Annotated in this window: 40 protein-coding genes and 1 tRNA gene (1 of these 41 cut by a window edge); 23 read left to right on the top strand and 18 right to left on the bottom strand. The window is 60.3% G+C overall.

The genetic code is table 11. The annotated features are described in order from the left end of the window. Position 1: 1 nt before the first annotated feature. Positions 2-75, bottom strand: a tRNA-Met gene (locus G5229_RS13525). Positions 76-271: 196 nt separating this feature from the next. Here G5229_RS13525 and glgX point away from each other — a divergent pair. Then, positions 272-2,335 (top strand): glycogen debranching protein GlgX, encoded by a 2,064-nt coding sequence (gene glgX, locus G5229_RS13520; protein WP_421209289.1) that lies wholly within the window; start codon positions 272-274, stop codon positions 2,333-2,335. Between the two features lie 67 nt (positions 2,336-2,402). Here glgX and G5229_RS13515 read toward each other — a convergent pair whose 3' ends face one another. The 3 genes from G5229_RS13515 to G5229_RS13505 all read right to left on the bottom strand — a co-directional run bounded on the left by G5229_RS13515 (position 2,403) and on the right by G5229_RS13505 (position 6,069). After that, positions 2,403-3,122, bottom strand: coding sequence for a hypothetical protein (locus G5229_RS13515; protein WP_151285685.1), 720 nt, complete (start codon positions 3,120-3,122; stop codon positions 2,403-2,405). 168 nt (positions 3,123-3,290) lie between these two features. Beyond that, entirely contained in the window at positions 3,291-4,928 is a 1,638-nt protein-coding gene (locus G5229_RS13510; RefSeq protein ID WP_421209288.1) for an ATP-dependent endonuclease, read from the bottom strand. 262 nt (positions 4,929-5,190) lie between these two features. After that, positions 5,191-6,069 (bottom strand): helix-turn-helix domain-containing protein, encoded by an 879-nt coding sequence (locus G5229_RS13505; protein WP_421209287.1) that lies wholly within the window; start codon positions 6,067-6,069, stop codon positions 5,191-5,193. Between the two features lie 168 nt (positions 6,070-6,237). Here G5229_RS13505 and G5229_RS13500 point away from each other — a divergent pair, with 168 nt between their 5' ends. Both G5229_RS13500 and G5229_RS13495 read left to right on the top strand, forming a co-directional pair. Then, positions 6,238-7,155 carry a DMT family transporter gene (locus G5229_RS13500; protein WP_421209286.1) on the top strand — a complete coding sequence of 306 codons (918 nt, stop codon included), beginning with the start codon at positions 6,238-6,240 and terminating at the stop codon, positions 7,153-7,155. Between the two features lie 69 nt (positions 7,156-7,224). Then, a complete protein-coding gene (locus G5229_RS13495) occupies positions 7,225-8,091 on the top strand; it encodes a LysR family transcriptional regulator (protein ID WP_421209285.1) in 867 nt (288 codons plus the stop codon). A 76-nt stretch (positions 8,092-8,167) separates the two neighbouring features. Here the strand turns inward: G5229_RS13495 and G5229_RS13490 are convergent, their stop codons facing one another. The 4 genes from G5229_RS13490 to G5229_RS13475 all read right to left on the bottom strand — a co-directional run bounded on the left by G5229_RS13490 (position 8,168) and on the right by G5229_RS13475 (position 13,085). Beyond that, the gene (locus G5229_RS13490; protein ID WP_199415461.1) at positions 8,168-8,944 is read right to left on the bottom strand and encodes a TSUP family transporter; all 777 of its coding nucleotides are present in this window, start codon (positions 8,942-8,944) and stop codon (positions 8,168-8,170) included. A gap of 201 nt (positions 8,945-9,145) precedes the next feature. Then, entirely contained in the window at positions 9,146-9,901 is a 756-nt protein-coding gene (locus G5229_RS13485; protein ID WP_216953485.1) for a tRNA-uridine aminocarboxypropyltransferase, read from the bottom strand. 174 nt (positions 9,902-10,075) lie between these two features. Further along, positions 10,076-11,287 (bottom strand): ROK family transcriptional regulator, encoded by a 1,212-nt coding sequence (locus G5229_RS13480; protein WP_164536668.1) that lies wholly within the window; start codon positions 11,285-11,287, stop codon positions 10,076-10,078. 130 nt (positions 11,288-11,417) lie between these two features. Continuing rightward, on the bottom strand, positions 11,418-13,085 hold the full coding sequence (locus G5229_RS13475) for a methyl-accepting chemotaxis protein (RefSeq protein ID WP_103251177.1): 1,668 nt from the start codon (positions 13,083-13,085) through the stop codon (positions 11,418-11,420). Positions 13,086-13,208: 123 nt separating this feature from the next. Between G5229_RS13475 and G5229_RS13470 the strand changes: the two genes are divergently transcribed. The 13 genes from G5229_RS13470 (at position 13,209) to G5229_RS13410 (ending at position 27,850) form a co-directional block, all read left to right on the top strand. Then, positions 13,209-13,664, top strand: a complete 456-nt coding sequence (locus tag G5229_RS13470) for a YchJ family protein (RefSeq protein ID WP_421209284.1) — start codon at positions 13,209-13,211, stop codon at positions 13,662-13,664. A gap of 242 nt (positions 13,665-13,906) precedes the next feature. Beyond that, a complete protein-coding gene (glpA, locus tag G5229_RS13465; RefSeq protein ID WP_421209283.1) occupies positions 13,907-15,580 on the top strand; it encodes an anaerobic glycerol-3-phosphate dehydrogenase subunit A in 1,674 nt (557 codons plus the stop codon). Next, on the top strand, positions 15,570-16,835 hold the full coding sequence (glpB, locus tag G5229_RS13460) for a glycerol-3-phosphate dehydrogenase subunit GlpB (RefSeq protein WP_421209282.1): 1,266 nt from the start codon (positions 15,570-15,572) through the stop codon (positions 16,833-16,835). Before glpA ends, glpB begins: the two co-directional genes overlap by 11 nt. Positions 16,836-16,886: 51 nt before the next feature. Beyond that, the gene (gene glpC / locus G5229_RS13455; protein ID WP_236294136.1) at positions 16,887-18,089 is read left to right on the top strand and encodes an anaerobic glycerol-3-phosphate dehydrogenase subunit GlpC; all 1,203 of its coding nucleotides are present in this window, start codon (positions 16,887-16,889) and stop codon (positions 18,087-18,089) included. A gap of 624 nt (positions 18,090-18,713) precedes the next feature. Next, the gene (gene nrfA / locus G5229_RS13450; RefSeq protein ID WP_421209281.1) at positions 18,714-20,156 is read left to right on the top strand and encodes an ammonia-forming nitrite reductase cytochrome c552 subunit; all 1,443 of its coding nucleotides are present in this window, start codon (positions 18,714-18,716) and stop codon (positions 20,154-20,156) included. A 51-nt stretch (positions 20,157-20,207) separates the two neighbouring features. Next, on the top strand, positions 20,208-20,807 hold the full coding sequence (nrfB, locus tag G5229_RS13445) for a cytochrome c nitrite reductase pentaheme subunit (RefSeq protein ID WP_421209280.1): 600 nt from the start codon (positions 20,208-20,210) through the stop codon (positions 20,805-20,807). Beyond that, on the top strand, positions 20,804-21,484 hold the full coding sequence (gene nrfC, locus G5229_RS13440) for a cytochrome c nitrite reductase Fe-S protein (protein WP_421209279.1): 681 nt from the start codon (positions 20,804-20,806) through the stop codon (positions 21,482-21,484). Before nrfB ends, nrfC begins: the two co-directional genes overlap by 4 nt. An 87-nt stretch (positions 21,485-21,571) precedes the next feature. Then, a complete protein-coding gene (gene nrfD, locus G5229_RS13435) occupies positions 21,572-22,525 on the top strand; it encodes a cytochrome c nitrite reductase subunit NrfD (RefSeq protein ID WP_236272385.1) in 954 nt (317 codons plus the stop codon). A 316-nt stretch (positions 22,526-22,841) separates the two neighbouring features. Then, positions 22,842-24,809 (top strand): heme lyase NrfEFG subunit NrfE, encoded by a 1,968-nt coding sequence (gene nrfE / locus G5229_RS13430; protein WP_421209278.1) that lies wholly within the window; start codon positions 22,842-22,844, stop codon positions 24,807-24,809. Beyond that, complete coding sequence (locus G5229_RS13425; protein ID WP_421209277.1) at positions 24,806-25,420, top strand: DsbE family thiol:disulfide interchange protein; 615 nt, start codon at positions 24,806-24,808, stop codon at positions 25,418-25,420. The genes nrfE and G5229_RS13425 overlap by 4 nt, the downstream gene beginning before the upstream one ends. Then, on the top strand, positions 25,417-26,622 hold the full coding sequence (nrfF, locus tag G5229_RS13420; protein ID WP_421209276.1) for a heme lyase NrfEFG subunit NrfF: 1,206 nt from the start codon (positions 25,417-25,419) through the stop codon (positions 26,620-26,622). The genes G5229_RS13425 and nrfF overlap by 4 nt, the downstream gene beginning before the upstream one ends. Positions 26,623-26,713: 91 nt before the next feature. Further along, complete coding sequence (locus tag G5229_RS13415) at positions 26,714-27,343, top strand: DUF2268 domain-containing putative Zn-dependent protease (protein ID WP_421209275.1); 630 nt, start codon at positions 26,714-26,716, stop codon at positions 27,341-27,343. 54 nt (positions 27,344-27,397) lie between these two features. Next, positions 27,398-27,850 (top strand): NUDIX hydrolase, encoded by a 453-nt coding sequence (locus G5229_RS13410; protein ID WP_376887967.1) that lies wholly within the window; start codon positions 27,398-27,400, stop codon positions 27,848-27,850. Between the two features lie 98 nt (positions 27,851-27,948). On the opposite strand, the gene phnX is transcribed toward G5229_RS13410, so the two are convergent. From phnX to phnW, 3 genes are read right to left on the bottom strand one after another with little or no spacing between them, the layout of a single operon-like run. Next, positions 27,949-28,788 (bottom strand): phosphonoacetaldehyde hydrolase, encoded by an 840-nt coding sequence (gene phnX / locus G5229_RS13405; RefSeq protein ID WP_421209274.1) that lies wholly within the window; start codon positions 28,786-28,788, stop codon positions 27,949-27,951. Beyond that, complete coding sequence (locus G5229_RS13400) at positions 28,781-30,205, bottom strand: aspartate aminotransferase family protein (RefSeq protein WP_421209291.1); 1,425 nt, start codon at positions 30,203-30,205, stop codon at positions 28,781-28,783. Before G5229_RS13400 ends, phnX begins: the two co-directional genes overlap by 8 nt. Further along, the gene (gene phnW / locus G5229_RS13395; RefSeq protein ID WP_421209273.1) at positions 30,205-31,344 is read right to left on the bottom strand and encodes a 2-aminoethylphosphonate--pyruvate transaminase; all 1,140 of its coding nucleotides are present in this window, start codon (positions 31,342-31,344) and stop codon (positions 30,205-30,207) included. Before phnW ends, G5229_RS13400 begins: the two co-directional genes overlap by 1 nt. Positions 31,345-31,609: 265 nt before the next feature. Between phnW and phnR the strand changes: the two genes are divergently transcribed. From phnR to G5229_RS13370, 5 genes are all read left to right on the top strand, one after another. Further along, the gene (gene phnR, locus G5229_RS13390) at positions 31,610-32,317 is read left to right on the top strand and encodes a phosphonate utilization transcriptional regulator PhnR (RefSeq protein WP_179214383.1); all 708 of its coding nucleotides are present in this window, start codon (positions 31,610-31,612) and stop codon (positions 32,315-32,317) included. 132 nt (positions 32,318-32,449) lie between these two features. Further along, positions 32,450-33,469, top strand: coding sequence for a putative 2-aminoethylphosphonate ABC transporter substrate-binding protein (locus G5229_RS13385; protein WP_421209272.1), 1,020 nt, complete (start codon positions 32,450-32,452; stop codon positions 33,467-33,469). A gap of 272 nt (positions 33,470-33,741) precedes the next feature. Then, a complete protein-coding gene (locus G5229_RS13380; RefSeq protein WP_421209271.1) occupies positions 33,742-34,836 on the top strand; it encodes a putative 2-aminoethylphosphonate ABC transporter ATP-binding protein in 1,095 nt (364 codons plus the stop codon). Further along, a complete protein-coding gene (locus G5229_RS13375; RefSeq protein WP_421173123.1) occupies positions 34,833-36,569 on the top strand; it encodes a putative 2-aminoethylphosphonate ABC transporter permease subunit in 1,737 nt (578 codons plus the stop codon). The genes G5229_RS13380 and G5229_RS13375 overlap by 4 nt, the downstream gene beginning before the upstream one ends. Positions 36,570-36,587: 18 nt before the next feature. Continuing rightward, entirely contained in the window at positions 36,588-37,994 is a 1,407-nt protein-coding gene (locus G5229_RS13370) for an FAD-dependent oxidoreductase (RefSeq protein ID WP_421209270.1), read from the top strand. A gap of 83 nt (positions 37,995-38,077) precedes the next feature. On the opposite strand, the gene G5229_RS13365 is transcribed toward G5229_RS13370, so the two are convergent. Then, positions 38,078-38,776 carry a TetR/AcrR family transcriptional regulator gene (locus tag G5229_RS13365; protein WP_266134848.1) on the bottom strand — a complete coding sequence of 233 codons (699 nt, stop codon included), beginning with the start codon at positions 38,774-38,776 and terminating at the stop codon, positions 38,078-38,080. A gap of 196 nt (positions 38,777-38,972) precedes the next feature. Here G5229_RS13365 and G5229_RS13360 point away from each other — a divergent pair, with 196 nt between their 5' ends. Beyond that, positions 38,973-40,904, top strand: a complete 1,932-nt coding sequence (locus G5229_RS13360; protein WP_421209269.1) for an amidohydrolase — start codon at positions 38,973-38,975, stop codon at positions 40,902-40,904. A gap of 251 nt (positions 40,905-41,155) precedes the next feature. Next, positions 41,156-41,911: an NYN domain-containing protein gene (locus tag G5229_RS13355; RefSeq protein WP_216953471.1), complete on the top strand. Its 756-nt coding sequence runs from the start codon at positions 41,156-41,158 to the stop codon at positions 41,909-41,911. A gap of 163 nt (positions 41,912-42,074) precedes the next feature. Here the strand turns inward: G5229_RS13355 and G5229_RS13350 are convergent, their stop codons facing one another. From G5229_RS13350 to sucA, 6 genes are all read right to left on the bottom strand, one after another. Next, the gene (locus G5229_RS13350) at positions 42,075-42,383 is read right to left on the bottom strand and encodes a hypothetical protein (RefSeq protein WP_421209268.1); all 309 of its coding nucleotides are present in this window, start codon (positions 42,381-42,383) and stop codon (positions 42,075-42,077) included. A gap of 291 nt (positions 42,384-42,674) precedes the next feature. Continuing rightward, positions 42,675-43,142 carry a GNAT family N-acetyltransferase gene (locus G5229_RS13345; protein WP_421209267.1) on the bottom strand — a complete coding sequence of 156 codons (468 nt, stop codon included), beginning with the start codon at positions 43,140-43,142 and terminating at the stop codon, positions 42,675-42,677. A 126-nt stretch (positions 43,143-43,268) separates the two neighbouring features. Next, entirely contained in the window at positions 43,269-44,141 is an 873-nt protein-coding gene (gene sucD, locus G5229_RS13340; protein ID WP_005333542.1) for a succinate--CoA ligase subunit alpha, read from the bottom strand. Next, on the bottom strand, positions 44,141-45,307 hold the full coding sequence (sucC, locus tag G5229_RS13335; RefSeq protein ID WP_005346090.1) for an ADP-forming succinate--CoA ligase subunit beta: 1,167 nt from the start codon (positions 45,305-45,307) through the stop codon (positions 44,141-44,143). Before sucC ends, sucD begins: the two co-directional genes overlap by 1 nt. A gap of 171 nt (positions 45,308-45,478) precedes the next feature. Continuing rightward, entirely contained in the window at positions 45,479-46,666 is a 1,188-nt protein-coding gene (odhB, locus tag G5229_RS13330) for a 2-oxoglutarate dehydrogenase complex dihydrolipoyllysine-residue succinyltransferase (RefSeq protein ID WP_041210302.1), read from the bottom strand. A 33-nt stretch (positions 46,667-46,699) separates the two neighbouring features. Continuing rightward, positions 46,700-49,496: the 3' portion of a 2-oxoglutarate dehydrogenase E1 component gene (sucA, locus tag G5229_RS13325; RefSeq protein ID WP_335819352.1), read on the bottom strand. It continues 14 nt past the right edge of the window; only the last 2,797 of its 2,811 coding nucleotides appear in the window; its start codon lies beyond the right edge, outside the window — the gene reads right to left on this strand; the stop codon is at positions 46,700-46,702.

Raw genomic sequence — 49,496 nt, 5'->3', positions numbered from 1 at the left:
GTTGCGGGGGCCGGATTTGAACCGACGACCTTCGGGTTATGAGCCCGACGAGCTACCGAGCTGCTCCACCCCGCGTCTGAGGTCGCCAATAATAGGCGCCAGCGCACAGATTGCAAGTAAATATCTCAAAAAAAGTTTATTCGTAGATTAATCAGACAGAGAGTGAGGACATTAGCAGCATCATGCTGTTTTTTCAGGCAATAGAGTCAAAGCCACATACCAGGCACTACACTCAGTGAGATGAACACTCCTCATTTTGGGTAGGTATGATATGCGCATCTCCGCCGGTCACTGCCGTCAGTTGGGGGCGACACCCGACAACCGCGGCGTCAACTTCGCCATCTGGGCCCGCTTGGCCAGCCGGGTAGAGCTGCTGCTTTTCTCCAGTGCCGAAGATGATAGTCCCGAGGTAATTCCCCTCTCCCCCCGTTTCAACCGAACTGCCTACTACTGGCATATCCATATTGAAGGACTCCCCATCGGGCAACGCTACGCCTACCGTATCCAGGGACCATGGCGTCCCTATTGTGGCACCCGCTTTGATGGTGACAAGGTTCTGCTCGATCCCTATGGGCGCAGTATTGAACTGGGCCCCAACTATGACCGATGGGCGGCTGCACGCCCCGGCAGCAATATGGCTTGCTGCGCCAAAAATCGGGTAGTCGATACCCGCCACTACAACTGGGAAGGAGACAAACTGCCTGCTCACTCTCTCTCCCGCTCGGTGATTTACGAACTCCATCTGGGGGGGTTTACCAACTCCCCGAGCTCCGGGGTCGATCCGGCGCTGCGTGGCACCTATCTTGGATTGATTGAGAAGATCCCCTATCTGCAATCTCTCGGAGTCACCGCCGTTGAACTGCTGCCGGTGTTTCAGTTCGATCCTCAGGATGCTCCCAGGGGGCTATCCAACTACTGGGGATACAGCCCCATGTCCTTTTTCGCCCCCCATGCCCAGTACGCCTGTGGCGATGATCCGCTGACCGAATTTCGCGATATGGTCAAGGCGTTGCACAGGGCCAATATCGAGGTGATCCTGGATGTGGTCTATAACCACACCGCCGAGGGGGGAGATGATGGCCCCACCTTCTCGTTTCGCGGCATCGACAACGAGGCCTACTACATCCTCGACAACAACCAGAAGGACACCAACTACTCGGGCTGTGGCAACACCTTCAACGGCGCACACCCGGTGGTACTGCGGATGATCATGGACAGCCTGCACTTCTGGCGCCAGGAGATGCACGTCGATGGCTTCCGGTTTGATCTGGCTGCCATTTTGTCGCGGGATGAATCGGGCCAGCCACAGGCCAATGCCCCGACCCTGCGCACCATAGATACCGACCCCAACATCGCCGATATCAAGCTGATCGCCGAGGCCTGGGATGCAGGGGGGCTCTATCAGGTGGGATCACTCGCCGGCGCCCGCTGGCGTGAGTGGAACGGCCAGTTCAGGGACGACGTACGCCGGTTTCTGCGCGGGGATGACAACAGCGTCACCGCCTTTGTCGAACGGCTGTGCGGTAGCCCCGACATCTACCACTATCACCACGCCGATCCCGAGAAGAGCATCAATTTCGTCACCTGCCACGACGGCTTTACCCTGTGGGACTGGGCCAGCTACAACAACAAGCATAACGAGGCCAATGGCGAGCAGAACCGTGATGGCTGTGATCACAACTTCAGCTGGAACCACGGCCATGAAGGGGTAACGGACGATCCCCAGATCAATGCCCTGCGCACGCGCCAAGCCAAGAACATGATGGTGGCAACCCTGTTATCGGTGGGATCCCCGATGCTGTTGATGGGGGATGAACTGCTGCGCACCCAGCACGGCAACAACAACGGTTACTGTCAGGACAACGCGACCTGCTGGATGGATTGGCAACCAACTCCCCGCAGCCAGGAGATGTTCCGCTTCATGAAGGAGCTGATCCAATATCGCAAACATCTGTTCCAGCGCCCGGAGCAGGAGAGCATGCCACTGTCGCTCACCGAAATCCTGCGGCACAGCGAGATCTGCTGGCACGGAGTCAATGCCATGCAGCCAGACTTCAGTCCCCACTCCCATGCCATCGCCATGTCGGCCCTGTCAAGCGAAACCCGACTGGCCCTTTACGTACTGTTTAACGCCTACTGGGAGCCCCTCACCTTCAACCTGCCCAGCCCGCCCAAGGGAGTTGGCGGCTACTGGCGGCGGATCCTCGATACCGCCCTCCCCTCACCGCAAGATATCTGCACTTTCGGCATGCCACTGGAAGGGTTGACCAGAGAGTATCTGGCCCAGCCACGCAGCAGTTGCCTGTTTATCTGCGGGGCCGATGACTTCTATTGATTCTCGAGAGTCAGATATGAAAAAGCCCCGGGCCTTGGCTCGGGGCTTGCTCTTTTCAGTACCAGTGTCAGATCAGCTGGTACAGCACGCTGGTAGCGGCGATCTGGGCGATAAGCAGGCCACACAGGGAAGTGGAAACCACCACAGGCGCGGTATCACGCTGCAAGTAGAGCGGGCTGAACCAGAGCAGCAGGGAAGCCACCAACAAGGCAGCCTGTGTCACCACCGCCGGGATCAGATCATCGAGATTGGCTTCAGCCCCTTGCCAGCCCACCAGCACGGCCAGCCAGATAAGGCTGGCCATGGCGCCCGCCAGCGCAGCCAGCGGCAGAAGAGTATTAAACGCCTTGAGGCGGTGACGGGCTCGCAACAGCATCAGGTGAGCAAAGGCAGCTCCCAGCATCACCATCTGCAATAAACCGCTCACCCAGCCCTGCAGCTGCAGCAGCCCGAAGCCATAAACAGCGAGTGGCAACGCCGGCAACCAGAGCAGCGTTGAGGGGACTGCACGCTTGCCCTCCAACCGTGACTGGGCCAGCGACAAGCCGACCCCGAGCACCAGTGCGGCACCACCACTCCAGATCAGCCAACTGGCCGCCTTGGCCTCTACCGCCAGCATCAAGGAGAGCGCGGTAATTACCCAGATGGAAAAGAGCTGCTGAGTGATGCGTGAGCGCTGGCCAGGGCAGATATCACCGCGCCACAACACGATACCGAGGGCAATGAGGGCACCAAGCGCCATCAAGCCGGTAAGGGGAAAGAGCCAAAGTGGGAGTTGGACGAACATGACGCCTCCAGCAGCAAGAATTCGGGGGCGCCACCGGGGCGCCGGAGAAGAGTGGGCGAGTATACCCAAACCTGCGGCTATCCCCAATCACGACAAACAGACCGGCAAAAAATGAGCAGATGCCCCGAAGGTCATGATGCTGCCGACAGGCCCATTATCACACCGACTTCACACCTGACCGCGAGCCAGTGCCACTACCCGCGCAAACATCTGACGCAGCACGGGAGGAATATGCTCGGCACCAAGCCGCTCGGCTTCTTCCACCACCGCCAGCGCCATCCCCGGCTTGCTGCGATGATGAATCGCCTTATTGATGATATGACTGGCACTCCACATGGCTCGTCCGCCCACCCCTGCTTCCCGCCGGAACACGGCTTCAAAACCATTGTGATAGAGGTAATGTTCAATGTCAGAGGCTGGCAACTGAGTCAACCGATCCCGTTCCCGCTCCCCTTTGAGTTGGCCCCGGGCCGAAGCAGCATACTTGAGCCCCGCCTCGTCGCCATCGGTCAACAGGTGCCACTCGATACCAAAATCCCGCGCCACCTTGATCAGCGGTGACTGGCCGCACTGGGCAAACTCGATAATCCGCACCCCTTCGGCCCGCAAACTGTAGCCACAGATCTGGGCCAGCTCGGAGAGCAGCCAGATCTCGGTTTCCCCCTCCACCAGCAGCCAGCAGCGGGCAAACAGCGACATGGGGCGGTTGATCCGCACGTGGAAGGCGATCTTGCGCAGATCGTCACTGCTGTAACGCTCGCCGCCCAGCTGGTGACAGAGAATATCCTGCTGACGGCGCACCAGCCGCCGCACCTGATTGAGCGGCAGGGAAGAGAGCAGATCTCCCGAGTTGGTGGTGAGCAGCTTCTGACCCGGCAGCTGTTCGAGCAATCCCCACGCCAGCGCCAGCATGGTGGGGTGCAGGCGGCTCTCAGGATCTTCGAGGATCATGATGGGGCGAGCCCCCTCCTCCAGCTCGCGATTGCCTCGCGCCTGCAGCAGGGTCGCCGCCATCCCGGCCATCGCCAGTTGCAGGGTGCGGTTATCGGCATGGCGCAGCAGGGTGTGCAGGTTGCCAGGATTGCGCAACGTCATGGGACGATTGATGATGTCACGCTGGCTGCGCGGTTTGTTCTTGATGGGGGCCAGAGCGTTGAAATAGTGATCCATCAGCTGGCGCACTGCTTGCAGCGCCTCCTTCAACTCCGGCTCTCCGATGCGCTGGGGCTCATCGATCAGCTTGTCGGCCAGTTCACTGAGTCTGTGCTCCGAGAGATCTCCCCACTGCAGGGTTTCCACCCCGTTGCGGGCACTGCGAGCGTCCCGCAGCCGGAACACCGGGTTCATGGTGATGAGCATGCAGACCAGCTCGTGGGTATTGGCGATGGGCAAGCTCTTGCCTACCCCGTCGAGAAAATCGTGAATGGTGAGCACAGAGCCATCCGCCTGCAGCTCGGCGCTGGCGCGATAGTGAATGCGGTGGAATTTGTCCTTGTGCAGCACCCAGGAGGGGCAAAGACGGGCCAGCCGACGGGAGTGCTGACACATCTGGGGTCTGTGCTCACTGAAGGTGAGCACCAGTTGCAGATGACGCGAAGGGGCCAGCTCGGGATCTTCCGGTTGGTGAAAATCATCGGCGGTGAACTGATAGGGCTCGGCATTTTGCCCCAGCAGACACCAGAGCGCGCGCAACAGGCTCGACTTGCCCCAGGTATTCTCGCCAATCAGCACTGTGGTGTGATCCAACCCGAGCGAAAGACGATTTATACCGCGAAAACCTTTTACTTCAATACGTTCCAGAAACATCCTGCAATGTCCACGTCACTCAGATTGAGCAATAGTGGCAAAGTTAACTGGAAAATCCTATCGGCAGCCGGGCTTTTTCAACGTGAACTGTGAGGCACTGCAGGTTCGGGAGGGGTGACGACAGCGGTGCGATCTTGCGGGGCATTCCAGTGGCTGAACCAAAGGTGACGGGTACGGATTTGACGTTTGCGATAATTCAATGGGCATTCCTTTCAATGGATAAGTGGTAGAGAGTACACCTCTTTTGCCCAAAGTCTCAGGCTTATCTGTGACGGGAAGATGACAATTGCGCCCGCCACTGCCCCGGCGTCAAACCAAACGCCTCGCGAAAACGATTGCCGAAATGGGCCTGGGAAGAGAAGCCACACTGACTGGCGATGCTGGCCAGCGGCTCGGGGCCAGTCAACAGCTGCTTGGCCCGTTTGAGCCGCAGCCCCAGCAGGTAACGGTGGGGCGGGCAGCCGAGACTCTGGCCGAACATGCGGGCAAAGTGATACTCGCTCAGCCCCGCCTGCTGGGCCAGCTCTGCCAGCGTGACCGAATCGGCCAGATGGGCCTGCAGATACTCCTGCACCCGCTTGATCACCACAGGCGCCAGCCCGCCGCGCAGAGGCGGCAGACCGGGAGCCTCCTCGGTGTGGTGGCGATAGGCGTGGAGGATCAACATCCAGGCGCCGTGGGAGAGTGCCAACCGATCGACCCCTTGCTGCCACTGAAGCTGCATCAACTGGCGCTGCACCAGCGAAGCCGCCTGCGGATCGTCGATAAAGGTCTTGTCCACCAGTTGCAGGTGGCGCCCCTCCTTGTCACACACCTCCTCGGCGATACGGGTGAGGTGAGTCGGGGTGAAGTAGAGATGAAAGAAGCGAAACTCTTCGCGCACCAGCCACTCAGATCTGTGGTGATCCGGCATGATGCACACCTTGCCGGTGCCACCGTGGCCACCCGGCCCATCGAGTCGCTCGGTCTGCTCGCCTCCTTGCAGATAGACGCTCAGGGTGTGGTGGCCCGGCTTGTGATAGCGGGTCTGGTCATAGCAGTTGCGCCAACTGGCGACGCCAAGCCCGGGTTCGAGCCAGCAAGCGTCGTCCAGCCGGGCGCCGGTGCTGACCAGAGCATCAAATACCCCTGCTGTTTTCATTCGCCCCTGCCGCCTGTTCCGGTGTAAGTGTTATGTCGCTGCCACCCATCTTACCGACCGCGCCCGCAGATGACAGCGCAGGGCGATGAAAAACCGCAAGATGGTGCAATCCAGCCATCAGGGCTTGCCCCATAGTGGGTCATCTCTCCCTGACTCACCGGAACAGTGATGAACCTGATGCTCTATCTTGCCACCGTGCTTATCTGGGGCAGCACCTGGATTGCCATCGCCTGGCAACTTGGCCCCATCCCCATCGAGGTGTCGGTGCTCTACCGCTTCCTGCTGGCTGCGGTGGCACTGTTTGCCCTGCTCACCGCCAGCGGCCGCTTTCCGCGCCTGCCGTGGCATGGCCAGCGCTATGCGGCGCTGCTCGGTGCCCTGCTCTTTTCCACCAATTTTCTCTGTTTCTACCACGCCACCCGCTATATCCCGAGCGGCATGTCGGCGGTGATCTTTGCCAGTGCCAGCATCTTCAACGGCCTCAACCTCTGGCTGTTCGAGAACAAGCGCCCCACCCTGCGCTGGCTGCAAGGCTCCTTGCTGGGGCTCTTTGGCACCCTGCTGCTGTTCTGGCCGGTGCTGGCGGATGCGCAACTGGGTGCAAACGGCTGGAAGGGGCTGCTGCTCGCCTGCGGCGGCACCCTCTGCTTTTCGCTGGGCAATCTGGTCTCGGCACGGGGCCAACGCCATGGCTACCACGTACTGCAACTGGTGCCCTGGGGCATGGTTTACGGCGTGGTGCTGTTGCTGGGCTGGGTCATATTGCTAGGCCAACAGCTGGTGGTGCCGACCGATGGCCACTATCTGGTGGCCATGGTCTACCTCGCCCTGTTTGGCTCGGTGATCGCCTTTACCGCCTATCTGACGCTGGTGGGGCGCATCGGTGCCAGCAAGGCCTCCTACGCCACCGTGCTCTTTCCATTGGTGGCGCTTACCCTCTCCACCTTCTATGAAGGCTTTGTCTGGCAGCCGGTCTCGGTGGCCGGAGTGGTGGTGAGCCTGATCGGCAATCTGGTGATCTTCGCGCCGCCCTTGAGCGAATGGCGCATTCGACCGGCCAAGGCAGCAAACGACCCTTGCTCCTGAGCCAGTCAGCCCCTAAGGTAGCGCTGATCAATCTGTGACGATCCTGATGGCGATAAACAAGGGGGCGAGATGTTACTGGAAGGGCTGGAGACGCTGAGCCTACTGGCAAGTGAAGGAACCATGGCCAAGGTGGCCAGTCGCCTCTATATCAGCCAGTCGGCGGTGAGCAAGCGGATTGCCCAGCTGGAGCAGCGCCTCGGCAAGAAGCTGATCGAGCCGGAGGGGCGCCAGATCCGCCTCACCCCGCAGGCCAAGGAGCTGCTTGAGCGAGTGGCCCCGAGTCTGGCCGAAATGAAAGGGGTGCTTGCCGATAGTCAGGATCTGGCGGATCAGAGTCCTCTCCCCATCGCCTGCTCCGAAACCCTGCTGGCGGGTTATCTCGCCCACTTCATGCGCGACTATCTGGAGCACGATCCCCACCTTGCCCTCTCTACCCACCACACGCCGGTCATTCTGGCGCGGGTGCGCAGCGGTGATGCCCTGCTCGGCATCTGCGCCGGTCGGCTCCCACCCGGCCATGGCCTCGGCGCAGATCTGCTACTGGAAGAGCCCTTCTATCTGGTTGGCGAGGGGCAGCAGAGCCTGCCGCCAGCCAGCGCAGAAAGCAGGTGCAAGATCCTCACCATGGATCTGGAGAACCCCTCCAACCGCTACCTGCGCGAACCGCTGGCTGATTTGGGGCTGGAACCCGCCATGGAGCTCGACTCCTATCTGGCGCTCATCGAACTCGCCAAGGCAGGTATTGGCCCTGTGCTGCTCCCCGCTGGCCTGCTGGGACTGGTGGGAGAACAGGGGGAGATGGCACGCCCACTGCCCGGGCTGGGCCGCCCCCTGCATCTGGTCTACCGGCCAAACAGCCTAAAGCGCGAGCGGATTGCCCGGCTGGTGAGCGCCCTGCACCAACACTTTCGCCACTGCAGCGATACACCGCGCTAGCGCTGTAAAACACCAGATATGACAACGGGGCCCAAGGGCCCCGTTAACAATTGCGATGCGGCAAGCAAGGCGCACATCAGATCCAGGCAAACAGCTCGGGATACTGACTCCACACCAGTTTGGCGGACATCAGCAGGGAGACGGTCACCAGCAGCGGCTTGATCAGCTTCACCCCTTTTTTCAGCACCATTTTGGAGCCAAAACGGGCGCCCACAAATTGCCCCAGCGCCATACAGAAGCCGACACTCCACACCACCTTGCCACCGAGGGCAAAAAACAGCAGGGAGGCGATGTTGGAAGTGAAGTTGAGCAGCTTGGTGTGGGCGGTGGCCCGCGCCATGCCAAAACCTGCCAGCGCCACGAAACCGATGGCAAAAAAAGAACCTGTGCCCGGCCCGAAGAAGCCGTCATAAAAGCCGACACCGCCCCCCACCAGCAACGCAAACAGCATGGGAGTCAGACGGCGGGAGCTCTCGGCATCGCTTACCCGCGGCGAGAAGTAGAAGTAGCAGGCAAAGGCCATCAGCAGGAAAGGGAGCAGGCGCTCGAGAATGGCGGCGTCTATGGTCTGCACCGCCAGCGTGCCGATAGCCGCACCGATAAAAGTGCAGATCACCGCAGGCCAGATCATGGCCCACTCCAGCAGCCCCTTGCGGGCATAGAACCAGGTGGCGGAGAAGGAGCCAAAACTGCTCTGCAGCTTGTTGGTGCCGAGCACCAGCGCGGGCGGCATGCCGGTGGCGAGCAACGCTGGCACCGTCAGCAGACCGCCGCCACCGGCGATGGCATCGATAAAGCCGGCGACAAGCGCTACACCGAACAGGGCAAACAGGGTAACCAGTTCCAATTCCATCCATAGACCTCACGAGAGTGGGTTGCCCTAAGGGGTTGGGCAACCGGAGAACACCAAAACGACGTTGTGCGGGGAGCACAGGCTGTCCGCTATCCTAGCGGGCCACTGACCATGAATCTAACGAAACAGTGGCAGCCAATTGATTCCTGATTTTCATTAATTTGAGCGGCCACGCCCCTGCCCCAACCCTCAGAGGGCCCGTTACAGCGCGGGTGACGGGACTTCCGCTTCCTTGATGGCCGCCAGCGCCTCACATAGATGATCCTCATCGGCACCGGGGAAACGGCTGACCCGACCGGCCATGTAGCGTCTGCTGAACAGATTGAACCAGTGCTGCAATGCCTGCCCCGCCTTGAGCTCCCCCGCCACTTCCAGCACGCAGGCCGCCACTTCGGCGGTGCAGAGGTGCTCGTCGCAGTTGGCCACCCGCATCCCATAGGTCGAGAGCGCATCGGGCTTGATGGCCAGCACCGGAAATCCGTCGAGATAGGGGCTCTTGTTGAACATCTTGCGCGCCTCCGGCCAGGTGCCATCGAGCAGGATAAAGAGCGGTTTTTTACCCGGTGCCAGCGTCACCTCGCCGGTCAGGCGGGCAGGCTCCTTCTCGCAAGCGGGAAAGACCACATAGGGCTGCCAGGCTGGATCGGCCAGCAGGGCCAGCAGCTCGGGATGGGGCTGGGTACGTGACCAGAGAAACGCCCAGGTAGTGTCCGGCAACACATCGGCAATGAGGCGACCGGTGTTGGAGGGTTTCATCGGCTCACTGTCATACATCAGCAGGCAGAAACCTGCCTCTGCTTTGAGTTCGGGGCGCCACTCGCAGGCACACCAATCCTCGCGCAGCTGACAGGCCGGACAGCGGGCCAGAGTGCCGCCACGGGCAAGAAACGGTCGGGTAGAGATACTCTTGCGCCAGGCCCGCAGGCGGTTGACGGCGTGATCAGGAACAGGCTTCATCTAGGTTCACAACTGGAGTCAAAACAGGAACGGCAGCGGTGCCAACATGTCACGGCGCCACAGGGCGCGATAACAGGGGGACTGCCGGAAAAGCGCAAGATTGTACCGAGTTACGCGCTGGCGGAACAGCAATCCCTGCCCTTTTCGCCAGACACTGCGCCAACTCCTCTTGTCTTACGACTCCTGACAGCTGCGCAGCAGCTCCAGCAACAGGCTGCCATCGCGCAGCGCCTTGTGCACCTGCACCGAGGTGGGCTTGGTGGGATCTTCGTAGAAGTGGGTGGATTCAATCTGCAGCCGAACCAGATATTCGGCGGGCAACTGGCTGGCCAGCGACTGGTGCAGCATGGGGAACAGCAGCCGATCGGCACGGGTGATCTCGCCCCCCAGCAGCAGCTTGCCCGGATTAAGCAGGCAGATGAGATTGGAGAGTACCTTGGAGAGGCGGCCCGCCGCCTGATGGAGAATATCCTGACAGAGGCCGTTGCCCGCCAGCGCCAGCTCGCACAGCTCGCGGATGGTGACGCTCTCGGGCAAGTCGTGCTCCTGCATCCGTTCGCGCAGATCCCGGTATTGCGCCTCCAGCGCCTGATTGGTCACTAGGGTGCAGGCACAACCAAAGCCGCCGCAGTAGCAGCGCTGGCCATAGGGCTCGAGCTGCAGGTGGCTGAGATCCCCGAGCAGCGCATTCTCGCTCTCGATGAGCTGGCCATTGACCACCATGCCAACCCCGATGTCGTTGTGGACAAACACCAGCACCGCATCGGCGCAATTTTTGGCGGCCCCCCACTCCCGCTCTGCCTGGATCCAGGTGCGCACATCACCACTCACCAGCACAGGTACCGAGAACACCTCCTGCAAGGTCGGCCCAAGCGGCCAGTTGCGCAGATCATAGAAGGGGAAATGTTTGACCATACCGGAGTGACGCTCTACCTGTCCGGGTAGACAGAGAGCGATACAGGCCAGATTGAGGGACTTTCTCGGCAAGAACCCCTGGATCGCATGTACTAAGCTGCCCAGCAGGTCGTTACGCTCAAGCTCGGTAAAGAGGTGGCGATGGCGGGCCAGGGAGCGGCCTGAAAAGTCGAACAGCGCCATATCCACGTAACCACGACCAAGACGCATGGAGAGAAACTGGAAGCGGCGCTCGTTGATGCGCAGCAGGGTCTGACGACGACCGCGCCCCACCGAACTTTCGCCACAGGTCACCACCAGACCACCATCGAGCAGTTCACGAGTGATCTTGGTGATGCTGGCAGGCGAGAGGCCGGTCAGGCGGGAGAGATCGGTGCGCGACAGCTCCTTGTGCTCCTCCAGACTGGCATAGACCAGGCCATAGTTGAGCTGACGGATCAAATCGATACTGCCTTTCACGATCTCATTCATAGGGTATGGATTAAGGGCTGAAACTGGGGCCACCGATTTTCACACATTATTGCTCGATCCCCAAATAAAGCGCGGTCTGAACCGGGGTTCAGACCGCATTGTTGAGTGAATATCACCGAGATGGTCGGGCTCAATAACGGAACTGGGAGACCAGTTTGCGCAATTTGTCACCGGTATTGGCCAGATCGCGGGTGGTGCTGTTGGACTCCATGGCTGCGTCGGTCAGCTCGCTGACGATCTGCTGGATCGCTACCAGGTTCTTGTTGATCTCCTCCGACACCGCATGCTGCTCTTCGGCGGCGGTAGCGATCTGGATATTCATATCGTTGATGGTACTGACCGCCATCACCATGCTGTCGAGGGAGCTGGCAATATGGCTTGCCTCCTGCACCGTCTCCTGACTGCGATCCTCGCTCGCCTGCATCACATCCACCGCCTGCTTCACCCCCCCTTGCAAGCGCTGGAGCATCTCATTGATCTCTTTGGTGCTCTGTTGGGTACGACCGGCCAGCGAACGCACTTCATCCGCCACCACCGCAAAGCCGCGCCCCTGCTCACCGGCACGGGCCGCCTCGATAGCGGCATTCAGCGCCAACAGGTTGGTCTGCTCGGCAATGCCGCGAATGACCTCCACCACCGAGCCAATCTTGGCGGTCTCTTGGGCCAACTGTGCGATGACGCCAGCAGCAGTATGCACCTCCCCCACCAGTCGGTTGATGCTGTTGATAGCCGTACTGACCACACCACGAGCTGCGTCGGACTCACGGGCGGCATCACTGGTTGCCGTCGCCGCGTTGGAAGCACTGGCCGCCACCTCCTGGGCAGTGGAGCTCATCTCGGTCACCGCAGTCACCACCTGATCGGTTTCCCGGCTATGGCCATGCATCTGCTGGTCATAGTGCTCGCTCAGATGGTGCAGCTTGTCAACAGCGGTGAAGAGATGGTTACTGGTCTCGCCAACCTGACTCACCACCGACTGGATCCGCTCGACAAAGCGGTTGAAGGCGCTGGCCAGCTGGCCAATCTCATCGTCGCTCTGCACCTTGAGGCGCTGGGTGAGATCCCCGTCACCATTGGCAATATCGTTCAATGCCAGCACGGCATCAGCCAGCGGCTTGGTAACCCGATTCCCCACGATCACGGTCGCCGCCAGGGTGACACCCAGGATCAGCAAGATCACCAGCACACTGCTCTGCAGCGACTCGTGCATATTGCTTTCGCGCTCGGCGCGCAGGGCCGCCAGCTCGTTGTCGATGTCATCGATATAGAAACCGGTACCGATAACCCACTGGTATTTGTCGAGCGCAATGTTGTAGGCGAGCTTGGGAGCATCACGACCAATGGAAGGTTTGGCCGTCCAGTACTCGGCAAAGCCATCCCCCTGACGGGCCACCTTGATAATGTCCTGGATCAGCAACTTGCCCTTGGCATCCTTGTCGTTCCAGCGATTTTTTCCCTCCAGCTCGGCACGGGTAGGCAGCAATATGGTATTGCCCTCGAAGTCATAGACAAAGAAATAGCCATCGCTGCCGTAACGCAACGGCCTGAGCAGCTCTTTGACCTTCTGACGATTTTCCGGAGAATCCGGCTGTGCATAAACGGCATCGACGGCGGTTTTGGCCATCATGATGTAACTGCTGAGCAGCGCTTTACGCTCCTTGATGGCATTCTCCCTCGCCACCACCAGCTCAGACTCCAGGTCGCTCTTGGAGACCATGTAGTTACTGAGATTGACCACCAGGGCCATCAGCAGCACGGGTACTGCACCCAATAACAGGATTTTCTGTTTTAGCGTCATCTTTCACATCCTTGCAGCTGTTTTTATTGGAATTCCTTGCTTACCCATCAGTATAGGTGCTGGCAGGGCGAGCCCAGCTTTCGTTACAATTCCCTTAAACAAATCGGCCAGAACGTGAAAATCATGAATCTTTGTCCTTGCGGCTCAACCCTTTCTCTCGAATTGTGCTGTGGCTCACGTCACAGTGGCGCGGTGGCTGACACCCCGGAGCAGCTGATGCGCTCGCGCTACAGTGCTTTTGTGCTTGGTCTGGGGGAGTATCTGGTCCATAGCTGGCACCCGGCCCACCTTGGCGGCCTCACCGCCAAAGAGCTCTCTCGCATCGACACCCGCTGGGACGGTCTCGAGATCATCGCCAGCCAGGGCGGCCCGGAGGATGAAACCGGAATGGTGGAGTTCAAAGCCTGGTTTCTGGAGGGGGATGAGCGTCACTGCCTCCATGAGCGTTCCCGCTTCGTGCGTTATCAGGGGCGCTGGGTCTACACCGAGGGAGAGCAGGATCCGGCGCCCCTCAAGGCAGGACGCAACGATCCCTGCCCCTGTGGCAGCGGCAAAAAGCACAAGAAGTGCTGCGGCTGACGCATCACACCCCCACCAGACTCGTCAAACAGTGACAAGGGGCATCCGATGCCCCTTTTTTGTGCCTGTAATTCGCCACCAGCCCACAAACCGATGCGATAACAAGCGTGACAAATGTCACATAATGCTCATTAACGCGCGAGAAAATGAGCGTTTGCGAACGCAAATTTGGCCCATATCAAACATTTCCACACAGAAGTAGGCCACACTGGCCTCATCTGGAAGAGATGAGACGGGCAACAATGAAAAGAATAACTACACAAGTCGTCATCATAGGCGGCGGTGCCACAGGGGCCGGCATCATGCGCGATTGCGCACTGCGCGGCATCGAATGCATCCTGCTCGAACGCGATGATATCGCCGCCGGCACCACCGGCCGCAACCACGGCCTGCTTCACTCCGGTGCCCGCTACGCGGTGACGGACCAGGAGTCCGCCCGCGAATGCATCCAGGAAAACCGCATCCTCAAGCGGATTGCCAGCCACTGTGTCGAGGACACGGGCGGCCTCTTCCTCACCCTGCCGGAAGATGACATCAATTTCCAAACCACCTTTATGGATGCCTGCGCCCAGGCCGGTATCGAAACCCGCCAGCTCGATCCCGGTGAAGCCCTGCGCATGGAGCCCAACGCCAACCCGGCGATGATCGGCGCCATCCATGTGCCGGATGGCACGGTCGATCCGTTCCGCCTCGCCGCCGCCAACGTGCTGGACGCGAAAGAGCATGGCGCGCGCATCTTCACCCACAGCAAGGTGCTGGGGCTGCTGCGCACGCAAGATCGGGTGCACGGGGTCAAGGCGATCAATACCCGCACCGGCGAAGCGTTCGAGGTGGAGTGTCAGGAGGTGATCAACGCAGCCGGCATCTGGGGCCAGCAAATTTGCGAATACGCTGATCTCGGCATCCGCATGTTCCCCGCCAAGGGCTCCCTGCTCATCATGGATTACCGCATCAACCAGCTGGTGCTCAACCGCGCCCGCAAACCGGCGGATGCGGACATTCTGGTGCCAGGCGATACCATCTCCCTCATCGGTACCACCTCCAGTCGCATCGATTACAACAAGATTGACCAGCTCACCGTCGAGCCCGAAGAGGTGGAGGTGCTGCTGCGCGAAGGTATCAAGCTCGCTCCCATCATGGCCCGCACCCGTCTGCTGCGCGCCTACGCAGGCGTTCGCCCGCTGGTGGCGGTGGACGGTGACGACACCGGCCGCAACATCAGTCGCGGTATCGTGCTGCTGGATCACGCCGAGCGCGATGGTCTCAAGGGGTTCAACACCATCACCGGCGGCAAGCTGATGACCTACCGCCTGATGGCGGAGTGGGCCACCGATCTGCTGGCCAAGAAACTCGGTAACAACAAACCCTGCCAGACCGCCGAGCTGAGCCTGCCTGGCTCGCGGGATCCGGAGAAGGTCTCCGCTCCCGGTCTCTCGGTGCCGGTCGAAGGCTCCGCCCAATACCGCCACGGCGAGCGGGTCATCGCCTTCTTCCGTGACAATCCCAAGGCCAACGCCCTGATCTGCGAGTGCGAAATGGTCACCGCAGGTGAAATCGAATACGCCCTGCGCGAGCTGGATGTGGACAACCTCATCGATCTGCGCCGCCGCACCCGTCTGGGCATGGGCCCCTGTCAGGGCGAGCTCTGCGCCTACCGCGCCGCCGGTCTGATGCAGGAGTACGGCAAGGCCGATGGCCGTCAGGCCTGCGTCATGCTGCGCCAGTTCCTTGAGGAGCGTTACAAGGGAACCCGCCCCGTTCTGTGGGGCGATGCCCTGCGCGAGGCCGAGTTCACCTACTGGATCTACGAAGGGCTGTTTGGCCTGGGGGAATGGACGGCGCCACAGCTGGTCGCCGATACCCCACGCGACCCAACCAGCGAGACCACTCACAAGGAGAGCCGTCATGAAGTTTGACAATATCGTTATCGGCGGTGGCATGGCGGGACTCTCGGCCGCCCTGCGGCTAGTAGAGGCGGGCCAGAAGACCCTGCTGATGGCCTCCGGCCAGAGTGCCCTGCACTTCTCCTCCGGCTCGGTCGATCTGCTCGAAAGCGAGGGAGATCCCCGCGCCGCCCTGCCCGCCTTTATGGCTGCCCATCCGGATCACCCCTACAGCAAAGTCGGAATGCAAAATATCGAGGCAAGTCTGGCCGATCTGCAGCGCCACTGCGCCGAACAGGGATTGCCGCTGGTTCGCCACGAGACCAATCACCAGCGCCTGACCCCCATCGGTACCCTCAAGCGCACCTGGCTCTCCCCCGATACCTGCGCCTGTGTCACCGATGCACCGATCCCGGATGTACTGCTGCTGGCCACCCTCGAGGGCTTTCGCGACTTTCATCCGGCACTGGCTGCCGCCAATCTGGCGACCCATCCGCGTTTTGCCCACTGCCGCATTCTGACCGGCGAAATCCGCCTGCCCCAGCTGGCAGAATTCAGCCGCAATCCCCACGAGTTTCGCTCAGCCGATATCGCGCGCCTGTGTGACAAGCACCATCTGGTGGCCGATCTGGCCCGCGAGATCAGCCGCATGGTGCAGGAGAGCGGTGTACCCGGTTGCCGCCATATCGTGCTGCCCGCCTGTCTTTCGCTGGGGCTGGTAGGCCCGCGTCTGACGGAGCTGGAGCAGCGTACCGGCTGCACCATCAAGGAGGTGGCCACCATGCCGCCGTCTCTGATCGGAATGAGAATGCAGGAGGCGCTCAAGCGCCGCTTTATGGCCCTTGGTGGCACCTTCCTCACCAGCGAGCGGGTGCTGGGCGCCCGTTACGACGGTGACCGGGTGGTCGGCGTACATACCCAGAATGGCGATGATCAGCTGTTTGAAGCGGACAACTTCGTGCTCGCCTCCGGCAGCTTCTTCAGCCGTGGGCTGGAGTCCCGTCTGCGCGGCATTCGCGAGCCCATCTTCGATGCCGATGTGCTGAGTCTGGAGGAACGCGATGCCTGGGCCGGTCGCCGCCTGTTCGATCACCACCCCTTTATGGGCTTCGGGGTCAAGACCGACGACAAGCTCAGAGTGCTGCGTGGCGGCAAGCCGCTCACCAACCTCTATGGCGCGGGCAGTGTCTTGGCCCATTACGACCCAATTCGTGAAGGTTCCGGCTCCGGCGTTGCCGTTGCCACCGGCTGGCAGGCTGCCGGCCATATTCTGGGCGCGGCCCAATGATTACTACGTCCCATATCCCGTGTCTTCATCATCGCCGGGAGGAGAACTGACATGCTACTGGATCATGCCAACCAAACTTTCGATCAGTGCATCAAATGCACTGTCTGTACCGCCTACTGCCCGGTGGCCAAGGCCAACCCCGCCTACCCCGGCCCGAAACAGGCGGGCCCGGATGGCGAGCGGCTGCGCATCAAGAGCCCCGAGCTGTTCGATAGCGCCCTCAAGCACTGCACCAACTGCAAACGCTGCGAAGTAGCCTGCCCGAGCGGAGTGCGCATCGGCGACATCATCGCCAAGGCCAAGCATCAGTACAGCGGTTTCAAACCGGGGATCCGCGAGTTCGTGCTCTCCCACACCGATCTGATGGGCAGCATGTCTACCCTGATGGCGCCGGTGGTCAACTTCACCACCGGCCTCAAGCCGATGAAGCTGGTGCTGGACAAGGCGCTGGGGGTCTCATCCCACCGCGATCTGCCCAAATACTCCCAAGGCACCTTCCGCGGCTGGTACAAAAAGCAGAAAGAGACTCAGGCCAGCTTTGCGCGGCAGATCGCCTACTTCCACGGCTGCTATGTCAACTACAACCACCCGCAGCTTGGCAAGGAGCTGGTACAGGTGCTCAACGCCATGAACATCGGTGTGCAGTTGCTTGAGCGGGAGAAGTGCTGCGGCGTGCCGCTGATTGCCAACGGCTTCATGGACAAGGCCAAGCAACAGGCGGCCTTCAACATCAAGCAGATGGAAAACTCCCTGCTGGGCAACGAGATGCCGCTCTTGGCCACCTCCTCCACCTGCGGCTTTACCCTGCGCGATGAATATCCCCACCTGCTGGAGCAGGACAACCACAAGGTGCGGGATCGCATCTCGCTGGTGACCCGCTTCCTGTGGAACGAGTTCTACAAGGGCAACAAACCGGCGATGAAGCCGCTCAATCTGCACATCGCCTACCACACCCCCTGCCACATGGAAAAAATGGGGGGCGTCATCTACACCCTCGAATTGCTGCGCGCCATTCCCGGGGTCAAGGTGACGGTGCTGGAGTCCCAGTGCTGCGGCATCGCCGGCACCTACGGCTTCAAGTCCGAAAACTACCAGACCAGCCAGACCATCGGCGAGGGGCTGTTTGATCAAATCAACCGCCTCTCCCCCGATCTGGTGATCACCGATTGCGAGACCTGCAAATGGCAGATCGAGATGAGCACCAGCTTCCGCTGCGAGCATCCCATTCATCTGCTGGCCCAGGCTCTGGCATAAGATGAGCGTGACCATATCCGCTGGTGTAAACCCCGAAGCCGGGGTATTCGTTGGTTCACCACCATGCCTTTGGGGCTGCAACCCAAACAGTATCTGATCACGATAAGACCTGAGAGGAGCCGGCATTGCCGGCTTCTCTCATTGATGTTGCCGACCATCTCGCCCATCGGCGGAACGCCCGGCCCGTACAGACTGTAACCGACAGCCCTCTCAAAAAAAGAATATTTATTCATTTATTATTTTTATACCCATAAATAGATAATTGATATGACAGATAACCCTGCATGCCTTGCCAAATAACACAGGCATACCTCAGGTGTCGCTCCGTCCCGCCACAGAGACTCATTACACTTCCAATATTCTGACTTTCTTAATAATTTAACCGGGATCTCATTTCTGTCTGTTGGTGCTCTCGGTAATTGATCTAGCGCAAGCCCCCCTCTGATAAATCATCATTCTTTTTACCCATTTGGTAATATCCAACTCGAGCAATCGCATAAAAACATGGGTTTTATTCACTAATAACAATGAAGCGGCCTGCCTGCTCCTGCTTGGCGGGGGCGAACCAATGCCCACATCCAGGATGGAACTGTCAGGTCTGGCAATGAGATCGATTAGGGAGTGATGATCGTGAGTTCACGCAACAGACAGATCAAGCTGGGCCTCGCCGCCCTGCTGCTGACTACCAGCCTTGGCACCAGCGGCTGGGCACTGGCTGATGAAGCAACCACCAAGGGCAAGATAGAGGCGCGCAGCGAGCTGTTCGCCAAGGAGCACGCCGATCAGTTCACCAGCTGGCAAGCCACCAGCGAGAGCAAGGAGCGCACCGATGCGCTGGCGGAAGATCCCAATATGGTGGTGCTGTGGGGCGGTTACCCCTTCGCCAAGGATTACAACAAGCCGCGCGGTCACTTCTATGCGCTGACCGATGTACGGGAAACCCTGCGTACCGGCGCCCCGAAAACAGCCGAAGATGGCCCCCTGCCCATGGCCTGCTGGAGCTGCAAAGGCCCGGATGTGGCCCGCGTCATCGACGAGAAGGGTGAGGATGGCTACTTCAAGGGGATGTGGGCAAAAGGTGGGCCGGAAGTAGTCAACACCATCGGCTGCGCCGACTGCCACGACACCGCCTCGAAGGAGTTCAAGGAGGGCAAACCGGCCCTGCACCTCTCCCGTCCCTATGCCGATCGGGCCATGACCGCCATCGGCAAGCCGTTCAAGGAGCAGGGGCGCTTTGATCAGCAGTCCCAGGTGTGCGGCCAGTGCCACGTGGAGTACTACTTCAGCGGCCCCACCAAGGCGGTCAAATTCCCCTGGGACAAGGGCACCACGGTTGAGCAGATGGAGGCCTATTACGATGAAATCGGCTTTGCCGACTGGACTCATGCCCTCTCCAAAACCCCCATGCTGAAAGCCCAGCACCCCGAGTACGAAACCTGGCGCGCCGGCATTCACGGCCAGAACAACGTCGCCTGTGTCGATTGTCACATGCCCAAGGTGCAGAACGAGCAGGGCAAGGTCTACACCGATCACAAGGTGGGCAACCCCTTCGATCGTTTCGAGCAGACCTGCCGCAACTGCCACACCCAGAGCAAGGAGATGCTGCAAGGGATCGTCAAGCAGCGCAAAGAGGCGGTGATCGAGACCAAGCTGAAGGTCGAGAAGCAGCTGGTACACGCCCACTTTGAAGCCAAGGCGGCTTGGGATGCCGGCGCCACCGAGGCAGAGATGAAGGATATTCTGCAGGACATCCGTCACGCCCAGTGGCGCTGGGACTACGCCATCGCCTCCCACGGGGTGCAGATGCACGCCCCCGAAGTGGCCCTCAAGGTACTTGGCAGCGCGCTGGATAAAGCCGCTGACGCCCGCACCAAGCTGGCACGCCTGTTGGCCAGCAAGGGGATCAGCCACGAAATCGCCATCCCCGACATTTCCACCAAGGAGAAAGCGCAAGCGGCCCTTGGCATGGATATGAAACAGTTCAACAGCGACAAGGCCCAGTTCCTCAAGACCACGGTCCCCGCCTGGGATGCCGAGGCCAAAGCGGCCGGACGGCTGGCACAGTAACGGCGCCTGCGGGTCCGGCCAGACCAGGCCCGCAGCGGATGGAGGCTTCCTATGGGTGATTTAACGATGGATTTCTTACGACTGATGCTGATGGCAGCCATGCTGCTCACCAGCCTGCAGGGTCAGGCGGCCGAGCCGGCAGCAGCCCCTGTACCAGCTACACATGAGGTGGAATTTTTACGCAATCCCGACAAGGCCTGCACCGACTGTCACAAGGAGCAGAGCGAGGGAATGCACGGCAAGCATGGTCAGGCGACCAATCCCAACAACCTCAAGCCGGTGACCTGCACCAACTGCCACGGCCAGCCCTACCCCCAGCACCGGGAAGGGGTCAAGGATGTGATGCGCTTTAGCCACAGCCTGAAGGATAAAGAGAGCATCAAGCTTTATCCCATCAGCGAGCAGAATGGAGTCTGCATGAGCTGCCACGAGCCTAAAGAGCTGCGCGAGGCGCTCTGGGCCCACGACGTGCACGCCACCAAGCTCACCTGCACCAGCTGTCACCAGTTGCATCCGGCCAAGGAGCCCATGGTGGGGATCCCGGAAAAATCCCGCATCAAGCTCTGCGTCGACTGCCACAGCAAGCAGCATGAGGCCAGCAAGGCCCGGCAGGAGCAGTCCAAACCGGCTACCGGCAAGGAGGCCTCATGAACTGCTCTCGCCGTGACTTTATGGCGGGCATGGGCGCGGGGGCCCTTATCATGATGACGGGGCCGACTCGCTCCCTTGCCACCCCCCTTGCCCACAGCCAGACCATCGACGGGATCCGCTATGGCATGATCCACGATGAGACGGCCTGCATCGGCTGCACCGCTTGCATGGATGCCTGCCGGGAAGTCAACAAAGTGCCAGAAGGGGTCTCGCGCCTCGAGATCATCCGTTCAGGCCCGGTCGGTGAATTTCCCGACGCCGAGTACCGCTTCTTTCGCAAGTCCTGCCAGCACTGCGACAACGCCCCCTGCGTCCACGTCTGCCCCACCGGCGCCTCCCATATCCGCAAGGAGGATGGCATCGTCGATGTCGACGCGGATCTCTGCGTCGGCTGCATGTATTGTCTGGCCGCCTGCCCCTATCAGGTGCGCTTTATCAACCCGGTCACCCGGGTGGCGGACAAGTGCGACTTTTGCCGCAAGACCAACCTGGCGGCGGGCAAGGAGCCCGCCTGTGTCGAATCTTGCCCCACCAAGGCGCTGGTGTTCGGCAATCTGGATGACCCGGACAGCCCCATCGCCCAACGGCTGGCGAAGGAGACCACCTATCGCTACAAGCAGGCACTCGGCACCTCACCCAAGATGTACCGCGTGCCCAAAGGGGAGATAACGTCATGACCATGCAAGCGGCATTTTATTTTCCCTCCCTTGTCTGGGGATTTGTCCGATCGCCATCTACCGCAGTAACAGAGGGAGGAATGGATCATGTTGCATGACGCATTTCACTTCCCTTCCCTTGTCTGGGACTGGCCCATCGCTATCTATCTCTTTCTGCTCGGCATCTCCGCCGGGGCCACCACCCTCTCGGTGCTGTTGCGCCGCAAGGGGGCAGGCAGCGAGAGCGGCATCATCAAAGCGACCGCAATTCTGGCGCCAGCGAGCGTGATATTGGGGCTGCTGATCCTTATCTTCCATCTGGCCCGCCCCTGGACCTTCTGGAAGCTGATGTTCCACTACCAGTTCGACTCAGTGATGTCGATGGGGGTCATGCTGTTTCAGCTCTATATGGCGGTGCTGTTCGCCTGGCTGGCGGTGGTGTTTCGCACCGAGATCGAGACAATGCGCAGCCGGTTGCTGAAAGAGAAGTTCGCATTTGTGGATGGGCTGATTGGCTTGCTCGCCCGCATCGAACGGCTGCTGGCGCCGCTCTTGCTGCTGCTCGCCGTACTGCTGGGGGCCTACACCGGCTTTCTGCTCTCGGCGCTCAAGACCTATCCGCTGTTGAACAACCCGGTGTTGCCGGTGCTGTTTCTGGTCTCGGGCATCAGCTCCGGCATCGCCTCCACCATCTTGCTGGCGGTGACGCTCTTCAAGGAGAACCACCACAGCCAGGGGGTGAGCTTCGTGCATCGCTTCGAGCGGCCGGTGCTGGCGGTGGAGGTGCTGCTGCTGGTCTGCTTCTTTACCGGCCTCTACTTCGGTGGCGGCCAGAAAGAGGTGGCGATGTGGGCGGCCATCGGCAGCGGCTTCTGGGCTCAGGTGTTCTGGATAGGGGTGGTGGGCTTCGGCATGCTGCTGCCCCAGCTGCTGGCCCTGCTGACCCCGGCCCCCCTGCGGGAGCGAAACGGCCATCTGGTGCTGGTCTGCAGCCTGACACTGGTGGGGATCCTGCTGCTGCGCTACTTCGTGCTCTACGCCGGCCAGATGACGGTAGTTTAAAAACCGGTTCACGCTCCTGTTGCAAGGCCGTGATCAAGGCTCATGTGCTGCTCGGAATCCTCATGTATTCACATACACTCCGGTTCCTGCGCTGCTCTTTACCTTGCTGACGACCTCTCACGACGGATCGTGAACCGGTTATTGAAACTGGGGATAAGCGCCAGCCACCCCTGGGTGACTGGCGCTGGTTTGTTGCTGGCCCAATGAATTTCTGGTGATGCCACACCCGTTGCTTGGCAATGTTCTCCGCCAAAGGGAGACGACGCGGCGTGTGTGTCATGACATGAATGAGATCAAAGATTGAACCGGAGGTTATGTGCTGGCGGAGCTCGGCTATCTCTCACTGTTGCTGGCGGCGGCACTCTCCTTGCTGCAGGGCACACTGCCCTGGCTGGGATTACGGCTCGCCTCCCCGACCCTACTGCGCAGCGCCACGCCGCTGGCGCTAATCAATGCCATCCTGCTGTTAACCGCCCTGCTGCTGCTCGCCAGCTGCTTTGGCCAAGATGATTTCACCGTCAGCTATGTGGCCCAGCACGCCAACAGCGCCCTGCCGCTGGGCTTCAAGCTGGCGGCCGTGTGGGGCGGCCACGAGGGCTCCATGCTGTTCTTCGTGTTTGCGCTGGGGCTGTGGGGCGCCCTGGTGGCCCTTTGCTCCAAGCGGGTCGATCCGCTGATCACAGCTCGAGTACTGACCATCATGGGGCTGATTGTCGGGCTGTTCGGCCTCTATACCCTGATCTTCTCCAGCCCGTTTGACCGCCAGTTTCCGGGGCCGCAGGAGGGGCGCGATCTCAACCCCATGCTGCAGGATATCGGCCTTATCATCCACCCGCCCCTGCTCTATCTCGGTTACGTCGGCTTTGCAGTCAACTTCGCTTTCGCCATGGCGGCGCTCCATTCGGGCAGACTGGATGGCGCCGTGGCCCACTGGAGCCGCCCCTGGGCGCTCGGCTCCTGGGTGTTTCTCACCGCCGGCATAGTGCTGGGCTCCTGGTGGGCCTATTACGAACTGGGCTGGGGCGGCTGGTGGTTCTGGGATCCGGTAGAAAACGCCTCCCTCTTGCCCTGGCTGCTCGGCACCGCCCTGCTGCACGCCCTGATTGTCTGCGAGAAGCGCGGCGCCTACGGCCACGCCGTGCTGTTGCTCTCCATCTTCACCTTCGCCTTGAGCCTGCTCGGCACCTTCGTGGTGCGCTCCGGGGTGCTCACCTCGGTGCACGCCTTTGCAGTCGACCCCAGCCGAGGCCTCACCCTCTTGTTACTGCTCGGCTTGCTATTGACCTGCGCCCTCACCCTGTTTGCCCTGCGGGCGGACATTCGCGCCCCCTATGCCCGCTTTGGCTTGCTGTCAAAAGAGGGGCTGCTCGGCGCCGCCATCCTGCTGCTCTGCGTGGCCTGCGCCAGCGTGCTACTCGGCACCTTCTACCCCATGGTGTTCCAGTCGCTCCATCTGGGCTCGCTGTCGGTGGGCGCCCCCTATTTCAATACCATCTTCGTGCCGCTGGCCCTCTGCCTGATGGGGCTGATGACCCAGCTGCCGCGCCTGCGCTGGCAGCAGCTTGCGGCAGGTTCCCGGCTCAACTCGCTGTTGCCGCCGCTGTTTGGGCTGCTTGGCGGCGGGCTGCTTAGCCTTGCCTATCTGGAACAGGGATCGTTTTCCGGTAGCTGGATTGGCATCCTCGCCAATATGGTGAGCCTCTGGCTGATGGCCAGTCTGTTACTCCCGCTCATGCAACCGACATTGCTGCGCGAGTTCACCCTCAATCGGTTTGGCAGCTTGCTGGCCCACCTTGGGGTGGCGGTGTGCGCCCTTGGCATCGCGCAGGTGAGTGACCACAGTCAGGAGGGGGGCACAGTGCTCGGTGCCAACCAACCCTACCAGCTCGGCGCGTTCGAGTTTCGCTATGAGGGGCGCGAGCCGGTGATCGGCCCCAACTATACCGCCGAGCGGATCACGCTTAGCGTGCACAAGAACGATAAAGAGGTGGCGCGGCTGACGCCAGAGCGGCGCCACTACAGCGTGCGCACCATGAACATGAATGAACCGGGCATCGCGTGGGGACTGTTTGGCGATCTCTACGTGGTGCTGGGTGAGAAGATGGGGCCAGATGCCTATGCCATGCGGCTGCACTACAAGCCGCTGGTGCGCTGGATCTGGCTCGGCGGCCTGTTGATGATGGCAGGCGGCACCCTGCGTCTGCTCGCCCGTCGCCCCTTGCTTGCCTCCCGCCCCGTTGCGGTTGGCACCTCCCATCCCCGGCTCGAACAGGAGGCGTTATGAGATCCCGCCTGCGCCTCTTTCTTCCCTTGCTGCTGACCCTGAGCCTCGGCGCCCTGCTCTGGCTCGGCCTTGGCAACAATCCATATAGCCAGGATGAGGCGACGCTCGGGCGCACCCTGCCTGCGTGGCAGAGCGACAATCTGCTGGACGGACGTCCGATCCAGACCGCCAGCCTCAAGGGGGAGCCCTTCGTGCTCAACGTCTGGGCCAGCTGGTGCGTCAACTGCCGCGCCGAGCATCCGTTGCTCAGCGAGCTCGCGGGCACCGTGCCCCTCTACGGCCTCAACTACCGGGACAAGGGGGATGCCGCCCGCGCCTGGCTTATCCTGGCGGGCAACCCCTATCGCGCTGTGCTGGCCGACCCCGACGGCAAACTGGCGCTGGAGCTCGGCGTCTACGGCACGCCAGAGACCTATCTGTTTGATGCCGATGGTGCCCTGCTCGCCCGCCACACCGGCGAACTCACCAGAGGGATCTGGCAACGCCAGTTTGCCCCCCTGCTCGACAAGGCGCGAACTGACGCGCAAATGAAGGCCGCCACAACGGCACCCGCAATTGCGCCATCTATTGCGCCGTCTATTGCAATATCAGCTCGAGAGACACAGCCATGACGTGCCGTTCTCTTGCCTGCGCCCTGCTGGCCCTCGGCATGCTGCTGAGTGCCACTGCATATGCCAGCGGGGTCGATACCTATCAGTTTCGCCACCCCGAGCTGCAAAATCGGGCGCAACAGCTGGCCCGCGCCCTGCGCTGCCCCCAGTGCCAGAACCAGAATCTGGTAGAGTCCAACTCCCCCATCGCCCGAGATCTGCGGCTAGAGGTCTACCGCTGGGTGGACGAGGGACAGAGCGATGAGCAGGTGATCGCCCGCATGACGGAGCGCTTCGGCGATTTCGTCCGCTACGATCCCCCCTTAAAGGCCAGCACGGCGCTGCTGTGGGGCGGTCCCCTGCTGCTGTTGGGGCTGGCGCTGTTGATCCTGTTTCGCCGCCTGACACGCACAAAGGCGCAACCCATCCCTGTCGTTAAGGTAATCGATGAGTCAATCCATCAACCCGCGGCCGATCCGCGCAGCGAATTGAATCTGTTGATCATGCGTGGAGAACAAGTGGGCCTCTCCCCTGACCAACCACTCTACAGGGAGCTGAGCGCCGCCCGCCTGGCCAACACCATCCCGGCGGCTGAGCTGGCCCTGCGCGCGCAACTGGCCAACCAGCATGACAATCGCGGCCGCAATAACCGGCACGGGTGGGCCTTGTTGCTGCTTGGCATCATGGCATGCGTAGCCGTTGCAGCTGGCTATCTCAGCAGCGGCCGCTATCAGGCGTGGCAGGCTTATACATCCCGTCCCGATCCGCTGGCGGGGTTGAGCCCGCGGGATCTGCAGGACAAGGAGCTGGGGAGTCTGCATCAGAAACTTCAGCGCAATCCTGCCGATCTCGACAGCTGGGCGGCGCTCGGCCAGCTCTATCTCTATCGGGGCGAATATGACAACGCCCTGCTCGCCTACCAGCGTCTCGCTCTGCTGGAGGGGGGCGCCAGCGCGGCGACTCAAGCCGCCCAAGCCACCGTGCTCTACTATCAGGCGGGCCAGCAGCTGACTCCCGAGGCAACCCGCCTGCTGGAGAGCGCCCTCAAGCAGGACGCGGGGGAAGTAAGCGCCCTGATGCTGCTCGCCTCCGATCACTTCCTGCATGGTCGCTACAGCCAGGCCATTGCGCTGTGGCAGCAACTGCTCGATGGCGAGCGCCCTCGCATCAACCGGGCTGCACTGATCGAGGCGATCCAGACGGCAAGCATAATGGGCGGGTAACCCCTTGATTGAAGGAGGGTAATCGTGGTGATATGGCGCCGCGACCACGTAAGTGGTTCAGCACTCTCTTTCAATAGACAAGGATGTCTGAATGCAACTCACCCTGTTAAACGACTCGGGCAAATTCGATGGGCTCGATGACACCATTAGGCACGTTTTTGCCGAGACGGCGCACAAACTGAATGCCTTGTTCGATCTCTCCCAACTGGATGTCACCTTCAGTCCTTTTGCCGAGGGGGATGCTCCCGACTCGGGTATCGGTGGCTGGGCCATCAACATGTATCGAATAGAACTCCAGCTTGATCTGGAACGGCCTGATATCAAAGAGGTGATCATCACCGAATTGCCTGCCGTGCTGGCCCACGAAGTCCACCATATCGTGCAAAAGAAGAACAAGGTGGAAGCAGAAACACTGGCCGAAAACCTGATTTTTGAAGGACTGGCCTGCTACTTTGAGCAGAGGTTCAATGGTGGCACACTCCCCTCGCTGTTCAAGGAGTCTCATCACCATGACTGGCAATCGCTCCTGGCAGAGATGACGCCCTATCTATCCAGCAAGCAGTTCAACTATTTAGACTTTTTCTACTGCCGTGATAACCGGCCATTTCCCAAATATGCCGGTTACTGGGTGGGGTTCAATCTGGTGGCCAACTATCTGGCCAAAAATGGCCTGAATGAAATAGAGGTCATGGGCCTACCCGCCGAGGCGTATTTCAATTAACACGCCTTCACACTGTTCATGGGTATCGCAGAGCCCAACCCCGGAGAGAAGATCATGATCCCCATTCGCTGCAAGGCCGTCTCTGGCGTTGCCCTTACCACTGTCGATGGCGAAACCAGATTGCTGGTGATGAAACGGGTCAAGGGGGGCTTCTGGTGCCATGTGGCGGGCACGGTGGAGGCGGGTGAAACTGGCTGGCAGACCATTATTCGGGAGTTTGGCGAAGAGACGGGTATCCGAGTCACAGAGCTCTACAACGGCCAGTATCTGGAACAGTTTTACGAGGCGAGCTTGAATACGGTGGAGGTGGTGCCGGTCTTTGTGATCTATTGCCCGCCCAATCAGGCGGTGATCCTCAACGACGAGCACACCGAATATCGCTGGTGTTCCCTGGCCGAGGCCAAGGCGCTGGTGAGTTTCCCCGGCCAGAAGGCACTCTACGACCATATCTGGCACCATTTTGTCGACAACGCCCCCTCTCCCCTGATGCGGGTCGATATCCGCTGACCGCGCACGGCTTCCCCCTGTAAATGCAACACGCCCCCGGATGGGGGCGTGTTGTATCTAAAGCCAGCCAAGCGCTTTTGTTAGACCAAGCAGATGGCCTACGGCCGCTCGCCAGCGGCCAGACGGCGGTTGATATCGGCGATAACCGGGGCGATGTCGGCCAGGGTATCAATCACATAGTGTGCCCCCGCCGCCCGCAGTTTGGCCTCGGCCGGTGCGCGCCGGGCGGCGATCTCCGCCTCGCTCATGGCGACAAACTCTTCCCAGGTGGCGCCAAACTCGTTGCCGGAAACAGACAGCCCCACCGTCCACATGCCCGCGTTAAGCCCTTCGCGAATACCCGGCACGGCGTCATCCACCTTGATGCAGCGATGCACCGCGCTCACTCCCAGCTCAATTACGTTGGCCAGCGCCATCCAGGGGCCGGGGCGACCACCAGCCTTGAGATCGTCGGTGGCGACCCAGTGATCCGGGCGGTAGCCGTGATCGGCCGCCGCTGGCACCAGCGCCTCCATCACCGGACGGGGATAACCGGAGCAGGAGCCGATTTTCATCCCCTGCACCCGCAGAGCGTCCAGCACCGGCAGCACACCGGGGATGGGGGCGGCAAAGCGGGTCACGGCGGCAATCTGCAGCGGCATAAAGGTGTGATAAATGTGGTCCACCTCGGCGTGGCTCATAGGATGGCCGAAGCGGGCCTGCCAACGCGCATCCACCGAGGGCAGACGGCCCAGCGCGGCGATATGATCCCACTTGCCAAGGCCCATGGGCTGGCGTGCTTCGTCCAGGGTCACGGGAAAGTCATAGGCGCGGGCTAAGGCCTCGACGAAGATGGAGGTGGGGGCGAAGGAGCCGAAGTCGACGACGGTACCGGCCCAGTCGAGGATCAGCGCCTCCACGTCGGTGGTCGGGTGGATGGCAGTCTGCAAGTCAGTCATGGTGGTGTTCCTGTTTCGGTGAAAGTGCGATCTCGCCCAATGCGCGATCGAGAATGGAAATGGCGCGCACCAGATCGGCGCGGGCGATATTGAGCGGTGGCGAGAGCTGGATGACGTTCCCTTGGGAGACCTTGAAGCTGAGCCCCAGCTCCAGACAGCGGTAGAGCAGCCGCTCGGCGGCCTGGCTATTGCGGGTGCGACTCTGGTGATCGACCACCAGATCGAGCGCCCACAGGAGGCCGATACCGCGCACCTGCCCGATCAGCGGGTGACGTTCGGCCAACTTGCCGAGCTCGGCCGCCATAAAACGGCCATCCTCCTGCGCTTTTGCCAGCAACCCCTCTTCGCGGATGGTAGCGATGGTCGCGAGGGCCGCCGCGCAGCCGATAGGGCTCTTCTCGTGGGTGTAGTGACCGAGCGAAATAGCTGCGGCCTGATTGAAACGGTCGCGGGTGATGAGCGCCGCAAACGGTACCACCCCGCCCCCCAGCCCCTTGCCCAGACAAATGATGTCAGGCTCGATGCCGAACTCTTCAAAGCTGAACCAGTGGCCGGTGCGGCCCAGGGCATTGGGGATCTCGTCGACGATCAGCAACACCTTGTGGCGATCGCAGATCTCCCGCACCCGCTGCCAGTAGGCCTTCGAGGGCACCTGCACATCGGTGTTGCGGATAGGTTCGGCGATAAAGGCGCCGATCCCTCCCTCCTTCTCGATGACGTACTCCAGATAATCGGCGTAGTGCAGGTCATCCCCCTCCCCGCGATACCAGACGCCGCGATAACGGGTGGGGGGCGGGATGCGCTCCACTCCGGCCATCAATGGGCCCATACCGGCGCGAAAACAGGCCTCGCCGCCGACCGAGATGGCATCGAGAGAGGCGCCGTGAAAGGCATCCCAGAGGGACACCACCTTGCTGTTGCCGGTGATGAAACGGGCGAGCTTCAGGGCAATCCCCACCACCTCGCTGCCGCCGGGGGCGAACAGTACCCGGTTGAGATCGCCGGGGGCCAGTTCAGCCAGGGTGCGGGCGCAGTCGATGGCAACCTGATGGGTGTAGCGGCGGGGCGCGAACGGCAGATCGGCGAGTTGCTGCTGCACCGCGGCCACCACCCTGGGGTGACCGTGGCCCAGCTGATGGACGCTGTTGCCGTGAAAATCGAGGTAACGCTTGCCCGATACGCTGGTCAGCCAGCTCCCCTGCGTGCGCTCAAGCAGATCGAGACAGGGGGTGGAGAGGGCCTGATGGAGAAAGTAGCGGCTATCCTCCGCCAATCCCGCCTGCACCGCCTCGCTCTGACCTGCCCACCAGCGTGAGCGCCCCTCGCCGAGGTTGATATCCCCTTCGCTGTCGGCGCGGCCGCTGCCGTGCAGCTTATGGTCGTGCTGATCGCAACCGTGAGGCGCCATGCTGGTCATCACGCGTCCCCCTGCCAGTAGCAGGCGCTGGCCATGGCGGCGAGCAGATCGCGCACCCGCTCTGGGGTCACATCACCGATATTGCCGATACGGAAGCAGTCGGCTTGCGAGACCTTGCCCGGATAGATGACAAAGCCCTGCGCCTTGAGCCGCTGGTAGAAGTCGGCGAAGCGGTAGTCAGGGTGGGTCGGAGAGTAGAAGGCGGTGATGATGGGGGATTGCCATTTTTCTGGCAGCAGCGGCGCAAAGCCGAGGGCAGCCATCCCCGCCACCAGCGTGCGCTGATTTTCACTGTAACGCTGATGACGGGCGGCGATGCCCCCCTCTTCGTCCAGTTCGCGCAGGGCCTGGGCAAAGGCAAGCACGGTATGGGTGGGCGAGGTAAAGCGCCACTTGCCCCCCTGCTGCTCCATGGTCTGCCACTGGGCATGCAGGTCGAGGGAGACTGAGCGGGCGCGCCCGGCACAGGCCGCCAACGCGGCGCGGCGAGCGATGACAAAGCCAAAACCCGGCACCCCCTGAATGCACTTGTTGGCCGAGCTGATAAGAAACTCGATGCCAAGGCGTCCCATGTCGATGGGGATACCGCCAAAGCTGCTCATGGCATCGACGATCAGGCGGATGCCGCGGCGCTGGCAGAGCTCAGCCACCTCATCGAGCGGATTGAGCATGCCGGTGGTGGTCTCGCAGTGCACCATGGCCAGATGGGTGATCTCGGGGTGGCGCGCCAGCATCGCCTCGATGGCGGCGGGCTCCGGGCGGGTGGTCTCGCCGCAGTCCAGCTCATGGTGACGCAGGCCAAGGCAGCGGGCCATCTCCCCCATGCGGGCGCCGTAGGCGCCGTTGTTGATGATCAGCAGACACTCATCGATGCCTATCGCCGAGCCCAGCACGCTCTCCACCACATAGCTGCCACTCCCCTGAAGCAGCACAGCTCTGTAGTCACTTTGATATTCAGGGCCAGTTGCCAGCCGCACCAGCTCGCGGCGAATGGGCTCCACCACCCCCTGGTTGTAGTCCGCATCCCAGGTGCAGCTGTCTTGCAGCATGGCGGCGCGCACCGTGGCGGTGGTCGAGAGGGGGCCCGGGGTCAGCAGCAGGTAATCGACGGCGGCGGGGGCCGCAAGAATATGGGTCATGACTTCGCTCCTTTTGGTATATACCAGAATGAGCGCATTGTGGGTAACTGCCCCGCCAAGGTCAAAGGGGTGGCGCTATGTGCAACAAAAAATTCATTTTCAGCGCCGGGATCGCGATAATCTAGGAAATCTGAACAACAGGGGCGATGCTGGTATCTACCAACGCATGTTGATGTCGCCGTGTAACGACCGGGCAGATGACCTGCCCTGTGCCCAGCCCATTGCCCAACTCATTGCGCAACTTATTGCAAAACCAGGGATTTTCATGAGCAAACCGCAATATCTGCAGATCAAGGATGCCCTCGCCAACCAGATCCTGGCGGGGGGTCTGGCCCCCAACGACAAGCTCCCCTCCGAGCGGCTGCTGGGGGAACTCTATGGCACCACCCGGGTTACCATCCGCGAGGCACTGGTTCAGCTGGAGGCAAACGGCCTTATCTATCGGGAGGATCGCCGCGGCTGGTTTGTCACCCCGCCGCGCTTTCGCTTGAACCCCAGACGCACCTCCAACTTTCACCAGATAGTGCGGGAGCAAGGGGGTGAGCCGCGCACCGAGCTGCTGGAAAAAAGCCGCCAGGCGGTACCGCCCGCGTTGATGGTGCAGCTGCAGCTCAAGCCGTTCGACAGCCTGTTTCTGCTAAAACGGCTGCGCTACGCCAACGGACGCGCCATCTGCTACTGCGAGAACCACTGCCTGCCAGAGCGGGTGCCCGGCCTGCTGGAGCTGGATCTCAACGGCAGTCTGACCGAGATCTACCAGGCCCATTACGATCTCCACTATGCCCGCATGCAGGTGCGCTTCTTCCCCACCGCCCTGCCGGACGAAGTGGCCAAGGCGCTGGGGGCCACCGCCGGTCTGCCCGCCCTGCGCCTCGAGCGGCTCAACTTCGATCAGCACGGCCGGGTGCTCGACTTCGATCTGGAGTACTGGCGCCACGACAGTCTGGAGATCGAGGTGGATACCCAGGATTAGTCACGGGCAGATCAGGAACGGCAAATCGCACACGGGAAAACGTCACGGGGCTGTCACGGTCACGTCATAAAGATCCCCTAGCCTCTCTCGACCAATCTGGTTTATACCAAGCCAACTTATATGGAGAAGAGGATGAAACAGGGAACCCATCTGCTGGCCACCGCCGTGCTGGCTGCCATGACCGCCCCGGCACTGGCCGCGACCGATCTCACCGTCTACACCGCCTTCGAACCGGAGCAGCTCAACGAGCTGAAAACCGCGTTCGAGCGCCAGCATCCGGACATCAACATCAAGTGGGTGCGTGACTCCACCGGCGTGGTCACCGCCCGCTTGCTGGCAGAAAAAGCCCAGCCCAAAGCGGATGTGGTGTGGGGACTGGCCGCCACCAGCCTGATGCAGCTCGATCAGCAGCAGATGCTCAATGCCTATGCACCGAAAGGACTGGATAAGCTCGACAGCCGCTTTCGCGACAGCAAGGCCGAGCCGCACTGGATCGGTCTGGACGCCTTCTTCAGCGCCATCTGCTTCAACAAGGTAGAGGCAGAAAAACAGGGGATCCCGGCCCCCACCAGCTGGGCCGACCTCACCAAGCCCATCTACAAGGGCAAGGTGATCATGCCCAACCCCAGCTCCTCCGGTACCGGTTACCTGAGCGTTGTGGGCTGGCTGCAGACCATGGGCGAGCAGCAGGGCTGGCAATTCATGAACGGCCTGCATCAGAATATCGACCGTTACACCCACTCGGGCTCAGCCCCCTGCAAGCTGGCCGCCAGCGGCGAGACGGTGATCGGTATCTCCTTCGACTTCCCGGCTACCAGCCTCAAGGCCAAGGGTGCCCCCATCGAGGTGGTGTTCCCGAAAGAGGGTTCGGGCTGGGATATGGAAGCCGCCGCCATCATCAAGGGCACTCCCAAGCTGGAAGCCGCCAAACAGCTGCTCGACTTTGCCGCCACCGAACAGGCCAACGCCCTCTACAACAAGTCGTTCGCCGTGGTCGCCATTCCCGATGTAGCCCAACCGAGAGCGGGCTATCCGGCGGATATCAAAGGCCAGATGATCGACAACGACTTTAGCTGGGCAGCCCGCGAGCGCAACGCCATCCTGGCCCAGTGGAGCGCCAGCTTCGACGGCAAGACCGAAGCCAAACAGTAAGCGTGAAGGGCGGCGGTTTGTTCACGCCAGACACACCACCGCCAATAAACTGCCAGTCGAAGGCCAACAGCTGTTGGCCTTCGCTTTTTGGTTTTAACTTCCCAAGTTTGTATTGCCTTCAATTAGCGATGCTTAGTCCATTCGCACAGTGCCCAACTACTTGCTGGCGACCCGATGTCATTTGACTGTCATCAAGCTGTCATCCCCCGATCACCTGACCGTCACACTTCACCCGCAAACTGGTATATACCAAATCAGTAGCGAGTCGAACCATGACCCAGCCCTATCTGGACATTCAACATCTCAACAAGCAGTTCGGTGCTTTTCAGGCCCTTAAAGGGATCTCTCTGACCATTGAGCCAGGGGAGTTTATCTGCTTTCTCGGCCCCTCCGGCTGCGGCAAGACCACCCTGCTCAGAGCCATCGCCGGCTTGGATCTGCCGGACAGCGGCGAGATCTGGCAAGGGGGACGCAATATCTCCCAGCTGCCGCCCCAGCAGCGCGATTTTGGCATCGTGTTTCAGTCCTACGCCCTCTTCCCCAACCTGACGGTGGCGCAGAACATCGCCTTCGGCCTTGAGAATCAGGGGTTGGCGCGGGATCTCATCAAGGAGCGGGTCGATCACTGGCTGGGGCTGGTGGATCTCACGGCCCAGTCCCACAAATACCCGAGCCAAATCTCCGGCGGCCAGCAGCAGCGGGTGGCGCTGGCCCGGGCGCTCGCCCTTTCCCCCGGTCTGTTGTTGCTGGACGAACCGCTCAGCGCACTGGATGCGCTGGTGCGCACCCATCTTCGCAGCGAGATCCGCGCCCTGCAGCAGCGCCTTGGCATCACCACCATCATGGTGACCCACGATCAGGAAGAGGCGCTGACCATGGCCGATCGCATCGTGGTGATGGAGGGCGGCCGCATCGTGCAGGTGGGCACCCCGCAGGAGATCTACCACCAGCCTGCCAGCCGTTTCGTGGCAAGCTTTGTCGGCACCATGAACTTCCTCGAGACCCTGGTGCTGAGCCCCACTCAGGTGCGCCTTAACGAGCAGCCGCTGCAACTTGCCAACCGGGCCGCGGCCGGCAGCAAATTGCAGGTGGCGATCCGCCCCGAGGCGATCACCCTGAGTGCGCCGAGCGAGCTGTCTCTTGGGCAGCACGGCATCGACGCGCAGATCGATCAGGTGGAGTTTCTCGGCGCCGCCCAGCGCCTTATCTGCACCGCCGACACCTATCTGGGCCCGCAGCAGATCCTGGTGGAGCGCCCGACCCACGAGCTGCCCCGCCACGAACAGGGTGGCTGGCGCAGCGGCATGCGCTGCTCGCTGCACTGGCCCGCCGGAGCGATGCAGCTGTTTGAAGGAGATCGCCCATGACAGCCCCCTTCGCGACCTCCTCCCTGTTGCCGCCAGCGACAGCCCGCCAAGACTCTCGCTGGCAGCGGCTCTGTCGCGGCTGGAGCCGGGATCAGCTGCTGCAACTGATCCTGCTGGTGCTCGGCATCGCCCTGCTCAGCGGCGGTCTGCTGCTGCCGCTGCTCACCATGCTGCAAAAGAGCCTGCAGGATGAGAACGGCCTCTGGGTGGGCCTTGCCAACTTCAGCGCCTACTTCGACTCCCCTCATCTGGGGCGCACCATTGGCAACACCCTCTGGCTCGGGGTGCTGATCACCGCGCTGGTAGTGACTATCGCCTTTGGCTACGCCTATGCCCTCACCCGCACCTGCATGCCGGGCAAGCCCCTGTTTCGCCTCATCGGCCTTATCCCGTTATTGATGCCCTCCCTGTTGCCCGCCATCAGTCTGGTCTACTGGTTTGGCAATCAGGGGATCGCCAAGGGGCTGCTCGGCGGCGAGAGCATCTACGGCCCCATCGGTATCGTCATTGGTCTGGGCTTCTGGTGCTTCCCCCACGCCCTGATGATCCTTATCACTGCGCTCGGTCAGAGCGATGCCCGCCTCTATGAAGCCTCCCGGGTGCTGGGCAGCAGCGGCTGGCGCACCTTTGTCACCGTCACCCTGCCTAACGCCCGTTATGGCCTGCTCAGCGCCGCCATCGCCGTCTTCACCCTCACCATCTGCGACTTCGGGGTGGCCAAGGTGATTGGCGGCCAGTACAGCGTGCTGGCCACCGATATCTACCGGCAGGTGATCGGGATGCAGAACTTCTCGCTGGGCGCCGTTGCCAGCGTCACCCTGCTGCTGCCGGCACTGTTGAGCTTTGCCCTGGAGCACAGAGTGCGCAGCAAGATGCAGGAGCAGAGCAGCACCAAGGCGGTGCCCTATCAGCCCAAACCCCATCGGCTGCGGGATCTGCTGGCGCTCGGCTGGTGTACCCTCTGGGCCCTGCTGTTTCTGGCGCTGGTGGGGATGGCCGTTTACGGATCCTTGGTGCAGTTCTGGCCCTACAACCTTGGGCTGACGCTCGATCACTACGCCTTTGACAGCAACAGCGTCTATGGCTGGCAGCCCTTTACCAACACCTTGCAGCTGGGCCTCTATACCGCGCTGATCGGCACCGTGCTGGTGATGGTGCTGGCCTGGGCGCAGGAGAAGGGACGCCACTTCGCGCCGCTGCGCCAGCTGCTGCATCTGCTCGCCATGCTGTCGCTGGCGGTACCCGGCATGGTGCTGGGGCTGGGTTACATCTTCTTTTTCAACGGCAATCCACTCTTTGGCAGCCTCTATGGCACTCTGCCGCTGATGGTGCTCTCCTGCGTCATCCACTACTACACCGTGGGTCATATGACGGCGCTGACCAGCCTCAAGCAGCTGCCCAAGGAGCTGGAGCTGGTGGCCATCTCATTGCGCATTCCACTCTGGAAGGCGTTCTGGCGAGTCACCCTGCCCGCCTCCCTGCCAGCGCTCTTGGAAATCTTTATCTATCTGTTCGTCAATGCCATGACCACCACCTCGGCGGTGATCTTCCTCTATTCGAGCGACAGCGTGCTCGCCTCCATCGCCGTGCTGAACATGGAGGATTCCGGCAATACCGCCGCGGCCGCCGCCATGGCCACCCTGATCCTGCTGGCCGCCGCTACCGTCAAGCTGCTCCAGCTCTTTTTGAGCCGCGCCCTGCTGGATCGCACCCAGCGCTGGCGCCACCAATAACCTTATCGAGGAGTCATCATGTCCACTCTCCCCTTCTGGCTGGCCGAAGCGCTCGCCGCCGAACAACCCGCGCCGCCCACGCCCCTAGTCGGCAACCACGAGGCCGATGTCTGCATCGTCGGCGGCGGCTTTACCGGGCTGTGGAGCGCCATCGCCCTTAAACAGGCCGAGCCCCACCTGCACGTCATAGTGCTGGAGAAAGATCGCTGCGGCAGCGGCGCCTCCGGGCGCAACGGCGGCTGTTTGCTCACCTGGTCGGCCAAATACCTGACGTTAAAGCGCCTCTTTGGCGAGCAGCAGGCCGCCTGGCTGGTACAAAGATCCGAGCAGGCGGTGCACGAGATCGCCCGCTTCTGCGAAACGCACAACATAGAGGCAGAGCTGAGGGTCGAGGGCACCTGCTACACCGCCACCAGCGAGGCGCAGCGCGGCCTGATGGAGCCGGTATTACGGGAGCTACAGCGAGCCGACCTTAACCAGTGGCAAGTGATTGAAGAGGATAAACTGGCGAGCCAGAGCGGCTCCCACGTTCATCTGGAGGGGCTCTACAGCCCTCATGCCGGTTCGGTGCAACCGGCACTGCTGGTGCGCGGCCTGCTGCGGGTGGCGCGGGAATTGGGGGTCGAGGTCTATGAGCACTCCCCCATGCAGCGCCTTGAGGCGGGTCAGCCTGCACGGGTACAGACACCGCAGGGTGAGGTGCGTGCCAGCAAGGTGGTGCTGGCCCTCAACAGCGCCATGGTGCAGCACTTTCGCGAGTTTCGCCGCAGTATCGTGCTGGTCTCCTCCGATATGGTGATAACCGATCCCGCACCGGATGCACTGGCTGCCCAGCAGCTTGAGCACGGCCGCAGCGTGGTGGATGGCCGCACCTTTGTCCATTACTACCGCTCCACCCCGCAAGGGCGGCTGATGCTGGGCAAGGGGGGCAACACCTTCGCCTTTGCCAACCGCCATCTGGCCGAGTTTGATGCCCCGAGCCGTTATCTTGTCCCCCTCACCCGCACCCTGCGCCGCTTCTTTCCGGCGCATAAAGAGGTGCCCATCGCTGCCAGCTGGTGCGGCGCCTCCGACCGCTCGGTGGATGGCCTCCCCTTCTTCAGCCACTGGCGAGGGCAGCCCAATATCGTCTATGGCCTCGGCTATTCCGGCAACGGTGTGGCGCAAAGCTGGATCGGCGGCCAGATCCTGGCAGCCTTGGTGCGCGATGAAGTACGGGAAGCGGACAAACCGTGGCGCGACTGCGCTCTGGTAAGCGGCCCGCGTGGCTACTTCCCGCCAGAGCCATTCCGCTGGCTGGGCGCCATGGCGGTGCGCAACGCCATCAGGCGCAAGGAGCGTGCGGAAGATGAAAACCGCCCGGTGGCCTGGTATGACAAACAGCTGGCCAAACTTGCCGATGCGGCGGGCAAGGCGGATAAATAATCGCGCTGACATCGCTCTTGCACGGTTCAGCCACGTCTGGCTACAACAAGCAAAGCGCCGACCCGCACACCTTGCGGCGCCTGTTATGGCGCCGCCTTTGCCTGCACTTCCGTGCCCATAAGCAGGGCTGGCCTTGCCTGCCACACCCGTGCCGGGTCGGACTCGGCAATAGCGGCAGCGATCAGCTGCTCGCTCCAGCGACGATGCAGCAACCACATCCTCTGGCCCGCCTCCCCATCACCACGGGTGCACTGCTTGGTCACATCGGCGGTGCGATAGAAGTAGCGCACCAGACTCGTGAGCTCGGCCTCCGGCCAGCGGCAGCCAAAGTCGCGCAGCAGGGATGACCAGAAGTCAATCTGGCGCCGCTCGTGCTCCTGCTCGACCACGTGCAGTTCGGGGATGAGATCCATGGCGTGCCACAAGGCACCATAGCCGACAAAGCGACGATCAAGCTCTTCAAGCGCCAGATCCAGCAGCACCAGCACGTGCGGCCAACTGGTCGCCTGGGTTCGGATCTGCTCTTGCGCCTCACAGATAGCTGCCAGCCACCCCATAGCGAGACGGCAAATGATCGCCTCCTTGTTGGGATAGAGGTGGTAGAGCGATTTGATCCCGACACCGGCCCGATCAGCAATGGCATTGGTGTTGAGGGCGGCAAAACCTCGCTCCTGCAGCAACAGCAGGGTGGCCTGTTCAATGCGACTCGCCACCTCCTGACTGCGCTGCTGCCGGGGCTGACGCCGCATATGCAGGGCGGCAGGCACTCGTTGTTCTGACATCTTCTCTCCTTCGAACCACTGAGGTCCCCTCTTTGCCCGGGTCACGACCGGTAGTGGCTCATTGACATCCATGAGACAAGGTAAACAAAAAGTTAAATAAATGCAGTAATTACTGGATTTTTTCAGAATAGCTGCAATAAACATATCTGCTCAGATCTGCAGTAATTACTGCATTTAACCCAAGGAGAGCAGTGCAATGGATAGCAAACAGACCTCAACCCGATTTGGCATCACCCTCCTGTTGGCCGCAGGCCTGCTCGGTGGCTGCCGAAGTGACACCAATGATACGAATGGGGCAACGACCCTCTATCTCAACGGCAAGATCCACACCCAGGATGGGCAGCGTCAGGTAGCCGAGGCCATGATGGTCAGTGACGGCCAGTTTATCTATGTGGGCAACCAGGAGGGGGCCGAAGCGCTCAAGCACCCCACCACCCGAGTGGTGGATCTGCAAGGCCGAATGGTACTGCCCGGCCTGCATGACAACCATATCCATCTGCTCGGTACGGTGGCGCTGGACATGTGCGATCTCGATGGCAAACCCGTCACTCTGGATCAGCTGGCCGCCAAGATCAGCACATGCCTGCCCCGCTATGCGGCCAAACCGGGGGAGTGGCTGGTAGTCAACCAGTGGTCTCCCTACGAGGGCAATACGGCAACCGCCAGCCATGCCACCCTGCTGGCAGCCCTCGATGCCGCCGCCCCCGACAATCCGGTGGTGCTGGCCGGGGTCGATGGCCATGCCAGTGCCTACAACTCCCGCGCCCTTGCCATGGCGCAAGATAACGACGGCAACACAATCGGCTTCAATGGAACTACGCTGGCCCCCGGCGGGGCCTTCGAGCCCTTTATCCCCTATGTCGACCTGACCAGCGGAGTGGTGCGTGACACGGCCCGCAGCGCCATTCCGGTGCCCGATAGCGGCCTGCTGAGCGCCAGCGATGAGCAGGCAGCCAGCCAATACGACCAGATCCTGCCCGCCATTGCCGAGCTGATGGCCTCTCGCGGTATCACCAGCATTCAGGATGCCTGCGCCACCGACTTTATCCGCCAGCGACTACTCACCATGCAGTCACGGGATCTGCTGCATATGCGTGTCACGGCCGCCACCTGCTTTAGCGATGATGATTATCAGGGCAAACTCGATATAGAGGGGCATCTTGCCAAGGCCAGCCAAGTGAGAGAATCCTTTGCCAACAACCCGCTGATCAAGGCCGATGCAGTCAAGATCTTCCTCGACGGTGTGCTGGAAGGGGATCCCTTCACAACCCCCCCCTTCCTGCCCAATGCCGGCATGCTGGCAAACTACCACACCCCCCATCTGGCCAGAGACCCGGCTACCGATGAAGTGACCATCACAGCCGACAGCGAGGAGTCCGGCAGCAACGGGATCGTCAACTACCGGGAGGCCGACCTCACCCGCTATATAGGGGCGCTGGACAAGGCAGGCTTCAGCATCCATATGCACAGCATCGGTGATCGCACCACCCGCACGGCGCTGGATGCCCTCACCGCCGCCCGCGCCAGCAACGGTGATAGCGGCATTCCTCACACCCTGGCCCACCTGCAGGTGGTCCATCCCGATGATCAAAAACGGCTCGGCGAGCTTGGGCTCTACCTCACCTTCACCTATGCCTGGACCTCCCCCCAACTGGCCTACGACATGCTGGTCGCCTCCTTTATTCAGCCGACCCGGGTGGGCCAATCCCTGAGCGATGCCCTCTACGATCCCCTCGGTTATCTGCACGACGCCCTCTACCCAGTCGAGAGTTCACGCAAGGCGGGCGCCATACTGGTCGCTGGCAGCGATGCCCCGGTCGACAGCCGGGATCCCCGCCCCTTCGAAAATATGGCGACCGGGATCATCAAGGCTCCCCAAAGCGGCGATGACTATCGCGCCAGCCAGCGCATTACCCTGGACGAAATGCTGGCGGCCTACACCATCAATGGCGCGCGCGCGGTGCGCCAGCAGGCCATCAGCGGCTCCATCGAAACGGGCAAATCGGCCGACTTTATCGTGCTGGATCGGGATCTCTACCAGCTGGTCGCCGCCGGCAAGCCGGAGCAGATCGCCGATACCCAGGTAGTCCAGACCGTCTTTCGCGGGCAAACCATCTTTAACCAGTAGGACTCTGGTAGTAAGACAAGTCATCAGCTGCGAACAGAATGATAATACCGACCCAAGGGTCGGTATTTTTATTGCGGAGTTTTTTCTTAAGAAGACTCCTAATATTGAGAGGTTCAACACTGGCAGTCCAAAATACTTGTGGCATACTACATGACCCCAAGCGTCTGGATATGTTTTACTGCTCGCATTGAGGGCTAAGTGCTGTAATGGAGTCACAGCGCATAAAATAATTAAATAGCACGGAGGCCTTTATGAAAGATAAAGAAAAAATAGCCGTATTTATTGATGCTGATAATGCACCCGCAGGTAAAATAGACATAGTTCTTTCAGAATTAGCTAGATACGGCGTTGTAAATATTAGAAAAGCATATGGTAACTGGAAAAACCCTAATCTTAAACCATGGGAAGATGTCCTACACGACTATGCCATACAACCAGTACAACAATTTGATTTAACAAAGGGTAAAAATGCGACAGACATGGCATTAGTCATTGATGTAATGGACGTAATATATACAAAGGATATTGACATAATATGCCTTGTATCATCGGATTGTGATTTTACACCTTTAGTTACCAGAACACTTGCTGATGGGAAATTTGTCATCGGATTTGGAGAACGGAAAGCACCATTACCATTCGTTAATAGTTGTTCTCGATTTCTATATCTGGATGCCGAGCCAGTGCTGGAGCTACCCATTCAAAAACAAAGTAAAAACATAAAGGGTGACACAAAACTCATCAATTTACTCCGGCAGGCAATAGATGCTATTGGCGAAGATGATGGCTGGGCTATGCTTGGTGAGATTGGCAACCACATTTCAAACCATGCTTCATTTGATCAACGAAACTACGGATTTAGAAAGCTGAGCGATCTATTCCAGTCCATCGATCTCTTCGAGATGAAAAAAACAAATGGTTCAGTTATTTGGGTTAGAGACAAAAGAAAAGCAAAACAACTGAATAAGTCCACTCCACCCTTACAATCCGTAGCAAGTAAAAACTAATCATAAGTCTCTAGGGTCGAAGAACGACACGAATCCTGACATACGAAAATATACTCCCTAATAAAAACAGTTAATACGTTAGTGTCATCGTTAGGGAGTTATGTGAAGTGATAACAGAAAGCCATTGTCTCGTTAAATAGGTTTATGATTAATGACAACATCCTTATTTTTTTAAATGATTAACGTGAAAGCACCAACCCCAAAAAAGTCTAGCGTTAGAACAAGAGATAATAATTCCGAACACGGCAATGCCCACCAGCTCCTGACAATACCCCATCAACTGTATATAGTTTGCAAATTTCCAGAGAAGACCACCCGTTCTCCTACTAAATGTCACTATTTCACATGTGTCAGCCAAAACAATATTGGTGCCGATAAGCAAAAATCCAGCGCCGACAAAAAAGACAAGCAGCACATGACCAACCACAAGTAACTGGGCGCGCTTATCTCCATCAGAAAAAATAAAATCCAAACCAGAACATAAGCAAAGATAACGGGATCAGGTTAAACGCAATGTCACCAATACTTTGGTAGATGAAGAACTATCAAAAATTGCTGCGTTGCCAACCACAACAAGCATCATGATAAACAGCAGAAAAAACCACCTCATTGTTTCCTCCAAGCACCGAGAGCGCGGCCATAAAAATGTTAGCACCTCATCGCCTCAACTTGTGACGTCAAATATCAAGTGCGCATTATTGCGCCAACAAAAGCGGAATAAATAAGGATGTGGTTAAGCCGTAAAACAGATTTATAGGCATATTTATGTGATGGCATGCCATACCATAATGGTCGTTTCCCAGTGACCGTGGGTTGATTTATGTATTGCGTTGAAGCCTTGCTCACGATAGAAGCCAACATTATGTGTTTCACACTGCAAGTAGAGTGTCGCAACACCACGGGAAACAGCCATATTCCTGGCAACATTCATCAATTTTTTAGCGATACCTTTTCTGCGGTGTACTGCTGAAACATAGATACCACCAATCCAGAACTCATATTCAGGGTGATTTTTATTTTCCTGAATTTTAATCTCCAATGTTCCAACCAGTTCTCTATCGTCATGCGCCACCAAGCTAAATGGGATATCTCTATTTAAGGCTGTGACTTCAACCTTTTTACGTACCATCTCTTTCGTAACGCCGGGCACATGATAGGCCCATTCATCGAAATACCAGCCGACTATTGTCGATATATGATGCGGATGATCTGCAAGCAATGAAATTTCCATATATCCTTTTTCCCAAGGCAAAACATATTCTTTAATTCGCGAGAATAGATAATGATGTCCTATTATTAGGCATAAAAAGCCGCCCATCGGGCGGCACTTTTATTAGAGATAACGGGCTAACTGGAATTACCAGCCGGTCACTTCGCGCAGGGCCTTGCCGATATCGGCCAAGGAGCGGACGGTTTTCACGCCAGCATCTTCCAGCGCGGCAAACTTCTCGGCGGCAGTACCCTTGCCACCGGAGATGATGGCGCCAGCGTGGCCCATCCGCTTGCCGGGAGGGGCAGTAACACCGGCGATATAGGAGACCACCGGCTTGGTGACGTGGGCCTTGATATAGGCAGCCGCGTCCTCCTCGGCGTTGCCGCCGATCTCGCCGATCATCACGATCGCTTCGGTCTGCGGGTCGTTCTGGAACATTTCCAGAATGTCGATAAAGTTGGAACCCGGGATGGGGTCGCCACCGATACCGACGCAGGTGGACTGGCCAAAGCCCTCGTCAGTGGTCTGCTTGACCGCTTCGTAGGTCAGGGTGCCGGAGCGGGAGACGATACCCACCTTGCCCGGCTTGTGAATGTGGCCCGGCATGATGCCGATCTTGCACTCACCCGGAGTGATCACACCTGGGCAGTTGGGGCCGATCATCCGCACGCCGGTCTCTTGCAGCTTCACTTTGACGTCCAGCATATCCAGCGTCGGGATGCCTTCGGTGATGGTGACAATCAGCTTGATGCCCGCGTCGATCGCTTCCAGGATCGCGTCCTTGCAGAAAGGTGCCGGCACATAGATGACGGAGGCAGTAGCGCCGGTCGCTTCGACCGCGTCACGGACGGTGTTGAACACCGGCAGGCCCAGATGGGTGGTGCCGCCCTTGCCCGGGGAGACGCCGCCCACCAGCTGGGTACCATAGGAGAGCGCCTGCTCGGAGTGGAAAGTACCCTGACCGCCGGTAAAGCCCTGGCAGATGACTCGGGTGTCCTTGTTGATCAATACGCTCATCAGTTGGCCTCCGCTGCTTTGACGACTTGCTGCGCGGCATCGGTCAGACTCTTGGCCGCAATGATGTTGAGGCCGCTCTCGGCCAGCTTGATACCGCCCAGCTCGGCGTTGTTGCCTTCCAGACGGACCACGACGGGCACCTTGACCCCCACTTCCTTGACCGCACCGATGATGCCTTCCGCGATCATGTCGCAGCGCACGATGCCGCCGAAGATGTTGACCAGCACCGCTTTGACGTTGCTGTCGGAGAGGATGATCTTGAACGCCTCGGTTACGCGCTCCTTGGTGGCGCCGCCGCCGACGTCAAGGAAGTTGGCCGGCTTGCCGCCGTGCAGGTTGACGATGTCCATGGTGCCCATGGCCAGACCCGCGCCGTTGACCATGCAGCCGATGTTGCCATCGAGGGCCACATAGTTGAGCTCCCACTGGGCAGCGTGCGCTTCGCGGGGGTCATCCTGTGACGGGTCGTGCATCTCGCGCAGCTTGGGCTGACGATACAGTGCGTTGGCGTCGATGTTGATCTTGCCATCCAGGCAGTGCAGGTTGCCCTGCGCGGTGATCACCAGCGGGTTGATCTCCAGCAGCGCGAAGTCGCAATCCAGGAACATCTGGCCCAGACCCATGAAGATCTTGGTGAACTGTTTGATCTGATCGCCGACCAGACCCAGTTTGAAGGCCAGCTCGCGGGCCTGATAGGGCTGCGGGCCAACCAGCGGGTCCAGGGTGGCCTTGTGGATCAGATGGGGGGTTTCGTGGGCGATCTTCTCGATGTCCACGCCACCTTCGGTCGAGGCCATGAAGACCACGCGGCGCGAACCACGGTCAACCACGGCGCCCAGGTAGAGCTCTTTGGCGATGTCGGTGCAAGATTCCACCAGGATCTTGGTGACCGGCTGGCCGTTGGCGTCGGTCTGGTAGGTCACCAGATTTTTGCCAAGCCAGTTTTGGGCAAAAGCACGGATCTCATCCTTGCTCTTGGCCACTTTCACGCCGCCCGCTTTACCGCGGCCACCGGCGTGTACCTGGCATTTGACGACCCAGGTATTGCCGCCAATCTTGTCGGCCGCTTCGGCCGCTTCTTGTGGGGTAGCACAGGCATAACCTTCGGAGACCGGCAGGCCATACTCGGCAAACAGCTGTTTTGCCTGATATTCATGCAGATTCATAGATGCTCTATCCGTGTTGTAGGTATTTCCGTCCGGGGCTGGTGTTTCTCAATCCCCTGTGAATGGGGGCCTGGGCGGCCCCTCGTTATCTTTCAATCGCTCGGGTATTACTCAAACGTCCAACAGCACACTCAGCTCGGGGCGCAAACCCCTTGCCCGGGTGCCACAGGCTTAGACGTCCAGCAACAGACGGGTCGGGTCTTCCAGCAGCTCCTTGACGGAGACCAGGAAGCCTACCGATTCGCGTCCGTCGATGAGACGGTGATCGTAGGAGAGCGCCAGATACATCATCGGCAGGATCTCGACCTTGCCGTCAACGGCCATCGGGCGATCCTGGATCTTGTGCATGCCCAGAATGGCGCTCTGGGGCGGGTTGATGATCGGGGTGGACATCAGGGAGCCGAACACGCCACCGTTGGTGATGGTGAAGTTGCCGCCAGTCAGTTCATCCACGGTCAGCTTGCCGTCACGGCCCTTGCCCGCCAGATCCTTGATGGCCTTCTCAATGTCCGCCAGGCTCATGTTGTCGCAGTCGCGCAGCACCGGCGTCACCAGACCACGGGGGGTAGAGACGGCGATGCTGACGTCGAAGTAGTTGTGATAAACCACGTCATCACCATCGAGCGCCGCGTTCACTTCCGGATAGCGCTTGAGGGACTCCACCACCGCCTTCACGTAGAAGGACATAAAGCCGAGCTTGATGCCGTGCTTCTTCTCGAAGATCTCGCCGTACTGCTTGCGCAGATCCATGATGGGCTTCATGTTGACCTCGTTGAAGGTGGTCAGCATGGCGGTGGTGTTTTTCGCTTCCAGCAGACGCTCGGCGATGCGCTTACGCAGACGGGTCATCGGTACCCGCTTCTCGCTGCGACCGGCCAGTGCGGCAACCGGAGCGACCGGAGCCGCAGCAACGGGAGCGGCGGCTGCAGGCTTGCTCAGGGCCTTGATGTAGGCTTCCACATCATCCTTGGTGATGCGACCGCCCTTGCCGGTGCCGGTCAGCTTGGCCACGTCGATGTCGTGCTCGCCAATCAGACGACGCACCGAGGGACTCAGGCCATCGGCGCCATCATCGGCCACCGCTTCGGCCGGCTTCTCCTTGGTCTCTTCACCGGCTACGGCAGCCGCCTTGATGGTGGCAATCAGCTGGCGGGAGAGGACGGTCGCCCCCTCTGCCTGCAGGATGTCGCCCAGCACGCCAGCTTGCGGTGCCGGTACTTCCAGCACCACCTTGTCGGTCTCGATGTCGACCAGCACTTCATCACGGGCAACCAGATCACCCGGCTTCTTGTGCCAGGTGGCAATGGTGGCATCCGCCACTGATTCCGGCAGATCCGGTACCTTGATCTCGATAGTCATCTAATCAGTTCCTTGTTACTTCTTGTTCAGGGCTTAGGCCAGAGTAAGGGCATCTTCCACCAAGGCTTTTTGCTGCTTGGCGTGGACAGACATGTAACCGACGGCCGGCGAGGCTGACGCGGGGCGACCGGCATAACGCAGGGTGGCTCCGGTCGGCAGCACGTCATCGTAGTTGTGACGAGTGCAGTACCAGGCGCCCTGGTTTTGCGGCTCTTCCTGACACCAGACAAAATCGGTGACGTGGCTGTAATCGTCCAGAATGGCGCGCACTTCCTCTTCCGGGAAGGGGTAGAGCTGTTCGATACGCACGATCGCCACATCCTTCTGCTCCGCCTTGCGACGGGCTTCGAGCAGGTCGTAGTAGACCTTGCCGGAACAGAAGACCACCCGCTTGACTGCTTTCGGATCCAGCGCATCGATCTCGCCAATGGCGTTCTGGAAAGTACCTTCCGCCAGCTCTTCAAGCTTGCTCACCGCCAACGGGTGGCGCAGCAGGGATTTGGGCGTCATCACGATGAGCGGACGGCGCATCGGACGTACCACCTGACGACGCAGCATATGGAACACCTGCGCCGGGGTTGAGGGCACGCACACCTGCATGTTGTGCTGAGCGCACATCTGCAGATAACGCTCCAGACGGGCGGAGGAGTGCTCCGGGCCCTGCCCTTCGTAACCGTGCGGCAGCAGCATGGTCAGGCCGCACATCCGGCCCCACTTCTGCTCACCGGAGGAGAGGAACTGATCCACAACCACCTGAGCACAGTTGGCGAAGTCGCCGAACTGGGCTTCCCAGATGGTGAGGCCAGCCGGCTCGGCGCTGGCGTAACCATATTCAAAGGCCAGTACCGCGTTCTCGGTCAGCACAGAGTCATACACCTCGAACGGGCCCTGCTCGTCGTGCAGGTTGCACAGCGGGGTGTAGGTGCTGGCATCGGTCTGGCTGTGGAGTACGGCGTGGCGGTGGAAGAAGGTGCCGCGGCCGGAGTCTTCACCGGTAAAGCGGATGCGGGACCCCTTGTCCACCAGAGTGGCGTAGGCCAGGGTCTCGGCAAAGCCCCAATCCACCAGCTTCTCGCCAGCGGCCATCAGACGGCGGTCTTCGTAAATCTTCTCGACCTGACGCTGCAGCACGTGGGTCGCCGGATACTGGCTCACCCGCTCGCCGAGGCTCTTGAGGTGATCCATCGGCACAGCACTCTCATAAGCCATGTTCCAGTCGTGGCCCAGATAAGGGGTCCAGTCGACGGAGTGCAGCTCCATCGGCCGCCACTCTTTGCTTACGCGCTCGCCGCGATCCAGCGCTTCGCGATACTCGTTGACCAGTTCGGTCGCCCGCTCCTGAGCGAGGCTCCCCTCGGCCACCAGCTGATCGGCGTAGATCTTGCGCGGGGTCGGGTGCTGCTTGATCTTCTGGTACATCAGCGGCTGGGTCGCGCTCGGCTCGTCCGCTTCGTTGTGACCGTGACGACGGTAGCAGACCAGCTCGATCACCACGTCGCGTTTGAAGGTATTGCGGTAATCCAGTGCAATCTGGGTCACCAGCACCACGGCTTCCGGATCATCCCCGTTGACGTGCAGCACCGGCGCCTGCACCGCCTTGGCGATGTCGGTGCAATATTCGGTGGAGCGCAGGTCACGGATATAGGAGGTGGTGAAACCAACCTGGTTGTTGATGACGATGCGCACCGTCCCGCCCACGCCATAGGCACGGGTCTGGGACATGTTGAAGGTCTCAGCCACCACGCCCTGACCGGCCATGGCCGAGTCACCGTGAATTGTGATGGGCAACACGCTGGAGCCATCCTTGTCACCGCGACGATCCATGCGGGCACGGACCGAGCCGATGACCACGGGGTTGACGATCTCGAGGTGGGAGGGGTTGAAGGCGAGCGCCAGATGGACGTTGCCACCCGGGGTGGCGAAGTCGGAGGAGAAGCCCATGTGGTACTTCACATCACCGGTACCCCAGGATTCGCCATGCTTGCCTGCAAACTCGTCGAACAGATCCTGAGCGCGCTTGCCCAGCACGTTGATCAGCACGTTGAGGCGGCCGCGGTGGGCCATACCGATAACGGCCTCTTTGCAGCCCTGCTCACCGGCGCGACGGATCAGCTCCTTGAGCATGGGGATCATGGCGTCGCCCCCTTCCAGCGAGAAGCGCTTGGCTCCCGGGAACTTGGCGCCCAGATATTTCTCCAGCCCTTCGGCGGCGGTCAGGCTCTCGAGGAAACGGGTCTTCTCTTCGAGGGTGTAGCTCCCCTTTCCTTCAATGGATTCGAGGCGCTGTTGCAGCCAGCGCTTCTCTTCCGTGGAGGTGAGGTGCATGTAGTCGGCACCTATGCTGCCGCAATAGGTCTTCTTCAACGAGGCGTAGAGGTCGGAGAGCACCATGGTCTCGCGACCGATGGCGTAGGAACCCACATTGAAGGTGGCCTCCATATCTGCGCCCTGCAGGTTGTGGAACGCAGGATCCAGTTCGGCAACGGTTTCACGCTGCCACAGGCCCAGCGGGTCCAGATTGGCATTCTGGTGACCACGGAAACGGAAGGCATTGATCAACTGCAATACCCGCACCTGCTTGGCATCCACTTGCGGATCGGAGACGGGGGCACTGTAGCGAGAGGGATCCTTGGCCAGACGACGGAAATAATCGCGGACCTGGGAGTGGGGTTGTTCGACCGCATGGCCATTGACCTGGGGCAGCTCGCTAAACAGGCTGCGCCACTCATCGGATACGGAGTCAGGATTTTCCAGGAAGGATTCGTACAAATCCTCGATATAGCTTGCATTCGCACCAGCCAGGTGAGATGACTCCAACCAGGCCTTCATC

Source organism: Aeromonas sp. 602396, assembly GCF_049173735.1.
In the GTDB taxonomy this organism is placed as follows: Bacteria; Pseudomonadota; Gammaproteobacteria; order Enterobacterales; family Aeromonadaceae; genus Aeromonas; species Aeromonas veronii_A.
This window is presented reverse-complemented; position numbering and strand designations above follow the sequence as displayed.

Coding starts and splice junctions, on each gene's coding strand:
- sucD (WP_005333542.1), bottom strand. CDS start 44,141: ATGAGCGTATTGATCAACAAGGACACCCGAGTCATCTGCCAGGGCTTT.
- glpB (WP_421209282.1), top strand. CDS start 15,570: ATGAAGTTTGACAATATCGTTATCGGCGGTGGCATGGCGGGACTCTCG.
- G5229_RS13480 (WP_164536668.1), bottom strand. CDS start 11,287: ATGAATGAGATCGTGAAAGGCAGTATCGATTTGATCCGTCAGCTCAAC.
- phnW (WP_421209273.1), bottom strand. CDS start 31,344: ATGACCCATATTCTTGCGGCCCCCGCCGCCGTCGATTACCTGCTGCTG.
- G5229_RS13425 (WP_421209277.1), top strand. CDS start 24,806: ATGAGATCCCGCCTGCGCCTCTTTCTTCCCTTGCTGCTGACCCTGAGC.
- phnR (WP_179214383.1), top strand. CDS start 31,610: ATGAGCAAACCGCAATATCTGCAGATCAAGGATGCCCTCGCCAACCAG.
- sucC (WP_005346090.1), bottom strand. CDS start 45,307: ATGAATCTGCATGAATATCAGGCAAAACAGCTGTTTGCCGAGTATGGC.
- odhB (WP_041210302.1), bottom strand. CDS start 46,666: ATGACTATCGAGATCAAGGTACCGGATCTGCCGGAATCAGTGGCGGAT.
- G5229_RS13345 (WP_421209267.1), bottom strand. CDS start 43,142: ATGGAAATTTCATTGCTTGCAGATCATCCGCATCATATATCGACAATA.
- G5229_RS13380 (WP_421209271.1), top strand. CDS start 33,742: ATGACCCAGCCCTATCTGGACATTCAACATCTCAACAAGCAGTTCGGT.
- G5229_RS13400 (WP_421209291.1), bottom strand. CDS start 30,205: ATGACCAGCATGGCGCCTCACGGTTGCGATCAGCACGACCATAAGCTG.
- G5229_RS13490 (WP_199415461.1), bottom strand. CDS start 8,944: ATGGAATTGGAACTGGTTACCCTGTTTGCCCTGTTCGGTGTAGCGCTT.
- G5229_RS13485 (WP_216953485.1), bottom strand. CDS start 9,901: ATGAAGCCTGTTCCTGATCACGCCGTCAACCGCCTGCGGGCCTGGCGC.
- G5229_RS13505 (WP_421209287.1), bottom strand. CDS start 6,069: ATGAAAACAGCAGGGGTATTTGATGCTCTGGTCAGCACCGGCGCCCGG.
- glpA (WP_421209283.1), top strand. CDS start 13,907: ATGAAAAGAATAACTACACAAGTCGTCATCATAGGCGGCGGTGCCACA.
- G5229_RS13360 (WP_421209269.1), top strand. CDS start 38,973: ATGGATAGCAAACAGACCTCAACCCGATTTGGCATCACCCTCCTGTTG.
- G5229_RS13500 (WP_421209286.1), top strand. CDS start 6,238: ATGAACCTGATGCTCTATCTTGCCACCGTGCTTATCTGGGGCAGCACC.
- nrfB (WP_421209280.1), top strand. CDS start 20,208: ATGGGTGATTTAACGATGGATTTCTTACGACTGATGCTGATGGCAGCC.
- glgX (WP_421209289.1), top strand. CDS start 272: ATGCGCATCTCCGCCGGTCACTGCCGTCAGTTGGGGGCGACACCCGAC.
- G5229_RS13515 (WP_151285685.1), bottom strand. CDS start 3,122: ATGTTCGTCCAACTCCCACTTTGGCTCTTTCCCCTTACCGGCTTGATG.
- G5229_RS13375 (WP_421173123.1), top strand. CDS start 34,833: ATGACAGCCCCCTTCGCGACCTCCTCCCTGTTGCCGCCAGCGACAGCC.
- G5229_RS13365 (WP_266134848.1), bottom strand. CDS start 38,776: ATGTCAGAACAACGAGTGCCTGCCGCCCTGCATATGCGGCGTCAGCCC.
- glpC (WP_236294136.1), top strand. CDS start 16,887: ATGCTACTGGATCATGCCAACCAAACTTTCGATCAGTGCATCAAATGC.
- G5229_RS13495 (WP_421209285.1), top strand. CDS start 7,225: ATGTTACTGGAAGGGCTGGAGACGCTGAGCCTACTGGCAAGTGAAGGA.
- nrfD (WP_236272385.1), top strand. CDS start 21,572: ATGTTGCATGACGCATTTCACTTCCCTTCCCTTGTCTGGGACTGGCCC.
- G5229_RS13470 (WP_421209284.1), top strand. CDS start 13,209: ATGAATCTTTGTCCTTGCGGCTCAACCCTTTCTCTCGAATTGTGCTGT.
- nrfF (WP_421209276.1), top strand. CDS start 25,417: ATGACGTGCCGTTCTCTTGCCTGCGCCCTGCTGGCCCTCGGCATGCTG.
- nrfC (WP_421209279.1), top strand. CDS start 20,804: ATGAACTGCTCTCGCCGTGACTTTATGGCGGGCATGGGCGCGGGGGCC.
- G5229_RS13415 (WP_421209275.1), top strand. CDS start 26,714: ATGCAACTCACCCTGTTAAACGACTCGGGCAAATTCGATGGGCTCGAT.
- nrfA (WP_421209281.1), top strand. CDS start 18,714: ATGATCGTGAGTTCACGCAACAGACAGATCAAGCTGGGCCTCGCCGCC.
- phnX (WP_421209274.1), bottom strand. CDS start 28,788: ATGACTGACTTGCAGACTGCCATCCACCCGACCACCGACGTGGAGGCG.
- G5229_RS13475 (WP_103251177.1), bottom strand. CDS start 13,085: ATGACGCTAAAACAGAAAATCCTGTTATTGGGTGCAGTACCCGTGCTG.
- G5229_RS13385 (WP_421209272.1), top strand. CDS start 32,450: ATGAAACAGGGAACCCATCTGCTGGCCACCGCCGTGCTGGCTGCCATG.
- G5229_RS13410 (WP_376887967.1), top strand. CDS start 27,398: ATGATCCCCATTCGCTGCAAGGCCGTCTCTGGCGTTGCCCTTACCACT.
- G5229_RS13355 (WP_216953471.1), top strand. CDS start 41,156: ATGAAAGATAAAGAAAAAATAGCCGTATTTATTGATGCTGATAATGCA.
- G5229_RS13510 (WP_421209288.1), bottom strand. CDS start 4,928: ATGTTTCTGGAACGTATTGAAGTAAAAGGTTTTCGCGGTATAAATCGT.
- G5229_RS13370 (WP_421209270.1), top strand. CDS start 36,588: ATGTCCACTCTCCCCTTCTGGCTGGCCGAAGCGCTCGCCGCCGAACAA.